Below are 57,671 nucleotides of genomic sequence, written 5' to 3'. Positions count from 1 at the left end.
CAGAAAACCATACCGCTTAGCCAGTATATGCAATTGGCTATCGCCGGCTTTGATGGCAATGAAATACGCTGCGACGCTCCGTTGGCGCCAAACATTAATCTGCACCAGACCATGTTTGCCGGCAGTATCTATGCACTGGCGACATTAACGGGCTGGGGCATGTTGTATTTGCAGTTACAGGCACAGGGGTTGCACGGCGATCAGGTGTTGGCAGATGCAACAATTAAGTATCTGAAACCGGTTGCGGCCCAACCACAGGCGCGCTGTGCCTTACAGCAATGCGCCGGTGCGCTGAATATGCTGGCTGAAGGGCGTAAAGCCGTGCAACATATTAAAGTGCAGGTGTTTTCTGCCGGTGAACTTGCTGCTGAATTTAGCGGCCGTTATGCCGTATTGCCGGTTAAGGCCGGGCAGCAATGAAAATCGTCATTATTGGTTGCGGTTGGTTGGGGCAGCAATTAGCGGCAGATTTAGTAGCACAAGGCCATCATGTATATGCCAGCCGTCGTTCAGGCTCTGCATTGAGTGATTTACCCGCCGGGGTAACCGGTTTTGTGCTGGATTTAAATACACCGGCAGATCAACACTCCCTAATGCCCATGTTGCATGATGCAATAGTTGTTTGTGCTGTTACTCCGGGGCGGGATCAGAAATCACACCATTACACTGCGGCGTTACAGCAACTTGCCACCCTGGCTACAGTGGCTGGCAGCAGGCAAATAATACATTTTAGTTCTACCGGCATTTATCATGGCCTGCTTGGTGAGGTCGATGAAGCTGCATCGCTGCACTTAACCGAGCTCCGGGTCAGTTTACTGTGGCAGGGTGAGCAGGCATTACAGCAGTTCCAACCGGCAGTCACATTGCGTCTTGCCGGCTTAATGGGCCCGGGGAGGCATCCGGGGCGTTTTGCTGCAGCTAAGGTGCTGCCTGATGCAACTGCCCCGGTTAACATGTTGCATTCAGCAGATATTATTGCGGCAGTTACACTACTACTTGATGCTACACCGTGCAGTGGAGTGTTCAATCTTAGTTGTCCGTCAACTTTGCTACGGCAGGATTTTTATCAGCAGGCGGTTGTGTCAGCAGGTACGGCGCCAGCCATTTTCGCGAAAGAGAGCGCTAAGGGGCGTAAAGTGAATGCTGAAAAGTTTGTCCGGCAGTTCAACTTTTCTTATCGCTTCGCATCGGCTTCTGATGCTCTGGCTTACTGCAATTGACGTAAAAATAAGCAAGCAGTGTCTTTATAATTCATTTATCAACTTCTTATTAAGAAAAATTTCAGCAGCAGACTAATACTGTAGCCTGTTCCATATGGACTTGAGGTTGATATGAAAAATAAATGGCTACTTATCTCATCTGTCAGTACTGGTCTTGGCATTATTGCCGGTGCTGTTTATTTGTTTTTTGCTGAGCATTCTCTGCTGCTGAGTGACAACCAATGGGTACTATCCGCTTTTTGGTCAGCGTTTATGCTATGGACCTTTGTGCTGATGTTTATGGTGGCGTTGTTCTTTAATGTCTTGGCCTTTTTTGAGCTGGACGAGCAGCATAAATTGCTGGGGCTGGCGCGCCCGATTAAAGCATTTTTGTCGTCAGCAGACAAACAGCAGCAATTTATGCAGGAAGCAGAACGCTTTTTAGTACGCCAGGGCAAGCTGACACATTCTAATCGCGTTAGCCCTGACTACAAATGTCTGTCAGGCGAGAGTGAAAAGCTGGTTTACATCCAGCAGAAAAACCAGTCGGTTGATATTTCCCAGATCCGTGCGCTGTTTCAGCAAATGCTGGCTGCTGATTTCAATAGCGGTGTTGTAGTCAGCTACGCCGGTTTTAGTAATCAGGCCTGGATATTTGCTCATGAGGCCAATATTGAATTGATCGATGCAAAAAGTCTGAAAAAGCAGCAAAAAAGACAGCGTGAGCAACAATTTGCTATGGTGTAGTAGCAATATCATGTTTTCATCGGGTTTTTTGTTGCTGTTTTGGCACTATGAATAGCGAATGGAATCGAAAGAAAAACAAAGGACACAAAGATACTTCCTGCCTGGCTGGACATTGTCCAGCCCTTTTCTTAGCTCAGGATAAGCAATAAATAAAGCGGCAGGACGCCGCTGTGTCACAATGCTTTCTTACACCACCACATCATACAATCACCGTATTACGCAATTACTGTACTACGCTATCCCTGTACCAGGCGACTATCTTATAAAGTCCATTCTGTTACAGCAAATACGCCTTGGTATTATCAGGATATTTTAAAGGTACTGGCCGCTTGCTGCAGTTCTACTGCCAGTTCAGATACCTCATCGCTGTGCTGTAAAGTGCGGCTGGCTTTCTCACCGCTGATATGAGCAATATTGACCATCTGCTGCATATTTTTATCTATGGCCTGGCCCAGATCCAGCTGCATTTCAGTGGCTGCTGTTACCCGGTTGCTGATATCCTGCGTTTGGGCTATCGCCTGATTTACCAGAGTAAGTGAAGATACCAGCTCCAGGGTTTGTGCCACACAGCTGTCGGCATCTGTTTTACCATTGGTAATGGCAAACACAGCTTGTTTACTTTGTTGTTGCAGTGTTTCGATCATCTGACGAATTTCATCAGTGGCCTGCTGGGTGCGCCCGGCCAAAGAGCGTACTTCATCGGCTACTACAGCAAAACCGCGGCCTTGCTCTCCGGCTCTTGCAGCCTCAATGGCAGCATTTAGTGCCAGTAGGTTAGTTTGCTCTGCAATACCGCGAATAGTCGCTAAAATACTGCCAATATTATTGGCTTCGTCATTTACTTTACTCATTACTGCGCTGGTTGCAGTCAGTTGCTCTGCCAGGTGGTTGATAAGTTTATTATTCTGGCCGGCTATTAAATCTATCTGTTCTCCCTGCAGCAATGCTTGTTGCATTGCTGCAGTGGTTTCTGCTGATTGCAGGGCAATGTCACGGGTACTGTCTGCCAGCTGTCGTGTCACATCATTCACCAGTGTAATCTGGCGCTGCTGTTGGTGCAGCGAGTCGTTAATTTCACCCACTTCTTTTGCTGACTGGCTGGCGTTTAAATTAAGCTCAGTGGCGTTGTTCTGAATATTAATAATCAGCGCGCTCAGTGCACTAATCAGGCTGTTTACTTTGACAGCAAGAGCACCGAATTCGTCCTGATTGGTAATATGCAGCTTGCGGGTTAAATCGCCTTGGGCAATGTCGCCCAACACTTTATTAATATCGGCCAGCGGGCGCAGCATGGCGTTGATTGTCAGATAGGCTGCGACAACAGCCAGTAAAATTAGTACTAACATCAGGCTAAGTGTGCGGGTATTACCAGAGCTGACTGCGTCAGACACATTCTGTTGTAAGGTACTGAACTGAGTATCAGCGGCCGAAAGTAGTTTATCCAACGCAAGAATGACCTGTTCAACCCGCTGTTCAGACAGGTTTAGCTGTACACGGGCAGTTTGTTGCGCGCTGACTTGCTGCAGCTTAACACTGGCCAGGCTGTTTTGGGCTTCCAGTTTACTGGCCAGTTGTGCCAGTTGTTCAGTGGTATTTTGCCAGAGCCCACCTGTGTCGATTTTATCCAGAATATCAGCAAGATAGTCGATATTGACCTGCATATCACTTAGCGTAAAACTGATGCTTTCCTGGCCGGTTTCTGCAGTTGTCAGTTCGTTATAAGCCGCTACTTCTTTCAGTGTATTTAGCAAGCCAAGCAATTGACCATCAATACGGTTTGCGCTGCCGGCTATCAACTCATTTTGTTGTCTGCCACCACGCAGTTCAAGATAAGAGATATCCAGCAGGTTGGCACCTATGTTATCAATCAGTTGTTCTAACTCTGTCAGTTCGGTCTGCACCTGATGTTGCATTGTAATGCTTTGTAGTCTGGCGTTAAACATCGTATCAACTGCAGTAGCATATTGCTGGTAGCGGTTGTCGATGTCATTCAGGGTTTGCGTAAATGCGGGTTCGGCGCTGGTGAGCGCAGCCAGATCGGTTAGCAGATCGCGTAGAGTTTGGCTGCCACTGTTAAACCGTTGTTGATATTGGCTGATTTCGCTGTCTTGTTCAGCTGTAAAACCCAGAGCAGACAACTTGGCTAGTTTTAACAGCTGAATTTGCGCTGCGTTGCTTTGTTGTTGTACCGGTACAGCAAGAGTATTAACTCTGTCGCTGGACTCAGTAATGGCGGCAAAGCTCAACAAAGCAGAGCCACTGGATAACAACAATAGCAAAGCGATAAATCCGAAGCCAATGATAACTTTATGCGCAACTTTTAATGATGTCACGGAAACAAACTCCACGCCGTAGCTGTGCCTTAACCATAGACACCAGCTGTCTGGTAAACAACCTGAAGTTAACAAAGAAACACTAACTGGTCCAGCCAGTAAAAAGGGACATGAACAAAAAGAGGGCGGCAGCACCAAAATGGTGCTGCCGTATAACTCAGAAGCTACACAGCAAATTTTGTGGTAGCAGGCTATTTAACTGACGTTGACGCAGCAAGCTGGCGCTTTGCTCAATGTCTGGTGCAAAGTAGCGATCTTCGCCATAAAAGCTTACCTGTTCGCGCAGGTAACTTTTTGCTTGCTCAACAGCCGGGGTAGATTTTAGCGGGGCGCGAAAATCCAAGCCCTGGGCAGCGGCGAGATATTCTACGGCTAATACGCCAATGGTATTTTCGGCCATGTCGGCTAAGCGTCTGGCGGCAAAGGTTGCCATGGAAACATGGTCTTCCTGGTTGGCTGACGTTGGCAGGCTGTCTACCGAGGCAGGATGTGCCAGGCTTTTGTTTTCAGAGGCCAGCGCTGCAGCCGTTACCTGAGCAATCATAAAACCACTGTTTACACCGCCGTTCGGTACTAAAAACGCCGGTAATTTGCTTAAGGTCGCGTCAATCAGCAGTGCCATGCGCCGCTCAGATATCGCACCAATTTCGGCAATCGCCAGCGCCAGGTTGTCTGCCGCCATGGCAACAGGCTCGGCATGAAAGTTACCGCCGGATAAAATATCGTTGTCATCGGCAAATACCAGTGGGTTGTCGGTAACGCCGTTGGCCTCAACTACCAATACATCTGCTGCCTGACGGATCTGCGTTAAACAGGCGCCCATTACCTGTGGTTGGCAGCGCAGGCTGTATGGGTCCTGTACTTTTTCACAGTTATGATGTGCTTCGCCAATTTCTGAAGTTGGGCCCAGCAGGTGGCGATAAATGGTGGCGGCATCAATTTGGCCGCGCTGGCCACGGGCCTGATGAATGCGGTCATCAAACGGCGAGCGGCTGCCCATAGCGGCCTCTACACTCATAGCGCCGATAACGGTACCGGCGGCAAATAAGTCTTCTGCTTTAAACAAGCCTTCCAGTGCCAAAGAGGTAGATGCCTGAGTACCGTTAAGCAGGGCTAAACCTTCTTTTGCTGCTAAGGTTACCGATTCTAACCCGGCAAAGGCCAGGCCTTCGCGGGCATCGTAAATCTGGCCTTTGTAGCTAACCTCGCCTTCGCCAATCAGTGGCAACACCATATGTGACAGTGGTGCTAAATCGCCGGATGCACCCACCGAGCCTTTTTTCGGGATACAGGGGTAAACTTCAGCGTTGACCAGCTTGATCAGTGCCTCGATAACTGACAGGCGGATACCTGAGAAGCCACGGGCCAGCGAGTTAATTTTCAGCACCATTAATAAACGTACTGTGCTGTCATCCATAATGTCGCCAAAGCCAGCTGCGTGGGATAACACAATAGACCTTTGCAATAGCTCTAATTCTTCGTTTTTTATCCGTGTATTGGCCAGTAAGCCAAAACCGGTATTAATGCCATACACCACACGGTTTTGCTTAATAATATCAGCCACGCAGGCCGCCGATTTTTCAATGCCGGCTATGGCTGAGTTGTCCAGGCTCAGTTCAACCGGGCCTTGTTGTACCTGGCGTAATTGCGCCAGTGTCAGGGTGCCCGGCACTAAATTCAGTTTAAAGCTCATGTTGTTACTCCGTTACCATTGGCAAGTCTAAGCCTTGTTCTGTTGCACAATTTACTGCGATATCGTAACCGGCATCGGCATGGCGCATTACGCCGGTACCAGGGTCGTTCCATAGTACGCGACCCAGGCGCGCCGCAGCTTGCTCTGTGCCGTCGGCAACTATTACCACGCCACTGTGCTGGCTGTAGCCCATACCTACGCCACCACCATGGTGTAGCGATACCCAGGTAGCACCACCGGCAGTGTTAAGCAGCGCATTTAATAACGGCCAGTCTGATACAGCGTCTGAGCCATCGAGCATGGCTTCGGTTTCGCGGTTCGGGCTGGCAACAGAGCCGGAGTCAAGATGATCACGCCCAATTACAACCGGTGCGCTCAGCTCGCCATTTTTTACCATTTCGTTAAAGGCCAGCGCGATACGGGCACGGTCTTTTAAACCAATCCAGCAAATACGTGCCGGTAAACCCTGAAACTGAATGCGCTCGCGCGCCATATCCAGCCAGTTATGCAGGTGTGGGTTATCGGGGATAAGCTCTTTTACTTTGGCATCGGTTTTATAGATGTCTTCGGCATTGCCAGATAAGGCAACCCAGCGAAACGGCCCTACGCCCTGGCAAAACAACGGCCGGATATAGGCCGGTACAAAGCCCGGGAAATCGAAAGCATTTGTTACGCCTTCATCTTTGGCCATCTGGCGGATGTTGTTACCGTAATCGGTGGCGACAGCACCCCGTTGCTGCATGGTCAGTATCGCTTGTACCTGCACTGCCATTGATTGCTTGGCGGCTTTTACCACACCGGCTTCATTGGTTTTACGTTGTGCAGCAGCTTGCTCCATGCTCCAGCCCTGTGGCAGGTAGCCATTTAACGGGTCGTGGGCAGAGGTTTGGTCGGTAACCACGTCCGGTGTAATACCGCGTGCGACTAACTCGGCAAACACATCGGCCGCATTGGCCAACAAGCCGATTGAGGTTGGCTTGCCTGCTGCTTTGGCTGCTTCCAGCATAGCCAGTGCTTCGTCCAGAGAGTGGGCTTTTTGATCCAGATAACGGGTTTTTAAGCGAAAATCGATACGGCTTTCGTCTACTTCACAGGCCAGCATATGAAAACCAGCCATAGTGGCGGCCAATGGCTGGGCGCCGCCCATACCGCCCAAACCGCCGGTTAATACCCACTTGCCGCTTGCCTGACCGTCAAAATGTTGCTTGGCAATAGCAACAAAGGTTTCATAGGTGCCTTGCACTATGCCCTGGGTGCCGATGTAAATCCACGACCCTGCAGTCATCTGGCCGTACATCATCAGGCCTTTGCGATCCAGCTCGTTAAAGTGCTGCCAGTTCGCCCAGGCGGGTACCAGGTTAGAGTTGGCAATCAGTACCCGTGGTGCGTCAGGGTGGGTGGGAAATACGCCAACCGGTTTACCGCTTTGTACCAATAGCGTCTGGTTATCTTCCAGCCGGTTTAATACTTCGACAATTTTGTCATAGCACTGCCAGTTACGGGCTGCCCGGCCAATACCGCCGTATACCACTAAGGCTTGCGGGTGTTCGGCTACTTCCGGGTCGAGGTTATTCATTAACATGCGCTTGGCGGCTTCAGTCTGCCAGCTTTTAGCGGTGATCTTGCTGCCGCGGTCGGCGCGGATCAGCCGGCTGTTATCAATACGTGGATCTGTCATCAGATAGTCTCTCTGCTGGGTAAAGAAAAGTTCAGATGGCCGCCTAAACGGTAGCGGCTACCCGGTGAGGTTAAATAGGCCAGGCTGACCGCGCCTTCACGGCTAAAAGTTCGGCGGGTTAAACGCAGGCAGGGTTCGGCTTTTTTCAGCATTAAATGCTTGCAGGTAAAATCGTCCGGCCAAATGGCTTCAACGGTGTGTTCGGCTTCGGTCAGTGGTGCAATAAAACTTAAATACTGGTGCGGCGTTTGCTGATTAAAGTCTTGTTTTACATAATCCGGTACCAGTTTAGGGCTAACGTAGCGTGCTTCTAACTGCAGCGGTTGGTTATTCTCTGAATGTACTATCAGGGAAAAATACACCGGCTCATTGCGCGTTAACCCGAGCGCAGCCGCGATAATAGTTGGGCAGGGTAACTCAGTCAGCTGTAGTAAGCGGGCACTATAGGCATGGCCACGGCTGTTAATTTCGTCGGCAATATTGCGGATCTCCAGCAGCGACGATTGCGATTTAAGCGCTGCAACAAAGCTGCCAACCCCCTGAGTGCGGTACAAAATGCCTTGTTCGGTCAGCTCCTGCAGCGCGCGTCTTGCTGTCATCCGGCTGACGCTGAATTGTTCGGCCAGCTCGTTTTCTGACGGCACCCGGCTATGCTCGGGCCAGGCCGCAATTTCAATCTGGCTGAGCATGTATTCTTTAATTTCGGCAAATTTGGCAACTGCCATAACACCCTCCGGTTTTACTAAATAAAAAATAAGCTAATTTAGTTGTATATACAAGTTGTTGGTGTAAAATTATTTCAAATGACTTACAGGACGCCTTTATGCAGCAGTTTGATGCTATCTGGATTAACGCCAATATCGCCACCATGACGGATAACGGTACTGCCTATGGCAGCATAGAAAACGGTGCTTTAGCGGTTAAAGACGGCCTGATTGCCTTTGTTGGCAGCAAAGCAGATTTGCCACCATTTGATGCTCTGGCTACCCCCTTGTATGACGCTGCCGGGCAGTGGCTGCTGCCGGGTTTTATTGATTGCCATACGCACCTGGTGTACGGCGGTAACCGCAGCAATGAGTTTGAAATGCGCTTAAACGGAGCCAGCTATCAGGATATTGCAGCAGCAGGCGGCGGTATTAAGGCTACGGTAGCGGCAACGCGTGCGGCCAGCCACGAAGATTTATTTGTGCTGGCCAAAGACCGGCTTAACACCCTGTTGGCGCAAGGTGTTACCACGGTAGAAATTAAATCCGGTTATGGCCTTGATTTAGCCACCGAGCAGAAAATTCTTGAAGTTGCTGCGCAGTTGGATAAGCACCATCCGGCAAGCGTACAAAAAACCTTTTTAGGCGCCCACGCCTTACCTGCCGAATTTAGTAATGATGCTGATGGCTACATTGAAGCAGTGTGCCAGATGTTGCCGCAATTACATGCGCTGAAGTTGGTTGATGCTGTTGACGTCTTTTGCGAAGGCATAGGTTTTACCCCTGAGCAAAGCTGCAAAGTGTTTGCTGCCGCCTGTGCGCTTGGTTTACCGGTTAAAGCTCATGCTGAGCAGTTGTCCAATTTAGGCGGCAGCGCTTTAGTAGCTGAGTTTGGCGGCTTGTCGGCTGATCATATCGAGTTTCTGGATGAAGCCGGTGTGGCGGCTATGGCCAAAGCAGGCACAGTGGCTGTATTGTTACCTGGCGCATTTTACTTTTTACGCGAGACTCAGCTACCGCCGATTGCACTACTGCGCCAATATGCTGTGCCGATGGCCATCGCTACTGACTTAAACCCCGGTACGTCGCCGCTGTGTTCTTTACCGCTGATGCTGAATATGGCCTGCACGCTGTTTCGTTTAACGCCACAAGAAGCTTTGCTTGGGGTAACCCGGCATGCGGCTAAAGCGCTTGGCTTGTCAGATCGCGGTACGCTGGCGGTGGGGCAGCGGGCTGATTTTGCCTGTTACGGCATAAGCCGGCCGGCAGAGTTATGCTACCAATTTGGTGTAAACTCACTTAAACAGCTGATTATTAATGGTAAAGAGATAAACCTGCGGCGTTAATCTGCTTTACAAGCTGGTATTTTAGCTTAAGCTAATAGCACGGTTTTTGCTGGAGTATTGCTTTGTCTTACCGGCTGCTTGTTCCTGGCTTGCTCAGTTGTCCGTTGGCAGCGCAGACATTTGAGCCTTCGTTGCCCATAGTTAGTTTGCTTAGTGGCTTTTTGCTGCTGGCATTTATCTACCTGTTTAAACTAAAACTCGACATCTATAAGCTGCAAAAAGCCAGCACCACAACAAAAGATAGTGGGCATGGCTTTTACTCTTTGCATGATGATATCAGCGGTTTTCCCAATAAATTCTTTTTACAGCAACAACTGGATGAGTTGTTAAAGCACTCGCCTGAGCAGCATTATTCATTGTTACTGATCAAAATAACGCAGTTTGATCAGGTGAACAAATTGCTGGGACACAGTAACAGTAACCTTATTCTGGCGCAGATAGCCCAGCGCATTAATGATCAACTGGCCGGCGAAGACAAAGCCCTGACATTTGAATATCGCCAGCAAAAACCCACCCGGGTATCTCACTTAGGTGGGGTTGATTTTGTGGTATGGGTAAACAGTGACGACAAAGCACATATGGCCGAGCATCTGGCAGACACGCTGGAGCGGGTTATTCCTGAATCTATGATCGTGTATGGCTGTGCTATTGATTACCAGTTGCAATCGGGTATTGCACATTATCCTGAACATGGTACGCAACTGAATGAGTTGTTGGAGCGGGCCTATCTTGCGTTGCAATATCACAGTTCTTTACAGGGCCGCAGCCAGGTGTTCAGTACCGACATGCTGCACTACAGCAATGACAAATTAACCCTGATGGCAGAATTGCGTCAGGCGATTGCCGAACAACAATTGGCGTTGTATATCCAGCCGCAGGTTGATATGCGTAGCCACGAAGTATTAGCCGGTGAAGTTTATATTCGCTGGCGCCACCCGAAGCGGGGCTTGCTGGCACCAGACAGTTTTTTGGCACTGGCTGAGGAAATGGGGGTTATTTACCCGTTGACGCAGTGGGTATTAAATGAAGCCATTGCCATGATCGCTACGCTGAAACAGACCGGGCTGGTAAGCAAAATTGCCGTGAATATTTCCAGTAAAGACTTATTGCACGATGAGCTGATAGAAGCGCTGGAACAGTTACTTGACCAATATCAGGTAGAACCCGGGCAACTGATATTGGAGCTGAAAGAGAGTGCGCTGGTCGCTGAGCCGCTAAAAGCCAAGACCATGCTGCAGCGTTTACACCAGTTGGGGGTTGAGCTGGCACTGGACGACTTTGGCACCGGTTTATCATCGCTGGCTTATATCCGGCAATTACCTATACAGCATGTTAAAGTTGACTGCTCTTTTATCAGTGGTTTGCATAAATCTGATATGAATGCTGCTATTACCGGTGCCATTATCGACATGGCGCGTAATCTGGATCTGGGGGTGATAGCCGAAGGCGTGGAAGAAGCAGAAGTAGAGCAGAAATTACTACGTATGGGCTGCAGCCGCGGCCAGGGCTTTTTTTACTCAAGGCCGTTTGAACTCAGTGGTTTTGCCGTATGGTTAAAGCAATGGCAGCCAGATAAGGTTAAATTGCAATAGCCTGATCTTTTTTACCCTGCATAAAGGCCACTACCAGCGCAGACAACACTTGCCCGGCTTCGTTAACGCCAGCAGCCAACCCTGCCGGATGTTGTGCCGGAGCGGCTTCTGCCAGATGTAAATAACGGCTTCGCGGTAATTTAGCCAACTGATAAACAAATTGCTCGGCTGCCTGCACGCTAATACCGCAACTAGTAAAGGCGCTTACCGGCATCAGGTTGATGCTGTCGGTATCTACTTCAATACCTATGTCGCCACTGCCTTGTACGACATTGTCGATGCACAGATCCAGCGCTTGCTGATAATTCAGCTCCTGACGGACAAAAATACGCTGGTAGCTACAAAATTCGCCGGTGGCCTGCTGTAACTGGGCCAGTGTTGCGGCAGAGTTTTTCAGCTCATGCAAACCCAGCACAAAATAGTGTTTTAGCAAGCCATCTTGCCAGGCATAGCTAAAGCCATTGCCACTGTGGCGGCCTTCAAGCGGCCGAAAATCTGAATGTGGGTCTAAATTGGCACAGTTAACCTGTTGGCCGCTGGCCTGGTTTAACGCTTTTATTATCGGATAACTATTATTGTGGCCACCGCCGATAACAACCGGTAATAAACCAGCAGTAAATATTGCCTGCACCACGTTTGCAACCCTGGTGTCCAATACTTCAACCAACTGCCGTAACTGGCTAAGCTGCAGTGGTTGTGAGATATCAAGAGTACAGGCTTGCTGTTGTAAGTCGGCGCACTGTATTTCGCCCAGCAGCAAAATTTGCCCGGCAGCAATGAAATGATTACTTTGCAGGTTTACAAATTTGCTTAAAAAAGCTGCCCAGCCTTTATCTGCCCCACCCAGGCCAAGGTTAGCGCGGGGGCCAATATCTTCCGGTACGCCCAGTAGTACAAAACGGCAGCCTTCGGCTTTGCTGTGTGCCAGTTGTCCGGCCAGGTTTAGCGCAGGATCAGGCAGGCTTAATACCTGCCCCAGGCGCTGCTCACCATCCCGGATGCTGTAGTATTGCTGTAGCTGATCGTGGGTAAAGAAATTCAGCATGCCGGTACCGTGTTATTCAATATCCAGTGCGTCTGGCGAGATGATAATGCCGGTGCTGTCGGCATACAGGTGATCGCCGGGTAAAAAGGTCACACCGGCAAAATTGACCGGTACATCGGTTTCACCAAAGCCTTTGTCATCAGCGCCCACCGGTATAGCATTAACGGCCTGGATACCGATATCAAAATCTTCCAGCAGATCCAGATCGCGCACACTGCCATAACATACTATACCTTCCCAGCCATTAGTGGCCGCCAGTGACGCCAGTTCGGCATCAATAATAGCGCGACGGGCAGAGCCACCGGCATCAATTAGCAGCACTTTGCCAATGCCCGGATCAGTTAGTATTTGCCGTACCAGACCGTTGTCTTCAAAACATTTGATGGTATGAATTTTACCACCAAAAGAACGTCTGCCGCCGTAGCTGGCAAACAGCGGCTCTACTACATCAACTAAATCGGCATAAAGATCACATAATTCAGAAGTGTTGTATTCCATAAGAAGCTCCGGCTGAGAAAAGGTACTGAGCCAACAGTATAGCGCTGACTGGAGTAAGCTCAAACTATTATTATTATTGGTTTTTCGTGGTTAATCGTCGGTTAGCCAGTTGTCGTTTTTGCAGGTTGTTTGCTATGGTGATGGTAACCAAATTTACCGGCTGCCAGTTGTGACCACCGAATTATTTGCCAGGTTTGTTGTGTACTTTACCCAGCTGGGCATAGCTTTACTATTGTGCTATTTGCTACGGCATTTCAGCCGGATATACCGGCAAGAATACATTAAATGCTGGTTTGCCGCTTTACTGTGTTTTGCCGTGTATCAGTCGGCAATTTTACTTCAGGGCATTTTGGGGCAGGCCCGGGGCACCACGCTATTACCTTCAGTGTTTCAGTTTGTGCTGATTTTCACAAGTTACGCTTTTGCTGTGCTGCTACTACGCGGCATGGTAATGACACGGCATGACAAGCAGCATGTGTTATTAAAGGTAAAACTGCAGCCTACTTTACTGCTGCTTGTTGCTGTAGCGCTGCTAAGTGTAGTGCCATTTGTGCTGAGCGATGCCCTGGCCGGTTGGCAGTTATATTTTCAGCTGTATATCAGGCTGCTACTTATGGGTATTGTGCTGCTAACCGCTGCTGTTGGGTTATGGCAAAGAATGTCACCTACGCTGGGGCAGCGGCTGGCAGTTGTTACCCTGATACTTTGGGGCTTATTGTACGTTGGCAATAGTATCTGGTTAATGCTGGCTGAGCGCCATGAGGAATGGAGTTACTGGATCCTGTTGTATAAAAGCACCGAACTGTTTTTGCTTTGTTGCCTCGGGTTAAGCCTGATTATATGGCTGCAAGAACATGAACGCAGTACAAATGTGCAGCTAGCCGAAAAAGCCCACTACCTTAACCGCTACGATCAGCTTACCGGGGCATTAAACCGTGACGCGCTGTTATCTGTTCTTAACGATCAGCTACGGCAGGAAAAGGCTGCACCGCTGCATTTGCTGATGCTGGGGTTAGATAAATTTAAAACCGTTAATGAATCCGTCGGCCTGAAGCAGGGCGATGAAATTTTACGCCAGTTGATCCGGCGGTTTGAACAAAGTGTGTTAAAACCGCTATTAATTGCCCGCACCGGTGGCGATATTTTTACTCTGGTTATTACTGATGTGCACAATGATAACCAGTTGCAGTTTGCCATCCGCCATTTGCAGCAATTGGTAGAAAAAAGCTTTGTGCTTGATTGTGGTTCATTAAAGTTAAGCTGTAGCATTGGCCTGGCTAAATTTCCCCAACACGCAACCAATGCTGAGCAACTGGTGCAAAAAGCTAATATTGCTTTTCATCAGGCCAAACGTATGCAAAGCCGCTGGCTGGAGTATCAGCCCGGCATGGAAGATGAAACCAGCCGTTTGATCAACTGGGAAACAGAGTTACTGGCTGCGATGGAGCATAACCAGTTTGTGTTGTACTTTCAGCCGCAATGCAGTGCACGCGGTGGCAACATAGAAGCCTTTGAAGTGCTGTTACGCTGGCAGCATCCGCAAAAAGGCTTTTTGGTACCAGGGCAGTTTTTACCCTTTGTGGAACAGCTGGGGCTAAACCGGCAACTGGATTTATGGGTACTGCGCAAAGCGGTAGACACTATCAGCCAGTGGAAACAGCAACAGTTGCATATTCCGCTGGCGGTAAATATGTCACCGGTAAATTTTCAGCAGGACGGCCTGAAGCGTGAAATCCAGCGGTTATTGTTGCAGTACAAAGTATCGCCGGATCTGCTGGAGCTTGAAATCACTGAAAATACGGCCATGCATGATATGGAAAAAGGCTCAAATTATGTGATGGAGCTACAGCAAATGGGCATTCGTGTATCTATTGATGATTTTGGTACCGGTTATTCTTCGCTGGCTTATTTGCGGCGTATGCCAATAGACAAAATTAAAATAGACCGCAGTTTTGTGATGGATATGGCCGGTAACGACTCCGACATGATGATCGTTAAAACCATGATTAAGCTGGCGCATGGTTTAGGTAAGCGTATTCTGGCTGAAGGCGTTGAAACAGACGTGCAGCTGCAACTGTTGCAGAGTATGTCCTGCGATGCGGTGCAGGGTTACTACCTGGCCAAACCGCTGACAGAGGCCGATGCCATAGCGTTTTATCGCAATAAAATGTCATTATAACGTCATAGAAAGCCGTTAGGCTGCGCTTAGTCAGGTAAATGACAGGGCGCAGTTATGTTACTTAAACGTCTGGAGCAATGGGACCACCACTCATTTTGCAGCTTGTTCAGCCGCAGCTCGTCCCGGCCGGCTTTTATAGCCAGCTACTTTTTGTCTAAAACGGCCGATGGCCCGCTGTATCTGCTGCTTTGCGGCATCTTGTATCTGCTTAACCATAACGACGCGACAGAACTAACTACGATACTGTTACTGGCGTTCTCGCTGGAATTACCACTGTATCTGGTGTTGAAAAACTGTATTAAACGGGCCCGGCCAACAGATATCTTGACGGTGTTTGGCTATGCGCATATTACCCCTTCAGACCGTTTTAGCCTGCCGTCCGGCCACACTGCCGGCGCTTTTGTAGTAGCAACCACATTAGCTATTTATTTTCCGGCGCTGGCAGTTTTAGCGCTGATCTGGGCCTGCAGTGTGGGCTTGTCACGTATTATGCTGGGTGTGCATTTTCCGCTGGATGTTATTGCCGGTGCCACTCTTGGTACTTTATGTAGTTTAAGTGCCTATATTATATACAATTAGTGTTTAACCAAAAAATAGCCCGCACTTTTATCCGGCTGCGCTATGCTCAACTAAGTTGTTAATAATCCGGGTGAGCAGCATGAATCAGTTACGACAATTATCAATAAAGCAGCGGTTGTTTATTAACGGCGGGGCACTGGTAGCGGCAATGGCCGTTATGTTGCTGATCCTGTTTTATCAAAGCGAGCAGTTAACCTCTCTGGCCAGAACACAGCAATTGGTAGAACAAATAAGTACCGACGTATTGATGTTTCGCCGCCATGAAAAAGATTTTGTTATGCGCACCGATTTACGTTACCAGCAACGGCTGAACGATCACTACAGTCAGATGCAGCAGCGCGCAATTGAGCTACTGCAGTTGTTAATGCAGCACAATATTGATGCTAAACCCTTACAGCAGTTTCTTGGTTTAACGGCGCAGTACCAGCAAGCGTTTAATCAGTTGGTGGCGCAGCAACAGGTTATTGGTTTGAACCCGTCATCGGGCATGATGGGAGAACTGCGTCAGACGGTACACCAGCTTGAAAGCCACTTTGAACAACTTGGCCATGACAATCTTAGCGTATGGTTGTTGCAATTACGCCGGGCAGAGAAAGACTTTCTGCTACGGCGCGATTTAGCTTACCAGCAGCAGTTTAACCAGATAGCATCGCAGTTACAGCAAGCGTTAGCTGATGATGCCAGTGGTAAAAATTTGCTGGCTAATTATCAGCAGCATTTTACTGCACTGGTGAGCTCAATGCAGCAAAGTGGTCTGGATGAAACCCAGGGCTTAACCGGGCAAATGCGCAGCGCTATTCAAGCTACCGAAGCCAGCCTTAGCGAGTTATCTGTGCAAACCAGCCAGGCTATTGCCAATGCTGTTACCTCAGTACAGCAACTGGCTGTAGGTGTTTTTGTTTTTGTGCTGGCGGTAGTGTTGCTGCTGGTAGCCATGACCAGCCGCAGCATACTGCGCCCGGTGCTTGACGTATGTAAAACCATTGGCCTTATTCGCAGCAGTAACGATTTTCGTATGCGGGTTGATGTTGCCGGTAAAGATGAAATGACCACCTTAGCAACAGACTTTAACGCTATGCTGGGGGATTTTCAGGATCTAATTAAAACGGTAAATCAGGCGCTGGAAATGCTGGACCAGGCCACCAATGAGCTGGCACAGTCTACCGCCGACACCAGCCGCGGCATGCAACAACAGCAAAGTGAAACCGATATGGTTGCCACAGCAGTAACGGAAATGGGCGCTACCATAAACGAAATTGCCAGCAATACAGAAAACACCGCGGCCAGAGCAGAAGCCACCAACCAGAATGCTCAAACCGGCAGAACGGAAGTACAGCAAACCGTGCAGCGTATTCAGCTGTTATCAGACCGGCTGCAAAATGCCGCCGGGGTAGTATCAGAGCTGGAGCAGGACAGCAAAACCATAGGTTCAGTGCTGGATGTTATCCGCGGCATTGCCGAACAAACAAACTTACTGGCGCTAAATGCCGCTATTGAAGCGGCCAGAGCTGGCGATCAGGGTCGTGGTTTTGCCGTAGTGGCCGACGAAGTACGTAACCTGGCAATGCGCACACAGGAATCAACCCGACAGATTGAGGCTATAGTAAGCGGCCTGCAGGGGCGCACTAATGAAATTGTCAAAGTTATGTTAAGTTGCCGCGAGCAGGGCAGCGAAAGCGCCAGCCAGGCTAATATAGCCATGCGTTTACTGGGCGAAATCACTGCAGATGTCAGCAATATTATGGATATGACCACGCAAATAGCCGCAGCAATTGAGCAGCAAAGCCACGTGGCAGCTGAGGTAAATAAAAACGTGGTTAAAATTAGGGATCTTTCGGATGAAACCTACGCCCACGCTAAGCAAAATGCGTCGATCAGCGAAGAAGTCGCCCAGCAGGCCGCACGGTTGCATCAAACGGTAGACCGGTTCCACGCCTGAGGCTACAGCAATATAAACACTACGTAAGCTCCAGCCCGTCTTATCAGACGGGTTTTGGTATTTGGCACCAACTGCAATACTGTAACCCCAATGCTGGCGCTTTTTATTGTATAGGTCTAAAATTAGCACTTAATTCGGTGTTGAAAAAAGGTGTTTTTATGAAGCGGGTTTTGGCAGATTGCTCAGTCAGCATTTCAGAGTTAAAAAAGAACCCAACAGCGTTACTTAACGAAGCGAATGGCGCTGCTGTTGCTATTCTTAATCACAATAAACCTACAGCTTACCTTGTTCCGGCAGAAACCTATGAATGGTTAATGGATATGCTGGACGATTATCAGTTATCACAATTGGTTGAAAGTCGAAGAGCAGGGCTTGCTGAAGCGGTGGAAATAAGTATCGATGACCTATAGGTTAAAGTTTCTGCCGGTTGCATTGAAAGAATGGGAAAAACTAGCGCCGCCCATTAAATCGCAATTCAAGAAAAAGCTAGCTGAACGGTTAGAAAATCCGCATGTCGCGTCAGCTAAGTTACGTGGGTATGACTCGGTCTACAAGATCAAATTGCGCACCGCAGGTTATCGACTGGTTTATGAAGTTATTGATAATGAAGTTGTAGTGTATGTACTGGCCGTTGGTAAACGTGACAAAGATGCGGTATATAAAAAGCTCGCTGCACGTCACAGTTAACATGCTGCTTAACCAACAGATTGTATCTGCCAGATTAATTACTAGCCGGTTTAATAACGCACTTTAACAGCAATTAAATCGTTGCGGTTGGCGTTGGCCTGCTCCAGTTGTGCCAGGTACTGTTGCCATAGTTCGCTTTGCTGCTCACTGAGCAGTTTAAGATATTGCCAGCTGTAGATGCCACTGTCGTGGCCATCGTCAAACACCAGCTTTACCGCATAATGGCCAACCGGTTGCAGCTTGCTGATGCTAACCTGCTTTTTATTGCTTACCAGTTTGGGCTTGCCGTGGCCGCGTACCTCAGCCGATGGCGAGAACACGCGCAAAAACTCTGCACTAAAACCCGCCACAGTACCATCGCTGAAGGTAATGTCCAGCGCCCGGCTCTGGTGGTGGTAGTGCAGGCGGCTAACCTGCAGCTGAGGAGTTTGTGCGCTGTGCTCTGTGTGGGCCATCGTTACAGAATAAACCGGCTTAAGTCGTCGTCTTTTACCAATGCACCCAGATGTTTTTCCACATAAGCGGCGTCAACTTCGATGTGTTCACCGGCATGGTCGGCTGCGTCATAGGAAATTTCTTCCAGCAGCCGCTCCATTACTGTGTACAGGCGGCGGGCACCGATGTTTTCTGTGGTTTCATTTACCTGCCATGCCGCTGCTGCCAGGCTTTTAATACCTTCGCCATTAAAACTCAGCTTAACGCCTTCGGTGGCAAGCATCGCTATAGATTGCTCAGTCAGGGAGGCTTTAGGCTCAGTTAGTATGCGCTCAAAATCGGCAGCACTTAATGCTTCCAGTTCTACCCGGATCGGCAGGCGGCCCTGTAGTTCCGGCACCAGATCTGACGGTTTGCTCATCTGAAAGGCGCCAGAGGCAATAAACAGAATATGGTCGGTTTTTACCATGCCGTGCTTGGTGTTAACGGTACATCCTTCGATAAGCGGCAGTAAGTCACGCTGTACGCCTTCGCGCGACACGTCAGGTCCGCTGGTTTCGCCGCGCTTACAAATTTTATCTATTTCATCAAGAAACACGATACCGTTTTGCTCTACCGCTTCCAAGGCCTGGGCTTTTAGCTCTTCCGGGTTTACCAGTTTGGCGGCTTCTTCTTCGATAAGTTGCTTAAAAGCCTCTTTGATTTTCAGTTTGCGCTTTTTCTTTTTCTCACTGCCAAGGCTCTGAAACATGCTTTGCAGTTGTGACGTCATTTCCTCCATACCTGGTGGTGCCATAATTTCAACGCCAATAGGGCCCTGCGACAGTTCCAGTTCAATTTCTTTATCGTCTAACTGGCCTTCGCGCAGTTTTTTACGAAACACCTGGCGGGTGTTGCTGTCTGCTGCCGGTTTATTATCGGCTTCGCCCCAGCTGTCACGGGCCGGTGGTAGCAGTACATCTAAAATGCGCTCTTCCGCGGCTTCTTCAGCACGAAAACGGTTTTTCTCAATGGCCTGCTCGCGGAACATCTTTACCGCGCTGTCGGCCAAATCGCGGATAATACTTTCTACTTCTTTGCCAACGTAGCCTACTTCAGTAAATTTGGTGGCTTCTACTTTTATAAAGGGCGCATTGGCTAACTTGGCCAGACGGCGGGCAATTTCAGTTTTACCGACACCGGTGGGGCCAATCATCAGAATGTTTTTTGGGGTGACTTCCTGGCGCAGTGCCGGGTCCAGTTGCATACGCCGCCAGCGGTTACGCAGGGCTATAGCAACAGCACGTTTGGCTTTATTCTGGCCGATAATGTGGCGGTCCAGCTCGTGCACAATTTCTCTTGGGGTCATATCAGACATAAAATACCTGCTTATAATTCTTCAATGGTCTGGTGGTGATTGGTGTAAACACAAATATCACCGGCAATAGTCAGACTTTTTTCAACAATGTCGCGCGCACTTAACTGGGTATTTTGCAGCAGTGCCGTGGCTGCAGCTTGGGCGTAAGGGCCGCCGCTGCCAATGGCAATAAGGTCATGCTCGGGCTGCACTACATCACCGTTACCGGTAATAATCAGCGAGGTATTGGCGTCGGCTACCGCAAGCAGTGCTTCAAGCTTGCGCAGCATGCGGTCGGTGCGCCAGTCTTTAGCCAGCTCAACGGCTGCGCGCATTAAATGGCCCTGATGCACTTCCAGCTTGGCTTCAAAGCGTTCAAATAAGGTAAAGGCGTCTGCCGTACCACCGGCAAAACCGGCAATAACTTTGTTGTTGTACAAACGACGAACTTTGCGGGCATTGCCCTTCATTACGGTGTTACCAAGCGAAACCTGGCCGTCACCGCCGATGGCAACGTGGCCATCGCGGCGAACAGAAACAATAGTGGTCATGAATAAGCCCTGTGGCGTGATTAACTTAAGGCTTAAGTGTGGTTGCCCCGGGCGCTTTTCAAGTCCAGTTCCAGACGCGGCAGGTATTGATATTCTGCTGGCGCAGGCGGTTCATGTCTGAAGTGGCCTTACGCTTTGATTCGTAAGGGCCCAACACCACCCGAAACCAAACACCGTTGTCACCTTCAGTACGGCGCACGGTTGAGGCAAAGCCGGCAAAAGCGATTTGGGCTTTCATGGCTTCAGCCTGCTGCTGCTGGCGGAATGAGCCACACTGCATCTGAAAAGGGCCGCTGGATTGTTGCTGTACCGGCACTTCTACAATCACTTCCTTGTTTTCCAGCTCTTTAATGTACTGGTATGGCTCTTCTGTTGGCTTGGCCGGTAACTCGTCTTTTTTAACAGCTTGCTGTTTTGGCGCCACCGGGGTTACCGGTGCGGCAGGTTGCTGGTTTAAATACCAGAGAAAATAAATAAAACCACTGACCAGTGTGAGAGTGACCAGCATTAACAACCAGGGTTTTTTCGGCGCGGCAGCGTTACTGTTGGCTCTGGCCGGACGGCGGCTGGCGGTTTTGGCCTTAGGCCGGCTGGCTTTAACGTAATCTTTTTGTGGCATAAGGTCAGGTAATTTGCTCAAACTTCAGGGCTTGGCGCTATTCTACTAGGTTAAACAGAAAAAGAAACAACAGCGCGGTTTCAGGTAAGATCGGTGGGATCTACATCCAACTGCCATTTTATTTTGCGGCTTAACGGCCAGTTGTGTAGTTGTTGCAGCATGTTATCCAGCGCACCGTGCAGCTGTGGCCGGCCTGCGCTGTAAAGCTGCAATTGCCAGCGGTATTTACCGGCCCGCCGCTCCAGTGGCGCTGGTATGGGCCCCAGTAGTTGTAAACCGGCAAATTGGCGGCTGTAGTCGGCCAACTGCTGTAGCCACTGCTGGCACAAGTCAGATTGATGCGCCTCGGCGCGAAACATCGCCAGATGCCGGTAAGGTGGCAAGTGGGTTTGCTCACGCTCTTTAAGCGCACTGCGGGCAAAAGACGCATAACCGTTGTTAATTATATCCTGCAGTAAAACATGGTCCGGGTAGTGGGTTTGCAGCAGCACTTTACCACCACTATTGCCGCGGCCCGCACGGCCTGCTACCTGAGTAAGTAACTGCGCCAGTTGCTCGGGGGCACGAAAATCACTGCTGTATAGTGCGCCGTCAACATCAACAATAACGACCAGGCTGACATTAGGAAAATGATGGCCCTTGGCCAGCATTTGGGTGCCAACAATCAGCCGGGCACCGCTTTGGTGAATATCGTCCAGCGCCTGATGCAGGGCGCCTTTGCGGCGTGTGCTGTCGCGATCAAGCCGGGTAATTGGTACATCTGTAAACAGCTGCTGCAAGTTTTCTTCTAATTGCTCGGTGCCCTGGCCCAGCGGTTTTAGCTGAGTGCTGCCGCAATTACCGCACTGGCGTGGTACTGCCTTGCTGGCGCCACAATGATGACACACCAGCTGGCGGCTTTGTTTATGGTAGGTAGTAAAAGCGCTGCAACGATGGCATTCAGTTAGCCAGCCACATTCCTGACAGCTTAATGCCGGGGCAAAACCGCGGCGGTTTAAAAACAACATGACCTGCAAGCCCAGGCTCAGCTGCTTTTTAATCTGTGCCAGCGTTTGGCTGGCTAAGCCAAATTGCAATACCTGCTGTTTTAAATCGACCAGTTCAAATACCGGTAGCGCCTGGCCTGCTGCGCGATCCGGCAGTGGTAAATGGATAAAGCGTTTGTTCAGTGCGTTGTGCAGGCTTTCCAGGCTGGGTGTGGCAGAGCCAAGCAAAATAGGGCAGTGCTGCAGCGCCGCGCGTTTAATAGCTAAATCGCGGGCATGATAGCGAAAACCGTCCTGTTGTTTTAATGACTGATCATGCTCTTCATCAATAATAATTAAACCCAGCCGGTAGAAGGGTAAAAACAATGCTGAGCGGGTACCGATAATAATGGCCGCAGCACCGGTGCTGGCCTGCAGCCAGCAATGTAAGCGCTCGCTATCGCTAAGTACTGAGTGCCAGCATAGTATCGGAACATCAAACCGTGCCTGAAACCGCGCCAGTGTTTGCGGCGTTAAGCCAATTTCCGGCACTATTACCAATACCTGCTGTTGTTGGTTAAGCAAGCCGGCAATGCTTTGCAGGTATACTTCGGTTTTCCCCGAGCCGGTAACACCTTCGAGCAATAAGCGTTCAAAGCGGCCGCAAGCCTGATCAACGGCTGTAACCGCCAACGCCTGATTGCTGGTAAGTTTAAGGCCTGTTGCGTGCTTTAGCGGCGCGGTAAAAGGCACCGGCGGCACTATCAGCTCTTCTGCCAGCTGTTTATCCAGTAATTGTTTTAAGGTAGCGCGGCTGTGTTGCTGCAATAGTACTGATTCGGTTAACTGATGGCTTTGCAGCACCTGCCACAACGCACTTTGCTTGGCCGAGCGTTTTAATGCAGTACTACTTAGCTGCTGGCCTGCAGCGGTAAGTTGATAGGCTTTGGGTTGGTAGTCGGTTAAGTTACGCCCTTCGCGCAGCAATGCCGGTAAGGCACTAACTAACACTTCACCCAGCGGGTAATGGTAATATTCTGCCGCAAAACTGAGTAGCTGGCACAATAGTGGTGGTAGCACCGGTGTGGTGTCTAGCAGTTGCAGTACAGGTTTTAGTTTGCTGGCATCAAAGCCATCTTCAGGTGCCAACTGCCATATAATGCCGACTAACTGGCGGTTACCAAAAGGTACAAGTACACGACAGCCAATCTGACAGGGTTGATCAGAGGCGATTAGGTAGTCAAAGTGTTGTCTTAATGGCACCGGCAGAGCCACGCGAACTACAGTCACAACAGGGTCCTGTTAAATAGCAGCCTTCAAGTGTAAGGACAGCCCGGTGAAATGCCAAGTAAAACAAAATTTATTGCAAAGCTGTATAAGCAGTTGCAACTTTTGTGGCTATCTATTAAGCTACGCGCCCTTAATTAACTGTAATTACGTATGGTGTCTGGCAACTAGTTTGACCAGATAGCGATACGGCCTAACGAGGTAACCCATGAAGCCAGGTATTCACCCAGAATATAAAGAGATTACTGCAACTTGTACTTGCGGTAATGCATTCAAAACTAAATCAGCACTGTGCAAAGACATCCACCTGGACGTTTGCTCTGCTTGCCACCCGTTTTATACCGGTAAGCAAAAAGTGTTAGACGTAGGCGGCCGTGTAGATCGCTTCAAAAAACGTTTCTCTGTACTGGGCAACCGTTAATCGGTTTTGCTACAGTAAGACAAAAAAGCACCTGCGGGTGCTTTTTTTGTGCCTGCAATTTGTGCCAGATGAGGAATTTATATTCAATATTGCTAAAAGAAATGTCGTTTGTCTGCCGTAATTGTTATAACAGTTACAGGTTGCGACTAAAGTGGTATAGCCAGACGGGCCATTTTGCGCTGGTACGATCAGACTGATTACGGTTCTCTTACCGCTGGTAGCTCTTTAGAATAAGCCTCCCTCAGACGTAACAGTACAATAATAACTTTACGCTAGGCCCTACAACAAACGGCAGGATAAACAGATGTCAGATTTCAGAGAACAAGCACTGCGTTACCACGCAGAACCCAAACCCGGCAAAATCAGTATTGAGATCAGTAAAGCCGCCGAAACCGTAACAGATTTAGCATTGGCCTACAGCCCTGGCGTAGCAGAACCGGTACGCGAAATAGCAGCAGATATTGATAATGTGTACAAATATACTGCCAAAGGCAATCTGGTGGCGGTGATCAGTAACGGCACGGCCATTTTGGGGCTGGGTAATTTAGGCCCTATGGCCTCGAAGCCGGTAATGGAGGGTAAGGCTCTGTTGTTTAAGCGCTTTGCTAACCTTGATTCGATTGACATTGAAGTAACGCACCGCACCACCGAAGAGTTTATTAATACCGTTGCCAATATTGCCGACACCTTTGGCGGTATAAACCTTGAGGATATCAAAGCGCCGGAGTGCTTTGAAATTGAAAAAGAGCTGATCAAACGCTGCAAAATTCCGGTGTTTCATGATGATCAGCACGGTACTGCTATTGTAACGGCTGCCGGCATGTTAAACGCGCTGGAAATTCAGGGTAAAGACATTAAAAACGCAATTATTGTCTGTATGGGCGCAGGCGCCGCGGCTATTGCCTGTATGGAGCTGCTGATTAAATGCGGTGCCCAGCGTGAGCATATTTACATGCTGGATACCAAAGGTGTTATTCATACCCGCCGTGATGATTTAAATCAATACAAGCTGCTGTTTGCCAACAATACTGATAAACGCACACTGGAAGATGCTTTAAACGGGGCTGATGTGTTTGTCGGGGTTTCTGGCCCGGATGTGTTACCGCCGGAGGCATTAAAGCTGATGGCCGATAAGCCGGTTATTTTTGCCTGCTCTAACCCGGATCCGGAAATTAAACCTGAACTGGCTCATGCTATGCGCGACGATATTATTATGGCCACCGGCCGTTCAGATTATCCGAACCAGGTAAATAACGTGCTGTGTTTTCCGTTTATTTTCCGCGGTGCTTTAGATGTACGCGCCAGTGTTATTAATGACGAAATGAAACTGGCAGCGGTCAATGCTATTCGGGCTATCGCTAAAGAAGCTGTGCCGCACGAAGTATTAGCAGCCGCTAAGGTTAGCCAGCTGAGTTTTGGTAAAAGCTATATTATTCCTAAACCAATGGATCCGCGCCTGTTATCACGGGTTGCTCTGGCAGTGGCGCAAGCGGCAGTGGCATCCGGGGTGGCAAGGTTGCCGTTGCCGGAAAATTACTATAGCTAACCGCAGCAGTTAAGATGGTACAGAAACAAAACACCCGCCAACTGGCGGGTGTTTTGTTTATTATTCTTCGTCGCTGTCAGCTTCAATAATTACCGGAATGGGTTTGCCCATGCTGGTCAGGATCTGACGCACCTCTGCCGGGATCTGGTGCGGGTTGTCTTTACGTAAGTCTTCGTCGGCTGGCAGTGGCTGGCCGGTAAATGCATGCAGAAACGCTTCGCATAATAATTCACTGTTGGTTGCATGTCGCAGGTTGTTTACCTGGCGGCGGGTGCGTTCATCTGTCAGCACTTTTAATACGTTTAGCGGAATAGATACGGTGATTTTTTTTACGAGTTCTGATTTTTTACCGTGTTCCGCGTACGGGTGAATATATTCCCCATTCCACTTAGCCATATGGTTACCTTGTATTAGTCATTATGTTGTATTGCTTTACGCAAGTGGCGAAATTCTATCTTGTTATGCTGCCCAGTCAAATAGTGTACAACAAATAATGATTATAGACGGCTAAATGGTTTGACATCTCTATTTCTATCATTATACTTTTAGACGTCTAAACATCTAAATGAGGTTTCCTATGTCAAAGCGCCACGCCGCGACTATCGCTGCCAGAGCCGGTATTGCCCAGGACTCTGCCCACGCGGCGGTTACACCACCGCTGTATTTAACCTCAACCTATGAATTAAAAGCCTTTAAACAACCCGGCCCTTATGATTACTCACGTTCGAATAACCCAACCCGGGATTTATTAGCAGAAACCCTTGCCGAACTTGAAGGCGGGGTAAAAGCCATTGTTACCAGCACCGGCATGTCGGCCTGCTTGCTGGCGCTGCAACTGCTGACACCGGATGATACGCTGGTGATCCCGCATGACTGCTACGGCGGTAGTTACCGGTTGTTTGTTAATCTGGCACAGCGCAAACGTGCTTTTAAACTGCTGGTAGTAAATTTTCAGCAAGCTGACTGGGCTGAGCAGATCCGGGCTGTGAAGCCGAAAATGATCTGGCTGGAAACACCGTCTAACCCCTTACTGCAAATTACCGATGTGCGCGCCGTATGTGATTTGGCCAAAGCATTACAAGCGCTGGTAGTCGTGGATAACACCTTTTTATCGCCAATCTTGCAGCAACCTCTGGCGCTGGGTGCTGATATTGTTGTGCATTCCACCACTAAATATATTAACGGCCACAGTGATATAGTGGGTGGGGTATTGATCGCAAAATCACAGCAACTGGGTGATGAATTAAAATGGTGGGCCAATTGCCTGGGTATTACCGGCGCGCCGTTTGACAGCTATATGACACTGCGTGGCCTGCGTACACTGGAGCCACGGCTGCGTTTGCAGCAGGACAATACTGCCCGGCTGGTAGATTTTCTGGTAAAACAGCCGTTGGTGGCTAAAGTGTATTACCCCGGGCTGCCGCAGCATCCGGGCCATGCTATTGCCAAAGCCCAGCAACACGGCTTTGGTGCGATGTGCAGTTTTGATTTGGCCGCTGACGAAAGCTTATTGCCGGTGTTTTTCTCTGCACTGCGTTTATTTACCCTGGCCCAGTCACTGGGCGGCATTGAAAGCCTGGTATGCCATCCTGGCAGCATGACGCATGCATCGATGGATGCCGCGGCGCAGAAAACTGCCGGTATAGGCCCAACATTAATTCGTTTGTCGGTAGGTATTGAAAATGCTGATGATTTGCTAGCCGATCTACAGCAGGCTTTTAACGCGGTGGCGCAACATGATCAGCAGAACCATCAGCAACAACTTAACCCGCAGGCTGACAGGTTAAAACAACAGAATGAACAGCAACAGCAGCAGTTCCGGCTTAACCCGGCACTCAGCGCTTTTTGGTAATGCATAATGCAAATTGAAGCAAAACAACAATTCAGCCCGGCAGCCCAGGTGCATAAATTTGGCGGCAGCAGCTTAGCCAGTGCACAGCGATTTGCTGCAGTGGCTGATATTTTACAGCAACAAAACCGCCAACAGGCGCTGTGGGTAGTAGTATCAGCACCGGGTGATACTACCGATGCCTTACTGGCTATTATTGCTGCGGCAGAAAATATAGCCGTGCGGGATACGGCGCTGAATGCCCTGCAAGCTCAACTGACTGTAATAGTGCAGCAAACATTAGCGGCAGAGGCCGCTACGATTGTTACCACGCAGCTACGGCAATGGTTGGCGGCTGTGCCGGATAAACTGGCACAGCAACAGCTAAATGATGTACTGGCAATTGGCGAGCGTTTGTCGGCGTTATTACTGAGTGAACTGCTAAAACAACGCGGACTTAATGCTGTTGCGGTGGATGCGCGTGATTTTTTGCGTTTAAAACAGCACCAGCCAGACTGGACAGCATCAGCAGCATTACTGGCTGAGCAAACGCAGCCAGACTGCATTCATGTTGTTACCGGCTACATAGCCCGTGATGATAACGGCCGCAGCATTACACTGGGGCGTAATGGCAGTGATTATTCCGCCACCTTGCTCGGTGCCTTGGTGCAGGCCGCTGAAGTAACGATCTGGACCGACGTTAAAGCTATATATAGTGCCGACCCACGCAAAGTGGCCAGTGCAGTACCATACAGTCAGGTCAGTTGGCAGCAAGCCTGTCAGTTGGCACAGCTGGGTAACCCGGTATTACATGCCCGTACCTTAGCACCATTGACCGGTACAAATACCGTATTGCAGGTACGCAGCAGCTATGAACCGGCACAAGGTGGTTGTTGCGTAGTGCAGCCAGGCCTTACCGGGCAGGGAGCAGCACAGCAGGGTTTTATTACTGAACTGAATGACGTTACCTTATTAACACTGCATCAGGACACCGCGGTTACTGCGGTCAGGCTGGCGTTAGAATTGCAACAACCGGTTATTGAGTTGTCACAGCAAGGCGACAATCTGTGCTGGTTGCTGCCGATAGCTTGTGCAGAGCAGGCGCTGGCCTGGCTGGCAGAATTAAACATACATGCGGTGTGGGATACGCAGCGTTATTTCGCCGTGGCATGGTTAAAGGCGGATCAGGCACAACAGGCTACAGCGGCTGATCAACTGCTACAGCAGCATGGGGTATTACACCGCTATGAAAACGCCCGGCAACTGATTTGGTTATTGGGTGCGCCGTTGCGTGCAGCAGTGTTACAGCAGTTGCATCAGCAGCTAATTCTGCCAACACCGGTGTTACAGCTGGTGGTAGCCGGTGCCGGCAATGTAGGTGCTGAATTTCTCAGCATGCTGGAAACACAGCAGCAACGTTTTGCCGCTAAGCTGAAGCTGAATCTGGCAGCGGTACTGAATTCGCGCCGTGCAGTGTTGGCAGACACTATAACCGTGGCTGACTGGCAAACCGCACTGGCTGCAGGCGATAGCTGGCATGCAGAGCAGTTAACGGCTTATTTGCAGGCTTTACCTACGCCTAAAGTGCTGGTGGATATTACCCCCAGCAGTGACTTTGCCCGTTTGTACCCTGCATTTATCGCTGCTGGCTGCGATATTATCAGTGCTAATAAGCAGGGCGTAACCTTGCCGGGGGCTGAGTATCAGCAAATTCAGCAGGCGTTGGTGCAGCATCAGCGGCAATGGCTGAGCAACACTACCTGCGGCGCCGGTATACCGGTACAACGCACCTTGCAGGAATTATTAAGTGCCGGTGATCAAATAACAGAAGTCAGCGGTATTTTCTCCGGTACGCTGTCGTGGTTATTGTGCCAGTACGATGGCAGCAAGCCGTTTTCTGATTTTGTACTGGATGCACAGCAGGCTGGCCTGACAGAGCCGGATCCACGCGATGATTTATCCGGCAAAGACGTACAGCGCAAACTACTGGTGCTGGCCCGTGAGCTGGGGGTAACACTGGAGCTGGATGACATTAAATTGCAGCCGTTATTACCAGAGGGGCTGGAGCAAGGCAGTTGGCAGGATTTCTGGGCGCAGCGTGACATACTTGATACAGCGCTTGCGGCAGTGTTTGCTACGGCAAAAGCTCAGGGGAAAGTGTTGCGTTATGTGGCTGTTTTATCTCTGGAGCATGGCAAGGTAAGTGCCAGTGTATCGTTGCAACAGGTTAGTCAGAATCACGCGCTGGCGGCAATAGCACCTTGTGATAACGTCTTTGTGATCCGCTCTGGCTGGTACAATGCTAACCCGCTGGTATTGAAAGGTCCGGGTGCTGGACGGGTAGTTACTGCCGGTGGTTTGCATGCAGATCTGGCTGTGTTGATTAATCAACTTATTGGCAAGGCTGCCACGCCTGCCTTACTGACGTAACAGAAAGAGAGTCGTTATGGCATTTGCAAATGCACAGTATTTAGACGCAATTAACCGCAACCTGCAGGATGTTGAGGGCAAGGTTAATGTCAGTTTTGAGTTTTTCCCACCGAAAACGCCACAGATGGAGCAAACCCTGTGGCAGTCAATTGAACGGCTGGCGCCGCTGGCGCCCTCTTTTGTTTCTGTAACCTATGGTGCTAACTCTGGCGAACGTGACCGTACACACGATATTATTAAGTCGATTAAACAGCGTACCGGCTTAATTGCCGCACCGCATTTAACCTGTGTTGATGCCAGTAAAGAAGCGCTGATTGATATTGCCCGGGATTACTGGCAAAACGGCATCCGGCATATAGTGGCGCTGCGCGGCGATTTACCGCCCGGCAGTGTATCGAAGCCGGATCTGTACGCAGCAGATTTAGTAGCAATACTGCGTTCAGTAGCTGATTTTGATATCTCGGTAGCGGCATACCCTGAAGTGCACCCCGAAGCGCCTAATGCTCAGTTTGACTTGCTTAACTTAAAGCGCAAAGTTGAAGCTGGGGCATCGCGTGCTATTACGCAGTTTTTCTTTGATATTGAGAAATTCTTACGCTACCGCGATCGCTGTGCTGCTATAGGCATTGATGTTGACATTGTGCCGGGTATTTTACCGGTGACTAATTTTCAACAACTGAAAAAATTTGCTGCTCTGACTAACGTAGCAGTGCCGAATTGGATGCATAAAGCCTATGAGGGCTTGGAAAACGACACCACCACCCGTAATCTGGTGGCGGCTAATATTGCTATGGAAATGGTAAAAGTATTAAGCCGCGAAGGTGTGGATCATTTTCATTTTTATACGCTTAACCGTAGCGAACTGAGTTATGCCATTTGCCACTTACTGGGGGTCAGGCCACAAGCTGCGCTATAAACTGCTTTAACCCACCTGTGCCCGTGATAAAACGGGCTGTATTCATTAAAAAACGGACTTTTGTCAGGTTGGCGCCAATTGAAAATTGGGTTAATCTGAATGGTAATATTGCTTTAGCAATTACTTAATGAACAGGGATGAGTAGTAATGTCTGAAGTTCTCAGCTGGCGCTTTGCTGCCAGGCACTCATTATTGTACCAAAGCTGGCTGGTACTGCTGTGCATCAGCCTGAGCCTTTGTGCCAGTGCCAGCCTGGCCCCGTTAAGTAATTATTTCCAGGAAAGCTGGACCACCCGCGACGGCCTGCCGCACAACACCATAAACAGTATCAGTCAAAGTGAAGATGGCTACCTGTGGGTAGCCACCTGGGAAGGTATTGCCCGCTTTAATGGCCGGGAGTTCAGTATTTTTGGCCGGGGGGAGCTTACAGGGTTACCTGACTCCGGTGTTCGGGTATTAAATAAAGATCACGCTGGTAATTTGCTGATTGCCGGATCGCGTGGAGGTTTTAGCCTGCGCTCGCCAAACAGCTGGCGTAGTTGGGCGCCATTTAATGTATTACTGAATGCGGTTGTTCAGGATCAGCACGGGGCTTTTTGGCTGGCCAGTGAAGGGCAGGGGTTATTCCGCCAGGCGGCAGATGGCAGCCGCACACGTTACACTCAGGCTGATGGCTTACCCAGTGATGTGATTCACAGCCTATTGGTTGATAGCAACGGCCTGTTATGGATTGGTTCTGGCCGGGGACTTTCATGGTTGGATACCGCAGCAACACAGCCTGACATTACCGTTATTAAAGAGATGCCCGCCGCACCGGTATTTGTGCTGGCTATATACAAAGAGAACATTCTGGCAGGTACTGAACAGGGATTGTTTAGCTGGTTTAACGGTGAGGCTGTTTTGCTTGACGCAAAATTAGCAGATTTGCCAGTATCTTCATTACTGATAAATGACAATCAACTCTGGATAGGGACTACTGATCGGGGGTTATTGCGATACAGCGAGTTGGGATTAGAGCAGTTAACAATAGCCGGTGGCTTGCCAAATAACCGTATTTTGTCACTGTATTTTGATCGCGAGCAAAGCATTTGGGTTGGCACTAACGGCGGTTTATTCCGTTTACGCGATGCCCCTTTTGTTACTTACACCGCCGAACTTGGCCTGGCCGGAGATTATGTCCGCAGCGTAATGGCACACAGCGATGGTTCAGTCTGGATTGGCAGCAGCCAGGGTGTAAACCGTTTAGCGGGGCAGCAACTGCAAACACTGGATTTATCTGCGGCCAGCCGTGGCCAGTCGGTATTAAGCCTGGCAGAGGCTACCGATGGCTCGGTGTGGATTGGCACCTACACCGACGGTGTGCTGCTATGGCAGGATGGCAAGATTACCCGCCGGTTTGACCGGCAAAATGGTTTATTGGCCAACGAGGTCCGTGCACTGTTACCGGCAAAAGACGGCGGGCTTTGGGTAGGAACTGCGCAGGGACTTAATTATGTAGGTGCTGACGGCATAAAAAACTTTACCACCACAGAGGGGTTGCCAGCTCCATTTATTATGGCTTTGTACCAGCATAGTGACGGCCGGTTGTTTATCGGTACCGGGGCCGGTGTGGCCATTATGCAACCGGATGGCAGTATAACACCGGTTGATTTCAGTAATCTGGACGGTGCTGAATATGCGTTTGGTTTTGCATTCGATATTGACGCGGATGCCATATGGATGACAACCGACCGTGGCCTGGTTCATTACGCTTTGAACAGCGGTGAGCTGAAAATGCTTGGCCGCAATGTTGGTTTGCCTTTTGATAAGCTATTTCAGGTGGTAATCGATAGACAGCAGCACCTGTGGATTAGCAGCAACAGGGGCATACTGCGGCTGGAGCGCGAACATATTGCCGCCGTGCTAAGTGGTAAGCATGATCATCTTGACTATGAGCTATTTGGCGAAGGTGACGGTATGCAAAGTGCACAGGCTAATGGCGGTTCTATGCCTGCGGCCACACTGGCTCAGGATGGTGCAGTGTGGTTTGCTACCTCCAAAGGAGCCAGTATGGTACAACCTCTGGTATTAAAACGCTTTGCGGCAAATATTCCACCGATAGTGATCGAAAGCCTGAAAGTTAATGGTATTGAAAGGCAGTTAACCTCGTCAATTCAGTTAGCTGCCGGGGTTAACCGGCTGGAATTTGCCTTTGCCGGTTTAGGCTTTGTTATGCCGCAGCGTATTCAATATCGTACTAAGTTGCAGGGGTTTGATTCTGACTGGGTGGAGCGTGGCTCACAAAATATAGCCGAATATACCAACCTGCCACCTGGTGAGTACCGCTTTTTAGTCAGTGCAGCTTATCCGCAAGGGGGCTGGAGCGAAGCCGAAGCCAGCTTGAGCTTTACTATTTTTCCTTATATCTGGCAAAGGTTAGGCTTCTGGCTGGCAATAGTGGGTTTGATCACGCTGTTTGGCCTGATAATGCTGCGCTGGCGTCTTAACGCTTTGCGCCGGCGTGAGCAATTATTACGTTGGCAGGTAGCGGAAAAAACCGTTGAATTACAACAGCAGGCAGATCATTTGCAAGCGGTAGATCAAGAGCGTTCTGCATTGTTGGTGCAATTAAAACGTCAGGCCGAAGAGTTTGAGCAACAGGCTCGCAGTGATGCGTTAACCGGGCTGGCAAACCGCCGTGCCTTTGATGAAGCGCTGGCGCGTGAATGTGCACGTTCACGGCGCAATAATTTACCACTTTGTCTGGTGCTGCTGGATATCGATCATTTTAAACAGGTAAATGACAGTTACAGCCATAGCATTGGTGACGAAATTCTTAAGCTGGTAGCTGCAGAAATTAGTAATCACTGCCGTGCAGACGATACCGTAGCACGCTGGGGTGGGGAAGAATTTGCCATATTGCTGCCAAACACCACTGTAAAAGTCGCGCAGGATATTTGTGAACGCATGCGTCAGGCCATTATGCAGATTGACTGTGCTGTTTTTGCCGCAAAACTGCGTATTACGGTAAGTATGGGCATTGCTGAGTTTGCCGGAGAAGCACACTATGATAAGTTGTTGTCTCGTTCTGACAGCGCGCTGTATAAGGCGAAACAAAACGGCCGTAACCGGGTCGATATCGCTGTCTAAGCATGGTTGTTATTAATATTGATTGTATAAAAATTCATAAAAACAGAATAATAATTCTTGAAACTGCATGGCGGTCGTTCTACACTAGCGGCTGTTTCGTGCTATACCTATACGTTATTTATTGTTCGAGAGCCGTATCCGATGTTATCAACTAACAAATCTTCTTCTTTAGTACGTAGCATAGTATTAGGTGCTGCCGGTTACAGCGGTGCTGAGCTGGCAGTGATTTTAGCGCGCAATCCCTATTTTGAACTGTGTGGTGCTTATGCTTCTGCCGGTCGCAGTGCCGAGCCATTTTCTGCTTTATATCCGCGTTACAAACAGCAACTGGACATACTGGTACAGCCGTGGACGGATGATCTGGCTGCTAGTTTAAACGGCAAAATTGATGTGGCTTTTTTAGCTTTGCCGCATGAAGCCAGCGAAGCCGTAACACCGCTATTACTAGCACAAGGCATTGATGTAGTAGATTTATCCGGTGCATTCCGTTTAAAGCAGCCGCAGTTGTATCCGCAGTATTATGGTTATCAGCACCAGCATCCTGAATTGCTGGAAGAAGCAGTGTATTCATTAATGGAATGGCAAAGCACGCCATTACCGCGGTTAATTTCGGTACCAGGCTGCTACCCGACAGCCTGTACTTTAGCGCTGTTGCCACTGCTTAAAGCCGGCTTGGTCGCGGATAACTGCATTCCGGTAATTAATGCTACCAGCGGTGTATCCGGCGCTGGCCGTAAAGCGGCACTTAACACGTCGTTTTGTGAAGTAGGCCTAAATGCCTATGGTTTCTTTAAACACCGCCACCGGCCGGAAATTGAACAAAACTTGGGCCGCAAAGTCGTATTTACGCCGCATCTGGGCAATTTTAAACGCGGTATTTTAGCGACCAGCGTAGTGACATTAAAAGCCGGCGTGACTGCCGGGCAGGTAAACAGTGCATTTAGCAGCGCCTATGCAGGTAAACCTCTGGTTCGTTTAGTGACGCATTCCCCGAATGTTGCTGATGTTGCCGGTACACCGTACTGTGATATTCACTGGCAGCAGGATGGCGAGCAGTTGGTGGTGGTATCGGCTATCGATAACCTGCTAAAAGGTGCGGCGGCTCAGGCTATGCAGGCGGCTAATGTGCGTTTTGGTAAGCCGGAAACGGCTGGCTTATTTACCGGAGTGAGCCATGAGTAATACGCCTCTGGTATTAAAAATGGGCGGCCGCTTATTGCAAGATGATAAAGCCCTGGATGCTTTGCTGGCAGTGTGTTCAGAATTAAAACAGCAGTACCCATTGGTGCTGGTGCATGGCGGTGGTGATCAGGTTGATCAGTGGCTGGCCAAATTCGGTTTCCATACCGAAAAGCTTGATGGTCAGCGTATTTCTCCGGCTGAACAAATGCCGGTAATTGCCGGTGCTTTAGCGGGGGCCGTTAATGCACATATGGTAGCGCGCGCTTCGTTGCAGGGTTTAAACCCTGTCGGGTTAACCTTGTCTGCCGGTAATAGTTGCCGCTTTGAATTAAATACTAAACTGGGTGCTGTCGGTGTGGCTAAACCACAAGACGCCAGCTTATTACAAAATTTACTGTCTGCTGGTTTTACGCCGGTATTCAGTTCGGTTGGTCATGGCGAGCAGGCGCAATTATTAAATGTAAATGCCGATTTGGCTGCTGCGGCTATTTGCCAGCTGGTACAAGGCCAGTTGGTACTGTTAACTGATGTTCCCGGTATTTTAGATGGCGAAGGTAAGCTGATAAATGAGCTTAATAGTAGCCAGGCTACAGAATTAGTAACCCAGGGTATTATTAAAGGCGGCATGAAAGTAAAACTGGATGCCGCTTTAGACACCGCCCAGGCACTGCGACGAAGTATCACTGTCGCGGGCTGGCAACACCCGCAAGATCTGTTAAATCTGATGCGACAGCAAGCAGTAGGCACGCGCATCGTCTGTTAGTCCCTTAAACAAGGATGCCGCACTGGCGGCAGGTCAGCTGAAAATGAGTAAACTGAAACAACTATTGAGTCTGGCTGAATTAAGCCCGGCCATGTTAAACGATTTGCTGAATTTAGCACTGAAGGTAAAGCAGCAACCGGAGAAATACACCCAGGCCCTGGCGGGTAAAAGCATCGCACTGATTTTTGAAAAACCATCACTGCGTACCCGTGTCAGTTTCGATGTGGGTATATATAAGCTCGGCGGCCACAGTGTGTATCTTGATCAGCAAAATGGTGCTATGGGTAAACGCGAAACGGTAGCCGATTTTGGCCGTAACCTGGCATGCTGGACCGATGCGATAGTCGCCAGGGTATTCTCACAGCAGACATTAGAGCAATTGGCACAGGCCAGCCACAAGCCGGTGATAAATGCGCTGAGTGATTTATACCATCCTTGCCAGGCGCTGGCCGATTTACTGGCGTTAAAAGAGCGCTTTGGCGATCTGACCAAAGTACATCTGGCCTATGTTGGCGATGGCAATAATGTGTGCCATTCACTGATGATTGGCGCGGCCTTATCCGGCATGAAAATGACGGTAGTGACACCACAAGGTTTCTCGCCTGATGCCCAGGTATTATTGCGGGTACAAAAAATAGCCGCCGACACTGGCGCTGTGCTGGAGCTAAGCCCGCATTTATCTGCCGCAGCCGGTGCAGACGCTATCTATACTGACACCTGGTTGTCGATGGGTGATAAAGCTGACCCTGAGCAGATCGAACGTGTGTTTAAGCCATACCAGATCAACACCGCCGTGATGCAACGCCTGGCGGTAAAATATTTTATGCACTGTTTACCGGCGCATCGTGAACACGAGGTTACCAGCGAGGTACTCGACAGCGAAGCGTCACTTGTTTTATTGCAGGCGGAAAATCGCATGCACGCCCAGAATGCCGTATTAATCAGTTTATTTGCGTGAGGACACTATGAGTATCAAAAAAGTCGTTTTAGCCTATTCCGGCGGTCTGGACACGTCGGCCATCGTGCCGTGGTTAAAAGACAACTATAACTGCGAAGTTATCGCCTTTGTTGCCAACGTTGGTCAGGGTGATGAAGAGCTGGCCGGTGTTGAGCAAAAAGCTATTAACTCCGGTGCCAGCAGCTGCCATATCGTTGACTTGCGCGAAGAGTTTGTAAAAGAAGTGATTTACCCGACGTTGAAAACCGGCGCCGTGTACGAAGGTCAGTATCTGCTGGGCACTTCGATGGCGCGGCCGGTGATTGCCCGTGCTCAGGTAAAACTGGCACTGGAGCTGGGTGCTGATGCTTTGTGTCATGGCTGTACCGGTAAAGGTAACGATCAGGTACGCTTTGAAGGCGCTTTTGCCGCACTGGCACCACAACTGAAAGTGATTGCTCCGTGGCGTGAGTGGCAGTTTAATTCACGTCAGTCACTGCTGAACTATCTGGCAGAGAAAAAGGTACCAACCACAGCATCTGCCACCAAAATATACAGCCGCGACGCCAACCTTTGGCATATCTCGCATGAAGGCGGCGAATTAGAAAACCCCTGGTGTGAACCATCAGAGCAGGTGTGGATGTGGACCAAGTCACCCGAGCAGGCCCCGGATCATGCTGCCTATGTTGAACTGAGTTTTGCCAACGGCGAACTGACTAAGATTAACGGCCATGATATTGCACCGGTAGCGGCGATTGAATTACTGAATGAAATTGGTTCAGAGCATGGGGTTGGCCGCATTGATATCGTTGAGAATCGCTTGGTTGGCATGAAATCGCGCGGTTGTTATGAAACACCTGGCGGTACCATTTTAATGGCGGCATTAAAGGGCTTGGAAGCGCTGGTATATGACCGCTCATCACTTAAATACCGTGAAGAAGTAGGCCAGGAATTTGCCCAACTGGTATACGATGGCCGCTGGTTTACGCCATTAAAAGATGCACTGCTGGCAGCGGCAACTTCGCTGGCTGAGCAATTAACCGGTGATGTGGTGATTAAGCTATACAAAGGTAATGTTACCGTAGCTAAGCGTCGTTCACCCAACTCGCTGTACTCAGAAGCTTTTGCTACCTTTGAAGGCGATGAAGTGTACAACCAGAAAGATGCGGCCGGTTTTATCCGCTTGTACAGCCTGGCAAGCCGGATCCGGGCATTACATCAGCAACAAAAAGGTTAATTATTATGGCAATGTGGGGCGGACGCTTTCAGGAAGCAACCCTTGCTGAGTTTCGCGATTTTAACGACTCGCTAAGCTTTGATTATCTGCTGGCGCAGCAGGACATTCAGGCCTCACGGGCCTGGGCACAGCAACTGGCACACGCTGGTATTATCAGTAGCGATGAAGCGGCACAGCTCGACGCCGCTCTGGCAGATCTGGCAGTAGCGATCGATGCAGACGCTAAACTGCCGCTACAAACCAGCGAAGAAGACATTCACAGCTGGGTTGAGGCACAGCTAACGGCTAAACTGGGGGCAGTAGCGAAAAAACTGCACACCGGCCGTAGCCGTAATGATTTGGTAGCTACGGATCTGCGCTTGTGGAGCAAACTGAATGCGCAAGGTGTGCGTCAGTCTTTACTGGGATCCATCGCCGCTTTACTGACCTTTGCCGAACGGGCTGGTACTGCGGTAATGCCGGGTTTTACCCATTTGCAGAGGGCACAGCCGGTTTTAGTAGCACACTGGGCATTGGCCTATGTTGAGATGTTTAAACGCGATGTCAGCCGTTTAGATGATGCTTTAACCCGGATGGATGTGTGTCCGCTTGGTTGTGGCGCCTTAGCCGGTACTGGTGTGGCAGTTGACCGCGAACTACTTGCACAGCGGCTGGGCTTTGCCAGTGCTGCATTAAATAGCTTAGATGCGGTATCAGATCGTGATTACGTGGTGGAGTTATCCGCTGCCGCCAGCATTTGCATGACGCACTTATCGCGTTTATCTGAAGACGTAATTTTCTTCTGCTCCGGCGAAGCGGGCTTTTTTAAACTGGGTGATGCGATAAGCTCAGGCTCATCGTTAATGCCACAGAAGAAAAACCCCGACGTGTTTGAGCTGCTGCGCGGTAAAACCGGTCGTGTATTGGGCCACCTGGTCGCCATTTTACATGTGCTTAAAGGCTTACCGCTGGCCTACAACAAAGATATGCAGGAAGACAAACAGGGCTTTTTTGACCTGATGACCACCTGGCAACAATCTTTACTGGTACTGGCCACTGTATTGCCACATTTAAGTGTCAACGAGTCGCAGTGCCGTCAGGCGGCAGAACTGGGCTACAGCAACGCCACCGATTTAGCTGATTACTTAGTCAGCAAAGGTATGCCGTTTCGGGATGCGCATGAGGTAGTAGGAGAGCTGGTTGTACATGCTGCCAAGCAACAACTGGCGCTGGAAGCTTTACCGCTAGGTGAGTTTAAACAATTCAGCGCATTAATCTGCGAAGATGTTTATCCGGCGCTGCAACTGGAAGCTGGTTTGCAAAAACGTGCTGCTCTGGGCGGCACAGCACCGCAGCAGGTACTGGCAGCTTTGGCGCAAGCTAAGCAGTGGTTTGAATCAGCCTGATGATGATTTACTAACGCCAGATAACAGAAAGCCCGCAACGCGGGCTTTCTGTTATCTGTAGCTGACACAAAAAACTAGAATAACTCTACTTCTTCATCCTGCTTTTTATCCTGCGCCTTATCAAAGCTGATTTGCTGAATATTGGCAGTAGCGTACTGCTTAGGTTCAGTACCGGGCTTAAAGTACTCGAACGCACTGGTGTGATCGGTACGGTTAGTCAGCAGGCCGGTTTGCAAATCAATCCGCACGGAGGACAAGCCTACAGGCACATTCACAGGCTGCTCGGGGTATTGTGGTAAAGCTGTTTTCATATAGGCAAGCCAGGCAGGTAAAGCGGTGCGGGCACCAGATTCTGTACCGGCGCTTTGTTGCTGGCCCATATTCGCATGCCATAAAGCGCGGCCCAGGCTACGGTTTGCATCGTCAAAACCCACCCATACTGTTACGACAAGATCAGGCGTAAAGCCGGAGAACCAGGTGTCTTTCGAGTCGTTGGTGGTACCTGTTTTGGCAGAAATATCGCGACGTTTCAGTTGCTGCACCCGCCAGGCTGTACCATTCCAACCGGTACCACGTTGCCAGCTACCACCACCCCAAACGCTGCTTTTCAGCGCATCAGCAATAAGAAAGCTGTTTTGCTCGGAAATAACCTGTTCTGCCTGTTTTGCTGGCTGTTCTACGCTGGCTTGCTGGTTTAATGCTGTATCAAGCGACAACGTATTAAATAACTGATCCATTTGTGCTTCGGCATCAGCAGGTTGTTCTGCGGTTTGCCGGGTTGTAGCAGGTGCAGCTTCACAGCCGCTGCAGGCGGTTACCTGTTTGTGCTGATACAACAACTCACCATCTTCGCTCAGTATTTTTTCAATAATATAAGGGGTAACCAGATAACCACCATTAGCAAATACGGCATAGCCTGTTACCAGTTCCAGCGGTGTTAAGGAAGCAGAGCCTAATGACAGGGTTTCATTGCGTGGTAAATCACTGGCGGTAAAACCAAACCGCTGCAGATGAGCAATGGTATTGTCTATGCCTACCGCTCTTAGCAGACGGACAGACACCACATTTTTCGATTTAGCCAGTGCTTCACGGATACGGATTGGACCATCGTAAACTGCCGGAGAGTTTTTCGGCCGCCAGGCAATACCGGCATTACTGTCCCATTGATGAATAGGTGCATCATTCATAATAGTGGCCAGTGTGTGTCCGTGTTCCAAAGCCGCAGAATAGATAAAGGGTTTGATGTTTGAACCCACTTGCCGTTTGGCCTGAGTAACACGATTAAACTGGCTCTGACTAAAGCTATAACCACCGACCAGCGAGCGGATTGCACCATCGTGCGGGTCAAGTGCAACTATGGCGCTGCTAGCCTGGGGTACCTGACTCAGGCGCCATTGGTCATTCTGCTGACGTAACAGCACATGTTGTCCGGGCTTAACAATAGCAAAAGCTGTTTTAGGGGCTGCCCCCTGGCGTTCGTCAGTCTGAAAAGTGCGGGCCCACTTCAGGCCGTCCCAAGGTAAGGTTACTTGCTGGCCACCGGCAATAACGGCGTCAGCACTTTGTTCATGCACCGCAGTGATAATGGCCGGACGTAAATCCTCAATACTGCTTTGTTTATCAAGATAGGCCAGAATCTCTTCTGCGCTAAGCGGATTTTCCTGTTCAAATTTGTGCGCTGCATTGTCAGTTTCAACCAGAGTTGATTGCCATACCTCTGCTACCGGCCCTCTGTAGCCATGACGTTCGTCATAGTCATACAGGTTTTGCTGTAAGGCTTGTTTGGCTTCTGCCTGCTGAACGCTTTGAATAGTGGTAAATACCTGTAAACCGGCAGAGTAGGCGGTTTCTTCGCCGAAGCGATTAACCATGTCCTGGCGTACCATTTCAGCGATATAAGGTGCTGAGGCAGTGATCTGGGCACCGTGCAGCCGGCTGGTAACCGGGGCGGCAATAGCAATATCGTAGGCGGCCTTGTCAATTACCCGGGTTTCCAGCATACGGCCAAGCACAACATTACGCCGGGCTCTGGCATTAGACGCTGAGCGTACTGGGTTAAGTGCAGATGGCGCTTTAGGTAAACCGGCGATAATGGCAATTTCGTCGAGGGTTAATTCGTGTACCGTTTTACCAAAATATACCTGAGCTGCAGCACCGACCCCGAAAGATCGCTGGCCCAGCTCTATTTTGTTCAGATAAAGTTCAAGGATCTGATCTTTAGTAAGCAATTGCTCAATATGAATAGCAAGAAAAATCTCTTTAATTTTTCTGACTATTTTCTTTTCGCGGCTTAAAAAGAAGTTTCGCGCCAACTGTTGCGTGATGGTACTGGCGCCCTGGCTGAAATCGCCGGAGGAGGCAACTACTGAAATAGCACGAAAGATACCAATGATATCTATACCGGGGTGTTCATAAAACCTTGTATCCTCAACAGCCAGGAATGCTTCTACCAACAAAGGCGGCATGTCTTCCAGTTTAAGGGGAATACGGCGTTTTTCACCAAATTGTGAGATAAGTTCGCCATCTGCAGTAAATACCTGCATTGGCGTTTGTAGTCTTACATCCTGCAAGGTGGTGACGTCCGGAAGATCATCTTTAAGATAAAAGTAGATCCCAGCGATCGAAATGATGCCAAAAACGATCATCAGCAGGCTAAGAATTAAAAACTTTTTAACCCAAGACACTGAATAGCCCCAATTTTTACTCCCAATTCCTTTACAACGCTGCTAGTATATATTTATTAGCATTAGATTAAACGCTTTTTCTTGCGAAAAATTAGCGACTAAGCTATCAATTGAGACAATTATAATCATAACTATAAATTGGTCGCAGGGTGCTATGATAAATCGCCTGTTTAGTAAACAAAGCCCCATGATGGTTGGGATTGACGTTGGCGCGCACTCCGTCAAGGCGGTGTTACTTAGCCAGCATAATGGCGTTTACAAAGTAGAAGCTGTTGCAGTTGAACCAATGGCAAAAGGTGCTATGTCTGACCGGGAGATCCAGGACATAGAAGCCGTAGGCAATGTGCTTAGCAAGATCCGCAAAAAGATCCCCCGCTCCGTAAAATATGCTGCTGCCGCCGTTTCCGGATCTACCGTGATCAGCAAAATCATTTTCATGGATGTGTCCTTAACGGATGCTGAACTGGAAAGCCAGATTGAAGTAGAAGCTGATACCTTAATTCCTTATCCGTTAAATGAAGTCAGTCTGGATTTTGAAAAGCTGGATGTTAACGAGGCCGATCCTTCTAAAGTTAATGTACTGTTAAGTGCTGCCCGCACTGAAAGCATAGAAGCCCGCGTTGCCGCTTTAGACAATAGCGGATTTACTGCCAAGGTAGTAGATATTGAAAGTTACGCCTTAAGCCGCGCCGCACAATTATGTTTGAAGCAGTTACCCGATGATGCGCATAAAAAGGTAGTCGCTATGGTGGATATCGGCGCCACCATGACATTACTAAGCATCATGGAGAATGGTAAAACCCTTTATACCCGTGACCAGATATTCGGTGGCGAGCAATACACCCGCAGTATTTTATCTTACTACAATAAAAGTTATGACGAAGCTGAACAGGCAAAAGTAAACAGTGATTTACCGCCGAACTACACCTTTGAAGTGTTGGCACCTTTTCAGACTATGCTGCTACAGCAGGTGCGCCGGGGTATTCAGATGTACCTGACCAGCAGTGGTAAAGACGGTGTGGATTATCTGGTGTTATCTGGTGGCACAGCGCTTATCGAAGGCATTGATAAACTGCTGATTGATGAACTCGGTATTCATACTGTGGTTGCTAATCCTTTTAAAGCGATGGAAGTGGCAACTTCTGTAGATCGTGAACAGCTTAATCGTCATTCATCCCAGCTGATGGTTGCCAGCGGCCTGGCGTTAAGGAGTTTTTCCTCATGGCATATATAAACCTACTGCCGTGGCGGGAGGCTGCGCGCAAAGAGCAACAAAAGCAATATCTTACTGTACTTACAGCAACAGCGGTGATGAGTTTTTTGCTGATGTTTCTGGTAAACATAACCTACAGCGCCCGTATTGACGGACAAACGCAGCGTAATCGTTATCTGGAAAATGAAATCAAAGTGCTGGATCAACGTATAGCAGAGATCCGTACGCTAAATGATACTAAGAAAAACTTACAGCAACGTATGTCGCTGATTGAACAGTTGCAAGGCAGCCGTAATCTTGGGACGCAAATTATGGATGCTATCGCCAAGTCTGTACCTGCCGGAGTTTACCTGACTCAACTGGATAAAAAGGGTACCGCTTTGCTGTTGATCGGTAAAAGCGAATCTAATAACCGTTTGTCTAATTTGTTACGCGAAGCAGAAGAATCGGAATTACTTTCCAGCCCCTTGCTGGAATTTATTGAAGCCGGTAAAGACAATACCAGCCTGTTAAGTAATTTTAAGATGCATCTCAAAGTTGAAGGTTATGAAGCGGTGCAGGGGGCTAACACTGCTGTAACTCCGGCAAAAGGTGGTGCTAAATGAATCTGAATTTATCTGAGATAGATATCAATGATTTAGATTTTCAGAACATGGGGTCATGGCCTGTTGCGGTAAAGATCATTTTTGCTGCAGTGCTTGCATTTATAGTCTTGGCACTCAGTTATTTCCTGTTGGTTGACAGCAAGATTGATGAGTTAGCTTTTGCGCAAAAAAAAGAGGTTGAGTTACGCCAGATGTACCGCAACAAGTATGCATCTGCGGTAAATCTGGATCTGTACAAGCAGCAAATGGTTGAAATGGAACAGACATTCTCATTTCTATTAAAACAGTTACCAACAACGCATGAAACGCCAGGCCTGCTGGATGATATTACCTATGTTGGCACCACCAGCGGTTTAACCTTTATTCGCATCAACTGGGAACCAGAAATAGAAAAAGAATTTTATACTGAATTACCAATAAAAATAGAAGTGGTTGGTGACTACCACCAGTTTGGTAATTTCGTCAGTGAGGTTGCTAAGCTGCCACGTATTGTAAGCCTGCATGACTTCTCTATTCAGACAGAACCAAATGAACGACTGCGCTTTAACGTAGTGGCTAAAACCTATCGGTATAAAGAGGTTCAGCCATGATCAGGCCATTGTCTGTTGTTACGCTGAGCTTGCTACTAAGCGGTTGTTTTAACGATTTGAGCGGCGTGCAGCAGTACATTGCTGAGGTAAAAGCCAGTACCAGAGCTCGTGTTGAACCATTACCGGAAGTTAAGGAATTCGTTCATATTCCTTATCGTTCTCAAAACTTACGCAGCCCCTTTGCTGCACCAAGGCCGGAGGCTGTGCAGGATAAATTTCTGCAGGTGCAGGACTGTTTACATCCTGATCCAAGGCGCAGAAAAGAGCCATTAGAGAAATACGCGCTGGATAACCTGAAGATGCGTGGCACTCTGGGCGATACCGGTAATATCTGGGCGCTGATAGAGGCTTCTGACAAAACATTACACCGGGTAACCCTGAGCAATCACGTGGGCTTGTTTCATGGCCGGGTCATTAATGTTGAACCAACTCATATAGAGTTGCTGGAACTGATCCCCGATGGCGCAGGTTGCTGGAAAGAACGGACGACCATGTTACAGATGATTGATACGTCATCAGTGACGAGTAATTGACAGGTATGCGAGTAAATCATGGATAAAATAATCAAAATAATGTCTGGCAGACTCCGGCACACGGCGGTGTGTTTTGCAGCCTTAATGTTACTGTCATTGCCCGCAGCAGCTGTACCCCTGTTATATGATGTCAGATACAACCCGTTGCTAACCGGTGAAACAGAAATTGAATTCATTTTTGACGAAGAGTTGCACGCTGATCCAGGTATTCAGGTATTTAATGAACCTGCCCGTATTGAATTATTTTTTGATAACTCTGATTACGAAGAAAAATTAAACGAAGTACTGATAAATAAAGCCGGGGTAAAGCGTGTTACTTCTGAATTTGTCGGCGAAGGGGTGAAAACAGTTATCTATCTGGATTATCTGAAAATTTATCGTACCCGGGTCAGGGGTAATGTTTTTCATATTCATATTTCCGATAACCCTACTTCTGGCAATCTTGGCTCAGTTGCTGATGCCACTCCTACTTATATTAACCGGGTAAACGCAATAGATTTTCGCCGTGGTGATAAAGGTGAAGGCCGGGTGCTGGTATTTTTACGCGACAACACTGCCGCAGTGGATGTTGCCGAGCGCTTAGGTAAGCTGGAAGTTGAGTTTCATAACACTGATATTCTTGACGAATTATTATACCAACTGGACGTAGTTGATTTTGGCACTATTGTAAAAGGTATTGAAACCTTTAAAGAGAGTGCTTCTACGCGTTTGGTAATAGATACCACTGCGGAATTTACCTTTACCTATCAGCAAATCGATAACATTTTTACGCTGAATGTTGAGCGTGATACCACTAACCGCAGCATACTCGGTGGCGGTAAAGAGTACAAAGGCCGCGCAATATCATTGAATTTTCAGGATATTCCGGTACGTACCGTGCTGCAAATTATTGCTGATTATAACGGCTTTAACCTGGTAACCAGCGACTCCGTTACCGGCAATATTACCTTGCGTTTGGATGGTACGCCCTGGGATCAGGCGCTGGATATCGTGCTTAGGGTTAAAGGTCTGGATAAGCGGATGGAAGGTAATATCCTGATGGTTGCGCCAACCGATGAGCTGGCAGCACGTGAAGCGCGGGAGCTTGAAGCCAAACAAACTGTGGCTGATCTTGAGCCGCTATACTCCGATTTTTTGTCAATTAACTATGCTAAAGCGGCGGATTTAGCCGGTTTATTGTCAAACAAAGATGCAACAATGCTGTCATCGCGCGGCTCTGTAAATGTTGACGAGCGTACCAATACCATATTAATTAAAGATACTGCCCGCAATATTGAAAGTGTACGTAAGTTAATAGAGCGGCTGGATATTCCTGTACGTCAGGTACTGATTGAATCGCGCATGGTTACCGTACGTGATAGCGTGACCGATGAGTTAGGTATCCGCTGGGGTTTTAGCGATCAGCAAAGCAGTGGCAGTACTAACCAGGGAACGTCAGGCTCTGCAGGTGGTGCTAACAGTATTGCTAACGGTGTGATCCCATCGCTCGATAATCGTTGGAATGTTAACTTACCTGCCAGCAACCCCGCAGGTAGTATTGCTTTTCATATTGCCCGCCTGGCAGATGGCACCTTACTGGATCTTGAGCTTTCAGCACTTGAACAGGAAAACAAAGGTGAAATTATCGCCAGCCCGCGTATTACCACAGCCAATCAGAAGCAAGCCCGCATTGAACAGGGGGTTGAGATACCCTATGTACAGGCTGCATCCAGCGGTGCTACTACAGTAGAATTTAAGAAAGCGGTATTAAGTTTAACGGTAACGCCACAAATTACCCCGGACAATAAGATTATTCTCGATCTGATTATTACCCAGAATACCCGTGGTGAAACGGTGCAAACCCCAACCGGACCGGCAACAGCTATTGATACACAGCAAATACAAACCCAGGTATTAGTCGACAATGGCGAAACTATCGTTTTGGGTGGCATTTACCAGCAGCAGATTCTGTCGACGGTAAATAAGGTACCGTTATTTGGCGATATTCCTTATCTGGGGGTTTTGTTCAGGTCAAAGCGTGAAGTTAATGAAAAGAATGAGTTACTAATTTTTGTGACACCGAAAATCATTACCGACGGTCTTTGAACTAACAACATAAGCACTGCTGTAGCTGCGCTGGCAGTAGTGCCTGAGGTTTGAGAATTAGCTTGCCAACAAAAGGCTATTCCTGACATAATTCAGCGCTTCAAATTTTCGTGGGAGCCTTTTGGTCCTTGAATTCAACTTTTCACTGAGTTAGCTGATTAGTAATACTACCTATGGCAGAAAAACGTAATATCTTCCTTGTTGGCCCAATGGGTGCAGGCAAAAGCACAATTGGCCGTCACTTAGCAGACATGCTTCATCTTGAGTTCTACGATTCGGATCAGGAAATCGAGCGCCGCACAGGTGCAGATATTGCCTGGGTATTCGATCTCGAAGGTGAAGAAGGTTTCCGTGTACGTGAAGAAACTGTCATTCAGGATCTGACAGAGCTCCAGGGCATTGTACTTGCCACTGGCGGTGGTTCAGTACTGAGCAAAGAAACCCGTAACCGTTTGTCTGCACGCGGTATTGTAGTGTATCTTGAGACACCAATTGAAAAGCAGGTTGCCCGCACTCAGCGTGACAAACGCAGACCTTTGCTGCAAACTGAAGAGGCACCAAAAGAAGTTCTGGAACGTCTGGCAGCCGAACGTAATCCGCTTTATGCAGAAATTGCTGACTTTACTGTACGTACCGACGAGCAAAGTGCTCGTGCAGTAGCGAGCCAGATCATAGAACAACTGGGTTTTTAGCCAATATCTACCGGGGAGCTGCTGATGCAAAAAGTTGAAGTCCAACTTGGCGAACGCAGCTACACCATCTCTATCGCTGATAATTTCCAAGGGTTGGCTGCCGAACTGGCGAACTGCGGTCAGGTTGTCATTCTATCCAACCCTTCTGTGGCACCACTTTATTTAGAGTCGGTGCAAAAATTGTTTACCGGTTGCACAACACAGCATTTTTTACTGCCTGATGGTGAAGCTTACAAAACCTTAAGTTCGTTTGAGCAGGTTATGGGGTTTCTGCTGGAACAGCGTATGTCACGCGATCTACTACTGGTTGCGTTGGGCGGTGGTGTAATAGGAGATCTTACCGGTTTTGTCGCGGCTTGTTATCAGCGCGGAGTGCCATTTTTACAGATCCCAACTACTTTGCTATCTCAGGTAGATTCCTCCGTAGGAGGAAAAACGGCAGTAAATCATCCGCTTGGCAAGAATATGATCGGCGCTTTCAAACAACCGGCGCAGGTTCTTATTAACACATCAGTTTTATCCACGTTGCCTGCACGTGAGTTTGCCGCCGGTATGGCAGAAGTGATTAAGTATGCTTTGATAGCTGATGCTGGTTTTTTTAGCTGGCTGGAGCAGAACCAACAGCTGATTCAACAACAGCATGGCGCTACTCTGGCTGAGATGATCCGCTATTGTTGCCAGATGAAAGCTGATATTGTCAGCCGTGATGAAACCGAGCAGGGAGAAAGAGCTCTGCTTAATTTAGGCCATACTTTTGGTCATGCGATAGAAGCCTATCTGGGCTACGGTGAATGGCTGCATGGTGAGGCTGTTGCTGTCGGCATGGTCATGGCAGCGGAGCTGGCTGTAAGCCGCGGCGATTTAGTCGCAGCAGATTTAGCGCGTATTAAGGCACTATTGTCTGCATTTTCATTGCCGGTTAAATCTCCTGCCGGTATGCATATTCGTGATTTTATGCCTTATATGAAAACAGATAAAAAAGTAAAAAACGGCAGTATGCGTTTTGTGTTACCAACCGCGTTTGGCGCCACAGCAGTGGTAGATAACGTAACCGAAACGGAACTTTTCAGGGTATTTTCTGATGGAAACAACTGAACTACAGGCAAGATTGGCATTATTTGACCACTTGCTGCCGTCACAGCGGGAATGGACAGAAAGATTGCTGTTTCAGCTGGCATTTAACAATATTGATCATATTGAAGCTGTTGGTGATGTAGGTAGCGGTAAATCAACGTTGGCATTAACACTGGCTGAGCTATTTTCAGAACAGTATAACGTTGCCCTGCTTAATACGCCGGCGGATGAAACGCAGGTTGCCAGCCAGTTAATGCAGCAATGGTTTGGATTGCCGGCACAAGCGGATGTCGCATTGTCAGAACAAGTCGCTACTCAGAGTGGCGCAACGCCGTTGCTGCTTATTGTGGATAATACTGAACAATTTAGCTCTGTTTTGCCACAGCTGCAGAATTTACCCTGTCTGCTATTCTGCTTTTCTACTAAACCTCTGCTGGACAATAGTTTAACGCTTACCATTAGCCCACCCACATCTGCCGATGCAGAATATTTGCTGCAGGCTGAGCAGCTTAACCCGTTGGAAATGAACAGCCGCCTGACAGAGGCTAATGGCAACCTGCATTTATTACTGCGCCCTGCAGTTGCCAGATCTATAGCAGAGCCTGAACATACAAAACCTGCAATGCCGCCGTTTAAAGCCATATATATCGTGATAGCGGCAGTAATGGTAGCTATGTTGCTGCATTTTTTCTGGCCTGACGGCAAAACAGCGGATACGCCAGTACGGATACCTGTGCAGGTACCGGCGGTTACTGTTGAGCCTGAGGTTAACACTGAGCCTGAAATTGTTACTGAGCAAGATGCCGTTATTGATCTTACGCCTGAGCCTGAGCTGATCCCAGTTATTCCATCGTCAGTGTCTGAGCCTTCGGTAGTTGAAGATACTACTACTGAAGTTACAGCGGAACCCGTTGCACCAGCGCCTGTTGCAACAGATGACGCAATAGCGGCGCACGCTTTTAAGTATGATGAGGCACAGTTGCTGGCGATGAACAGGCAACAGGTAGCACTGCAACTTGCGGTATTATCCAATAACGCATCATTGCAACGTTTTTACAAGACTTATCCGCAACTGGATCGCCTGGTTTACCAGCGTAACTGGCAGGGTAAAACACAATGGGTAATATTGCTGGCACCTTTTAGCAATGCCGCTTCGGCTAATCAACAACTGGCACAGCTACCAGAGGCTTTACGGGCAGACGGGCCTTTTGTTAAAAGGTTACAGGCCGTACAAACAGAAATTAATGCCTTGCAGCGTAATCAGCAAAGTGTGCCGGAATAGCAAGCAATGGTTAAAAGCAGGCAAAAAAGCCGGGCATTTCTTAAGTGGGCGGGTGGGAAATACAATCTGGTTGATGCAATACAACAGCATCTGCCAGACTGTGACACTCTGATAGAACCTTTCGTTGGAGCGGGTTCTGTATTTCTTAATACAGATTACTCAAACTACAAGCTAAATGACATCAACGCAGATTTAATTAACTTATATCAACTGGTTAAGACCCAGCCTGAACGCTTTATTGCAGATGCAAAAACCTTATTTACGGTAATGACTAATCAGCGTGATGCGTATCTTCAGCTGCGTCAACAGTTCAACCTCAGTGACAACGCCTACGAGCGGGCGCAGTTATTTTTGTATCTGAACCGGCACGGTTACAACGGCTTGTGCCGCTACAATTTGTCTGGCAAGTTTAATGTGCCTTTTGGTAGTTATAAAAAGCCGTATTTTCCTGAAGCTGAACTGTATTTTTTTGCTGAAAAAGCGCAACGGGCAGAATTTAGCTGTGCAAGCTATCAACAACTCATGTTACAGGCGCCAAGTGGCGCTGTGGTGTATTGCGATCCGCCTTATGTGCCTCTGAGCAAAACAGCCAGTTTTACCAGCTATGCCACAGAAGGTTTTAATTTAGATGATCAGGCTGAGCTGGCTAATTTAGCCGAACAGGCACAACAGCGTGGCGTTACTGTGGTAATTAGTAACCATGATACGACATTGACGCGAAAGATTTATCATCAGGCGCAATTGCATAGTTTGCAGGTTGGACGTTCAATTAGCCAAAATGGTGCAACACGCGGCAAGGTTGCAGAACTGTTTGCGGTATATCAGCCTAAGAAAGTACCCAGGACACTACAAGTAGCAGCGTTATCACAAAAAGCAGGGTGACAATAATGCCAACGACAATATAAGGTAACGGGCTGGTTGCGCTGAAATCTTGTTGCCGCTGCTGCTCTGATTGCACACCAATCAAAGCACCTAACACAGCTTTAATTACTTGCAGCAGAGACGGTTTTTGGTTTATCAAGACTTTTGTACCGGAGCAAACCGGCTTAGAAGCTCAAGTAAATCAACAAAGTGAAACTGAGTCGAGCGGCTTTTTCCGGTAAACCAGCTTAACCAGTTTTGTTGATCAACTTCAGTACAGGGCATTGCTGACTGAGCCAGTTGTTGGCAGTGATGACTGGCAACCCATCCTGGCAGGACAAGGCTTAGAGCGCCGGCAATAATACCAGCTGAAATTACAACCGCTTTTAACGGGGGGGTAAATTTCATGTTAATTCCATTTGCTCTTGTAAACATGCCAGATAATAAAGCATCTGGCTTTTTGATTCAAGCTGATTGTTTATTCGCCAATTTATTAGCAACTGAACAATATGATTTAAACAAGGTGACTACCGGTGTAATTACACCGGTAGATTAACAGCAGCGTTAAAAGCTTTTTGAAATAGAAAATATTACCCGGCGATCTGCCAGATATGAGCCATTAATATCCGTGTCAACATAGGCCAGGCTCAGCCCGGCACCTAACACTTCAGTGCTGATACCCACACTCCAGTCCAGATAACTGGCACTGCTGTCATCATATTCATTTTGGCCGACATGCAAGTCTAAACTGAAATTTTCAGTTAAGGCATAACTGTAGTCAGCATATATATAATAGAATTTACCGCTGTTAGCGTAGTAATCATCACTGTACGCCAGGCCAAAGGTTAAATCTTTGTAAGATAAAGAGCCATAAACCTCCCAGAAGTTTGAACCGGGAATGGCGGTATTTGGGTAGCCGTAGCGCATAATACCCACATCTGTTGACCAGTCGTCGTTGATTGCGCCACTCCAGCCCAGCATTACGTCGAGCTCAAGGGTACCTTCAGCCAGAAAATCAACGTTTGAGCCCCAAACCGAGACATAAAAGCCCGATTCAGAAGCCAGCGATAAGCCGCCTTGTATAGCCGGGGCTTCTTCGGTTTGTGACACACCGCGAAAGGCATAGTCAGAGGTAAAAGTAATATCCCCGCTGAGTTCTACCGCACTTGCACTAAAACTGCCGGCCGATAATCCAAATAACATCATGCTTGTTGCTAACGTCTTCATTTTTGTTGCTGTTTTCATTTTATTCGCCCTTTTCTCTGTTCCCTCGTTTTGGAGTTCCAAGATATATGCCATGTAGTTTTATTGTTTTAATTCATGTGGATAAGTTAGTCTCGTTTTAACTTATGTAACAGCTTGTGCTAAATTGGTGCGCTGCTGCTCATTTTTTGGGCGCTAACACGCTATGGCATAGCCGTGCATTTTTATGCCAAATTCAGTAAAGTTCGCCTACTGTGCTTAAACGGAAATCTGCTATGCAACCCTATTTGATTGCGCCTTCTATTTTGTCTGCTGACTTTGCCCGTCTCGGTGATGACGTTACTGCGGTATTACAGGCTGGCGCTGATGTAGTGCACTTTGATGTGATGGATAATCACTATGTGCCTAATCTGACCATGGGCCCTATGGTGTGTCAGGCACTGCGCAATTTTGGCATTACCGCACCTATAGATGTGCATTTAATGGTAGAGCCGGTAGATAGCCTGGTACCGCAATTTGCACAGGCCGGTGCCAGTATTATTACTTTTCACCCTGAGGCATCGCGCCATATCGACCGTACCTTACAGTTAATTAAAAGCCATGGCTGTCAGGCAGGTTTAGTATTTAACCCGGCTACGCCACTCAGTTACCTGGATTACGTGCTGGATAAAGTAGATGTTGTTTTACTGATGTCGGTTAACCCTGGCTTTGGCGGGCAAAAGTTTATTCCGGCCACGCTGGATAAACTGGCAGCAGCCCGCAATATTATTGATGCCAGCGGCTTGCCCATCCGGCTGGAAATTGATGGCGGTGTAAACGCAGATAATATTGCTGACATCGCGGCAGCCGGCGCGGATATGTTTGTAGCCGGTTCGGCCATTTTTAATGCACCGGATTATGCCGGGGTGATTACTAAGATGCGCCAGCAGTTGGCAAAAGTGCCGCGCTAAGCGGCTTTTTTGCTGTTGCAACGTGCTGATATGGTTATAATGCTGCACTTCAAACCGGTGCGTACCGGCCTGTCATTAACAATATAGCTTTTAAAGTGGATACAACTATGAGCAATAAGCCAATTGTGCTAAGTGGTGCACAGCCATCCGGACAACTTACCATTGGTAATTATCTGGGGGCATTGCGCCAGTGGGACAAAATGCAGGATGACTATGATTGCTTGTACTGTATCGTTGACTTACATGCTATTACCGTGCGGCAAGAACCGGCAGCACTGCGCAGTGCTTCGCTGGACAGCCTGGCGTTGTATCTGGCCTGTGGTATCGATCCAAAGCGCTCTGCGGTGTTTATGCAATCGCACGTGCCAGAGCACAGCCAACTCGCCTGGGTGCTAAACTGCTATACCCAGTTTGGCGAGCTAAGCCGTATGACTCAGTTTAAAGATAAGTCTGAGCGCCATACCCATAACGTAAATGCCGGTTTGTTTACTTACCCGGTACTGATGGCCGCCGATATTTTATTGTATCAGGCCAACCAAATTCCGGTTGGGCATGATCAAAAGCAGCACTTAGAGTTAGCCCGCGACGTTGCTATGCGCTTTAACGCAGTACATGGTGATATTTTCACTGTGCCTGAGCCTTTTATTCCGCCGGTGGCGGCGCGGGTAATGAGTTTGCAGGACCCTACGAAAAAAATGTCCAAGTCGGATGAAAACCCATGGAACTTCGTCGGTTTGCTTGAGGATCCGAAAATGATCAGCAAGAAATTTAAAAAAGCGATGACAGATTCAGAAGATCCGCCACGGGTGCGCTTTGACCTTGACGCTAAACCCGGTGTCGCCAACCTGTTAAGCATTTTAAGCGGTGTAACCGGCAAAACTATCGCAGTGTTGGAAGCTGAGTACGAAGGTAAAATGTACGGCCATTTAAAAGGCGATGTTGCTGACGCAGTCATTGCTTTATTAGAGCCGGTACAGAAAACTTTTACCGAGCTGCGTGCTGATCAGACTACCTTAACCACTGTTATGCGCGCCGGGGCAGAGAAAGCCCGTTTACGCGCCGCAGCGACACTGGCAAAAGTAAATGATGCTGTTGGCTTTGTTACCCCCTGATAAGCAAGCCCTGAACTAGCTAATGTTACTGCTGATAGATAACTACGATTCTTTTACCTATAACCTGATGCAGTATTTTGCTGCATTAGGTCAGCAGGTTATGGTACGGCGCAATGACGATATTACGTTGGCGCAGATAGCCAAACTGGCGCCACAGTATCTGGTTATTTCGCCCGGCCCGAAAACTCCGGATGATGCCGGGGTGTCATTGGCGGCTATTGAACAGTTTGCCGGGAAGATTCCTATCCTGGGAGTTTGTTTGGGCCATCAGGCTATTGCGCAGGTATTTGGCGGCCGTGTGGTGCGGGCCCGGCAGGTTATGCATGGCAAAAACTCGCTGGTGCGGCACAATAATCAATCGGTATTTTATAGCCTGGCTAATCCGTTGGATGTCACACGCTATCATTCTTTGGTGGTCGATAAACACAGCCTGCCCAGCGAGCTGGTGCAAACGGCCTGGACAGATGATGCTAATCAGGAACCCCCGGACATTATGGGGTTAATGCACTCCGGGCTGGCATTACACGGCGTGCAGTTTCATCCGGAAGCTATTCTTAGCCAGCAGGGTAAACAGCTGTTGGATAATTTTTTAACCTTGTCCAAACCCGGCTAAGTCTGCTGGCTTGACTCCACCAGAGTCAGGTTGCAGTATTGGCAGCAGGCAGTGCAGATGATAACTGTCACCGAATTCAGATGGAGCATTTAGTGGCCTTTGCAGATGTAATGGTGCAGCGTTTTTTTGATCAGTTAGTCGGAGTGAACCCGCAAACGAAGCGTCTTGGTTATCAAATTCGGGCGGGGCAGGTAGATACTCAGCGCACTTTACTGGCCGTTGAAGCTCAGGCTCAGCAGCTGCGGGAGGCCGGCGAGCAGGCTAAAGCCCAGTTTAATGAGTTTGCTCAGGCGCATTTGCACGATGAAGTGGCTGATGAGCTGCTACGTAAATTGCATAATATTGATCAAGTCATGGCGTCGTTATTTGACCCGGGCGAAGCGTTTTTTCCGGTGCTGGATGTACTTAGTGAGAAAGTCGTAACGGTTAATAAACTCGACCCACTGGTATCAAAAGTTCCATGGTTAAAAGAAGAATTATTACGCCTGGTTAATCAGCCGCAGTACCGTAACCGCACCGCATCGGGTGCGATGGTCAAAGATATTAAAACAGCGCTACGTTTTTTGGGCGTTGAAAGTCTGCAACTGATTATACCGGTATATGCAATGCGCCGGATGATACCGCATTCAACCGATCCTTTTACGCCGTTAAAAAGCCGGTTATGGGACTACACACTGGCTGTTGCTATTGCTGCGCGTGCGTTGGCAGAAAATAGCGCCGAGCATCCTTACAATGCGTTTTGTGCCGGTTTGTTTCATACCACCGGCCATGCAGTAGTTACCCGTAATTACCTGCGTACATACTTGCAGGTACGCCAGCAGCAGCTATTGCATGCCAGAGAGAATCGCGATACCCAGCTTACCAATGCACTGGATCAGCTTGAAGCCGATGCCAGTTTTTTATGTGAAAGTCTGGCAGAATTTGCTGCCGTGCTCAGTGCCGATATTACCTCGCGCTGGCAACTGCGTACGTTACCGCTGTGCCAGACGCTGGATCAACTGGCGGAAGGTGCAGGCTTTACCGGTTGCAGCCCTCTGGCCCGGCTGGTATTGCAGGCACAAACTTATGTGCAGTGGCAAACATTGCGTAAAAACCAACAGATATCTGAGCAGGAAACCAGTGAGTGGTTTGCAGCTGTGCAGCTAAACAGCGACAGCCAGGATATTCTGGCAAGAACCAACCTCAGGCGTTTAGGTATTGAATTGTAAGTACGAAGCTGTAATAAAAAACGACCATAAACATGCAATACAGTAACGCTGATATTTTTACCGCCAGTGCTTAAGCCTGCCCTTGTTGTAAAGTCTGGCGGCAAAATAAGCGTTATTTTCACCGCTAGCACCGCAGTGCTTACTTATTCACATCCTATGCAAATCTATCTGTAGCCCTTGTATTTTCTGGGTTTGCTTACTGTCTGCAAACAAGACAAGGGCTTTTAAATCTGCAATAATGCGACAAACTTATATCACCGCCAGCTATGTGCTGGTTGTGTGGCGGGCTAACCTAAGCGGAATAAAAAGGAAAATAAAATGACTGGCCAAACGCAAGTAAACCGTGCTCTGTTCGATGAAGTGATGGTGCCCAATTACGCGCCTGCCAGTATTATTCCGGTAAAGGGGGCAGGTTCCCGGGTATGGGATCAGCAAGGGCGCGAATACATCGATTTTGCCGGTGGTATTGCCGTAAGCAGCCTTGGGCATTGTCACCCTGCACTGGTGAATGCATTAAAACAGCAGGCGGATAAGCTGTGGCATTTAAGCAATGTGATGACTAACGAGCCTGCACTGCGGCTGGCGAAAAAACTGGTCGATGCTACGTTTGCTGACAAAGTCTATTTTGCTAACTCAGGTGCTGAGGCTAACGAAGCCGCTTTTAAACTGGCCCGGCGTTATGCATTGGAAAAATTCGGTGCGCACAAAGATCAGATCATTTCTTTTCATAAAAGTTTTCATGGCCGCACTTTTTTCACGGTAACGGTAGGGGGCCAGGCAGCCTATTCTGATGGTTTTGGCCCTAAACCCGGTGCGGTATTGCACGGTGAGTTTAATAGCCTTGATAGCGTTAAAGCGTTAATTTCTGACAATACCTGCGCAGTTGTGCTGGAACCGATCCAGGGCGAGGGTGGGATTATTCCTGCTACTGCAGAGTTTTTGCAGGGGGTGCGTGAGCTATGCAATCAACACAATGCGCTGTTGATTATGGACGAAGTGCAAACCGGTGTAGGCCGCACCGGCAAGCTGTATGCGTATATGCACTATGGTGTTACGCCAGACATTCTTACCAGCGCAAAATCATTAGGCGGTGGTTTTCCTATTGGCGCTATGCTTACCACTGACGATATTGCATCGCACCTGAAAGTAGGTACTCATGGCAGCACTTATGGTGGTAACCCGCTGGCATGTGCGGTAGCAGAAGCTGTGCTGGAAACAGTAAACCAGCCGGAAGTTATGGCTCAGGTGCTCAGTAACGAGCAGTTATTCCGCCAACATCTTGCTGCTATTAATGAAAAATATCAGGTATTTAGCGAAGTACGCGGCAAAGGTATGCTGCTGGGTGCGGTATTAAATGAGCAATACAAAGGTCGCTCGCGCGAGTTTTTCCTGGCCGCGGCAGATCAAGGTTTAATGGCACTGGTAGCTGGCCCCGATGTCGTGCGGTTTGCGCCGTCACTGGTTATTACACCGGAAGAGATTACGGTAGGAATGCAGTGTTTTGAACAGGCCGTAAAACAGGTAGTTAATGCCTGACACTGCTCACTACTATAAAGCAGCACCAAGACTGCAAAAATGAAGCTAAGGGGCCTCAGAGCCCCGAAAACAATAACATAAAAGTGGAGTAGCGACGATGATGGTGATTCGCCCAATCCGTGCGGATGATTACCCGGCGCTGTATAGCATTGCCGTTGAATCGGGACACGGTTTTACCTCGTTGCCGGTAAATGATGAGCTTTTGATGCGCAAAATAAGCCGCTCTGAGCAATCATTTAACAAG

Annotated in this window: 53 protein-coding genes (2 of these 53 running past the window's edge); 37 read left to right on the top strand and 16 right to left on the bottom strand. The window is 48.7% G+C overall.

Annotated features, from left to right (window positions below; all coding sequences use genetic code 11):
- From M2404_RS01585 to M2404_RS01575, 3 genes are all read left to right on the top strand, one after another.
- Window positions 1-420: the final stretch of a bifunctional GNAT family N-acetyltransferase/hotdog fold thioesterase gene (locus M2404_RS01585; RefSeq protein ID WP_259237831.1), read on the top strand. Its footprint begins 495 nt before the window's first position; only the last 420 of its 915 coding nucleotides appear in the window; its start codon lies off the left edge, out of view; its stop codon occupies window positions 418-420.
- On the top strand, window positions 417-1,220 hold the full coding sequence (locus M2404_RS01580) for an NAD(P)H-binding protein (RefSeq protein WP_259237830.1): 804 nt from the start codon (window positions 417-419) through the stop codon (window positions 1,218-1,220). The genes M2404_RS01585 and M2404_RS01580 overlap by 4 nt, the downstream gene beginning before the upstream one ends.
- Before the next feature lie 111 nt (window positions 1,221-1,331).
- Complete coding sequence (locus M2404_RS01575; RefSeq protein WP_259237829.1) at window positions 1,332-1,946, top strand: restriction endonuclease; 615 nt, start codon at window positions 1,332-1,334, stop codon at window positions 1,944-1,946.
- Between the two features lie 302 nt (window positions 1,947-2,248).
- Here the strand turns inward: M2404_RS01575 and M2404_RS01570 are convergent, their stop codons facing one another.
- The 4 genes from M2404_RS01570 to hutC form a co-directional block, all read right to left on the bottom strand.
- The gene (locus tag M2404_RS01570; RefSeq protein WP_259237827.1) at window positions 2,249-4,279 is read right to left on the bottom strand and encodes a methyl-accepting chemotaxis protein; all 2,031 of its coding nucleotides are present in this window, start codon (window positions 4,277-4,279) and stop codon (window positions 2,249-2,251) included.
- Between the two features lie 157 nt (window positions 4,280-4,436).
- On the bottom strand, window positions 4,437-5,972 hold the full coding sequence (hutH, locus tag M2404_RS01565; RefSeq protein WP_259237824.1) for a histidine ammonia-lyase: 1,536 nt from the start codon (window positions 5,970-5,972) through the stop codon (window positions 4,437-4,439).
- 4 nt (window positions 5,973-5,976) lie between these two features.
- Entirely contained in the window at window positions 5,977-7,650 is a 1,674-nt protein-coding gene (hutU, locus tag M2404_RS01560) for a urocanate hydratase (protein WP_259237823.1), read from the bottom strand.
- Window positions 7,650-8,375, bottom strand: coding sequence for a histidine utilization repressor (gene hutC / locus M2404_RS01555; RefSeq protein WP_215396659.1), 726 nt, complete (start codon window positions 8,373-8,375; stop codon window positions 7,650-7,652). The genes hutU and hutC overlap by 1 nt, the downstream gene beginning before the upstream one ends.
- A 98-nt stretch (window positions 8,376-8,473) precedes the next feature.
- Here hutC and hutI point away from each other — a divergent pair, with 98 nt between their 5' ends.
- Both hutI and M2404_RS01545 read left to right on the top strand, forming a co-directional pair.
- Window positions 8,474-9,700 (top strand): imidazolonepropionase, encoded by a 1,227-nt coding sequence (hutI, locus tag M2404_RS01550; protein WP_259237821.1) that lies wholly within the window; start codon window positions 8,474-8,476, stop codon window positions 9,698-9,700.
- A gap of 62 nt (window positions 9,701-9,762) precedes the next feature.
- Entirely contained in the window at window positions 9,763-11,292 is a 1,530-nt protein-coding gene (locus M2404_RS01545; protein WP_259237820.1) for a putative bifunctional diguanylate cyclase/phosphodiesterase, read from the top strand.
- On the opposite strand, the gene M2404_RS01540 is transcribed toward M2404_RS01545, so the two are convergent.
- Complete coding sequence (locus M2404_RS01540; protein WP_259237819.1) at window positions 11,279-12,337, bottom strand: formimidoylglutamase; 1,059 nt, start codon at window positions 12,335-12,337, stop codon at window positions 11,279-11,281. The two genes, M2404_RS01545 and M2404_RS01540, sit on opposite strands and share 14 nt — an antisense overlap.
- Before the next feature lie 12 nt (window positions 12,338-12,349).
- A complete protein-coding gene (rraA, locus tag M2404_RS01535; RefSeq protein ID WP_259237818.1) occupies window positions 12,350-12,835 on the bottom strand; it encodes a ribonuclease E activity regulator RraA in 486 nt (161 codons plus the stop codon).
- A gap of 169 nt (window positions 12,836-13,004) precedes the next feature.
- Between rraA and M2404_RS01530 the strand changes: the two genes are divergently transcribed.
- From M2404_RS01530 to M2404_RS01510, 5 genes are all read left to right on the top strand, one after another.
- Complete coding sequence (locus M2404_RS01530; protein ID WP_259237816.1) at window positions 13,005-15,014, top strand: putative bifunctional diguanylate cyclase/phosphodiesterase; 2,010 nt, start codon at window positions 13,005-13,007, stop codon at window positions 15,012-15,014.
- A 54-nt stretch (window positions 15,015-15,068) separates the two neighbouring features.
- Window positions 15,069-15,593 (top strand): phosphatase PAP2 family protein, encoded by a 525-nt coding sequence (locus tag M2404_RS01525; protein ID WP_259237815.1) that lies wholly within the window; start codon window positions 15,069-15,071, stop codon window positions 15,591-15,593.
- A gap of 79 nt (window positions 15,594-15,672) precedes the next feature.
- Window positions 15,673-17,532: a methyl-accepting chemotaxis protein gene (locus M2404_RS01520; RefSeq protein ID WP_259237814.1), complete on the top strand. Its 1,860-nt coding sequence runs from the start codon at window positions 15,673-15,675 to the stop codon at window positions 17,530-17,532.
- Window positions 17,533-17,690: 158 nt separating this feature from the next.
- Window positions 17,691-17,942, top strand: coding sequence for a type II toxin-antitoxin system Phd/YefM family antitoxin (locus tag M2404_RS01515; RefSeq protein ID WP_259237813.1), 252 nt, complete (start codon window positions 17,691-17,693; stop codon window positions 17,940-17,942).
- A complete protein-coding gene (locus M2404_RS01510; RefSeq protein ID WP_259237812.1) occupies window positions 17,932-18,219 on the top strand; it encodes a type II toxin-antitoxin system RelE family toxin in 288 nt (95 codons plus the stop codon). Before M2404_RS01515 ends, M2404_RS01510 begins: the two co-directional genes overlap by 11 nt.
- A 50-nt stretch (window positions 18,220-18,269) precedes the next feature.
- Here M2404_RS01510 and M2404_RS01505 read toward each other — a convergent pair whose 3' ends face one another.
- The 5 genes from M2404_RS01505 to priA are packed head-to-tail and all read right to left on the bottom strand — an operon-like array spanning window position 18,270 to window position 23,415.
- Complete coding sequence (locus tag M2404_RS01505; RefSeq protein WP_259237810.1) at window positions 18,270-18,674, bottom strand: gamma-butyrobetaine hydroxylase family protein; 405 nt, start codon at window positions 18,672-18,674, stop codon at window positions 18,270-18,272.
- Between the two features lie 2 nt (window positions 18,675-18,676).
- Window positions 18,677-20,011 (bottom strand): HslU--HslV peptidase ATPase subunit, encoded by a 1,335-nt coding sequence (gene hslU, locus M2404_RS01500; RefSeq protein WP_259237808.1) that lies wholly within the window; start codon window positions 20,009-20,011, stop codon window positions 18,677-18,679.
- Between the two features lie 11 nt (window positions 20,012-20,022).
- Window positions 20,023-20,541 (bottom strand): ATP-dependent protease subunit HslV, encoded by a 519-nt coding sequence (gene hslV / locus M2404_RS01495; protein WP_068232917.1) that lies wholly within the window; start codon window positions 20,539-20,541, stop codon window positions 20,023-20,025.
- Between the two features lie 58 nt (window positions 20,542-20,599).
- Window positions 20,600-21,181, bottom strand: a complete 582-nt coding sequence (locus M2404_RS01490) for an SPOR domain-containing protein (RefSeq protein ID WP_259237807.1) — start codon at window positions 21,179-21,181, stop codon at window positions 20,600-20,602.
- 59 nt (window positions 21,182-21,240) lie between these two features.
- The gene (gene priA / locus M2404_RS01485) at window positions 21,241-23,415 is read right to left on the bottom strand and encodes a primosomal protein N' (RefSeq protein WP_259237805.1); all 2,175 of its coding nucleotides are present in this window, start codon (window positions 23,413-23,415) and stop codon (window positions 21,241-21,243) included.
- Window positions 23,416-23,620: 205 nt separating this feature from the next.
- On the opposite strand from priA, the gene rpmE reads away from it, so the two are divergent.
- Together rpmE and M2404_RS01475 are read left to right on the top strand one after the other, a co-directional pair.
- Complete coding sequence (gene rpmE / locus M2404_RS01480) at window positions 23,621-23,833, top strand: 50S ribosomal protein L31 (RefSeq protein WP_027670299.1); 213 nt, start codon at window positions 23,621-23,623, stop codon at window positions 23,831-23,833.
- Window positions 23,834-24,137: 304 nt separating this feature from the next.
- Window positions 24,138-25,379: a malic enzyme-like NAD(P)-binding protein gene (locus M2404_RS01475; protein WP_259237801.1), complete on the top strand. Its 1,242-nt coding sequence runs from the start codon at window positions 24,138-24,140 to the stop codon at window positions 25,377-25,379.
- 60 nt (window positions 25,380-25,439) lie between these two features.
- On the opposite strand, the gene metJ is transcribed toward M2404_RS01475, so the two are convergent.
- The gene (gene metJ / locus M2404_RS01470; RefSeq protein WP_008217699.1) at window positions 25,440-25,775 is read right to left on the bottom strand and encodes a met regulon transcriptional regulator MetJ; all 336 of its coding nucleotides are present in this window, start codon (window positions 25,773-25,775) and stop codon (window positions 25,440-25,442) included.
- Between the two features lie 181 nt (window positions 25,776-25,956).
- Here metJ and metB point away from each other — a divergent pair, with 181 nt between their 5' ends.
- The 9 genes from metB (at window position 25,957) to argH (ending at window position 39,186) form a co-directional block, all read left to right on the top strand.
- A complete protein-coding gene (gene metB / locus M2404_RS01465) occupies window positions 25,957-27,231 on the top strand; it encodes a cystathionine gamma-synthase (protein WP_259237799.1) in 1,275 nt (424 codons plus the stop codon).
- A gap of 6 nt (window positions 27,232-27,237) precedes the next feature.
- Window positions 27,238-29,637 (top strand): bifunctional aspartate kinase/homoserine dehydrogenase II, encoded by a 2,400-nt coding sequence (gene metL / locus M2404_RS01460; RefSeq protein ID WP_259237797.1) that lies wholly within the window; start codon window positions 27,238-27,240, stop codon window positions 29,635-29,637.
- A gap of 16 nt (window positions 29,638-29,653) precedes the next feature.
- Window positions 29,654-30,553 carry a methylenetetrahydrofolate reductase gene (metF, locus tag M2404_RS01455; protein ID WP_259237795.1) on the top strand — a complete coding sequence of 300 codons (900 nt, stop codon included), beginning with the start codon at window positions 29,654-29,656 and terminating at the stop codon, window positions 30,551-30,553.
- 147 nt (window positions 30,554-30,700) lie between these two features.
- A complete protein-coding gene (locus tag M2404_RS01450) occupies window positions 30,701-33,682 on the top strand; it encodes a diguanylate cyclase (protein ID WP_259237794.1) in 2,982 nt (993 codons plus the stop codon).
- A gap of 141 nt (window positions 33,683-33,823) precedes the next feature.
- A complete protein-coding gene (gene argC, locus M2404_RS01445; RefSeq protein WP_259237792.1) occupies window positions 33,824-34,864 on the top strand; it encodes an N-acetyl-gamma-glutamyl-phosphate reductase in 1,041 nt (346 codons plus the stop codon).
- The gene (gene argB, locus M2404_RS01440; protein ID WP_259237790.1) at window positions 34,857-35,627 is read left to right on the top strand and encodes an acetylglutamate kinase; all 771 of its coding nucleotides are present in this window, start codon (window positions 34,857-34,859) and stop codon (window positions 35,625-35,627) included. Before argC ends, argB begins: the two co-directional genes overlap by 8 nt.
- Window positions 35,628-35,670: 43 nt before the next feature.
- Complete coding sequence (locus tag M2404_RS01435) at window positions 35,671-36,585, top strand: ornithine carbamoyltransferase (protein ID WP_259237788.1); 915 nt, start codon at window positions 35,671-35,673, stop codon at window positions 36,583-36,585.
- A gap of 7 nt (window positions 36,586-36,592) precedes the next feature.
- Window positions 36,593-37,801, top strand: coding sequence for an argininosuccinate synthase (locus tag M2404_RS01430; RefSeq protein WP_259237786.1), 1,209 nt, complete (start codon window positions 36,593-36,595; stop codon window positions 37,799-37,801).
- Window positions 37,802-37,806: 5 nt separating this feature from the next.
- Complete coding sequence (argH, locus tag M2404_RS01425; protein ID WP_259237784.1) at window positions 37,807-39,186, top strand: argininosuccinate lyase; 1,380 nt, start codon at window positions 37,807-37,809, stop codon at window positions 39,184-39,186.
- A gap of 74 nt (window positions 39,187-39,260) precedes the next feature.
- On the opposite strand, the gene M2404_RS01420 is transcribed toward argH, so the two are convergent.
- Window positions 39,261-41,870, bottom strand: a complete 2,610-nt coding sequence (locus M2404_RS01420) for a penicillin-binding protein 1A (RefSeq protein WP_259237782.1) — start codon at window positions 41,868-41,870, stop codon at window positions 39,261-39,263.
- 154 nt (window positions 41,871-42,024) lie between these two features.
- Here M2404_RS01420 and M2404_RS01415 point away from each other — a divergent pair, with 154 nt between their 5' ends.
- The 9 genes from M2404_RS01415 (at window position 42,025) to M2404_RS01375 (ending at window position 50,826) form a co-directional block, all read left to right on the top strand.
- Entirely contained in the window at window positions 42,025-43,104 is a 1,080-nt protein-coding gene (locus M2404_RS01415; protein WP_259237781.1) for a pilus assembly protein PilM, read from the top strand.
- A complete protein-coding gene (locus M2404_RS01410; protein WP_259237779.1) occupies window positions 43,092-43,688 on the top strand; it encodes a PilN domain-containing protein in 597 nt (198 codons plus the stop codon). Before M2404_RS01415 ends, M2404_RS01410 begins: the two co-directional genes overlap by 13 nt.
- The gene (locus M2404_RS01405; protein WP_259237778.1) at window positions 43,685-44,278 is read left to right on the top strand and encodes a type IV pilus inner membrane component PilO; all 594 of its coding nucleotides are present in this window, start codon (window positions 43,685-43,687) and stop codon (window positions 44,276-44,278) included. The genes M2404_RS01410 and M2404_RS01405 overlap by 4 nt, the downstream gene beginning before the upstream one ends.
- On the top strand, window positions 44,275-44,811 hold the full coding sequence (locus M2404_RS01400; protein WP_259237777.1) for a pilus assembly protein PilP: 537 nt from the start codon (window positions 44,275-44,277) through the stop codon (window positions 44,809-44,811). Before M2404_RS01405 ends, M2404_RS01400 begins: the two co-directional genes overlap by 4 nt.
- A gap of 84 nt (window positions 44,812-44,895) precedes the next feature.
- A complete protein-coding gene (locus M2404_RS01395) occupies window positions 44,896-46,896 on the top strand; it encodes a type IV pilus secretin PilQ (protein ID WP_259237776.1) in 2,001 nt (666 codons plus the stop codon).
- Window positions 46,897-47,069: 173 nt separating this feature from the next.
- Window positions 47,070-47,588 carry a shikimate kinase AroK gene (gene aroK / locus M2404_RS01390; RefSeq protein WP_068232868.1) on the top strand — a complete coding sequence of 173 codons (519 nt, stop codon included), beginning with the start codon at window positions 47,070-47,072 and terminating at the stop codon, window positions 47,586-47,588.
- 24 nt (window positions 47,589-47,612) lie between these two features.
- Window positions 47,613-48,683, top strand: coding sequence for a 3-dehydroquinate synthase (gene aroB / locus M2404_RS01385; protein WP_259237773.1), 1,071 nt, complete (start codon window positions 47,613-47,615; stop codon window positions 48,681-48,683).
- Window positions 48,670-49,944, top strand: coding sequence for an SPOR domain-containing protein (locus tag M2404_RS01380; RefSeq protein WP_259237772.1), 1,275 nt, complete (start codon window positions 48,670-48,672; stop codon window positions 49,942-49,944). Before aroB ends, M2404_RS01380 begins: the two co-directional genes overlap by 14 nt.
- A 6-nt stretch (window positions 49,945-49,950) precedes the next feature.
- Entirely contained in the window at window positions 49,951-50,826 is an 876-nt protein-coding gene (locus M2404_RS01375) for a Dam family site-specific DNA-(adenine-N6)-methyltransferase (protein ID WP_259237771.1), read from the top strand.
- Here the strand turns inward: M2404_RS01375 and M2404_RS20320 are convergent.
- Together M2404_RS20320 and M2404_RS01370 are read right to left on the bottom strand one after the other, a co-directional pair.
- Window positions 50,771-50,902 (bottom strand): DUF2970 domain-containing protein, encoded by a 132-nt coding sequence (locus M2404_RS20320; RefSeq protein WP_405047769.1) that lies wholly within the window; start codon window positions 50,900-50,902, stop codon window positions 50,771-50,773. The two genes, M2404_RS01375 and M2404_RS20320, sit on opposite strands and share 56 nt — an antisense overlap.
- Before the next feature lie 59 nt (window positions 50,903-50,961).
- Window positions 50,962-51,213 (bottom strand): hypothetical protein, encoded by a 252-nt coding sequence (locus tag M2404_RS01370; protein WP_259237768.1) that lies wholly within the window; start codon window positions 51,211-51,213, stop codon window positions 50,962-50,964.
- Here M2404_RS01370 and M2404_RS01365 point away from each other — a divergent pair.
- Window positions 51,212-51,361, top strand: coding sequence for a hypothetical protein (locus tag M2404_RS01365; RefSeq protein ID WP_259237767.1), 150 nt, complete (start codon window positions 51,212-51,214; stop codon window positions 51,359-51,361). The genes M2404_RS01370 and M2404_RS01365 overlap by 2 nt on opposite strands.
- 8 nt (window positions 51,362-51,369) lie before the next feature.
- On the opposite strand, the gene M2404_RS01360 is transcribed toward M2404_RS01365, so the two are convergent.
- Window positions 51,370-52,032: a TorF family putative porin gene (locus M2404_RS01360; protein WP_259238219.1), complete on the bottom strand. Its 663-nt coding sequence runs from the start codon at window positions 52,030-52,032 to the stop codon at window positions 51,370-51,372.
- A gap of 251 nt (window positions 52,033-52,283) precedes the next feature.
- Between M2404_RS01360 and rpe the strand changes: the two genes are divergently transcribed.
- From rpe to astA, 6 genes are all read left to right on the top strand, one after another.
- Entirely contained in the window at window positions 52,284-52,958 is a 675-nt protein-coding gene (gene rpe / locus M2404_RS01355) for a ribulose-phosphate 3-epimerase (protein WP_259237766.1), read from the top strand.
- 107 nt (window positions 52,959-53,065) lie between these two features.
- Window positions 53,066-54,070: a tryptophan--tRNA ligase gene (gene trpS, locus M2404_RS01350; protein ID WP_259237764.1), complete on the top strand. Its 1,005-nt coding sequence runs from the start codon at window positions 53,066-53,068 to the stop codon at window positions 54,068-54,070.
- A 22-nt stretch (window positions 54,071-54,092) separates the two neighbouring features.
- A complete protein-coding gene (locus tag M2404_RS01345) occupies window positions 54,093-54,683 on the top strand; it encodes an aminodeoxychorismate/anthranilate synthase component II (protein ID WP_259237762.1) in 591 nt (196 codons plus the stop codon).
- A 92-nt stretch (window positions 54,684-54,775) separates the two neighbouring features.
- Window positions 54,776-55,891, top strand: coding sequence for an HDOD domain-containing protein (locus M2404_RS01340; RefSeq protein ID WP_259237760.1), 1,116 nt, complete (start codon window positions 54,776-54,778; stop codon window positions 55,889-55,891).
- 318 nt (window positions 55,892-56,209) lie between these two features.
- Window positions 56,210-57,427, top strand: a complete 1,218-nt coding sequence (locus tag M2404_RS01335) for an aspartate aminotransferase family protein (RefSeq protein WP_259237758.1) — start codon at window positions 56,210-56,212, stop codon at window positions 57,425-57,427.
- A gap of 97 nt (window positions 57,428-57,524) precedes the next feature.
- Window positions 57,525-57,671, top strand: partial view of an arginine N-succinyltransferase gene (gene astA / locus M2404_RS01330; RefSeq protein WP_259237757.1) — the start only. The gene runs 870 nt beyond the window's last position; the window shows 147 of its 1,017 coding nt (coding positions 1-147); its start codon is at window positions 57,525-57,527; the stop codon falls past the right edge of the window.

Origin of the sequence: Rheinheimera pacifica, from assembly GCF_024809855.1 — a bacterium.
GTDB lineage: Bacteria > Pseudomonadota > Gammaproteobacteria > Enterobacterales > Alteromonadaceae > Alishewanella > Alishewanella pacifica_A.
Note: the sequence above shows the minus strand (reverse complement) of the source record. Positions and strands in the feature narration are given on the sequence as shown.

Coding starts and splice junctions, on each gene's coding strand:
- M2404_RS01525 (WP_259237815.1), top strand. CDS start 15,069: ATGTTACTTAAACGTCTGGAGCAATGGGACCACCACTCATTTTGCAGC.
- M2404_RS01435 (WP_259237788.1), top strand. CDS start 35,671: ATGAGTAAACTGAAACAACTATTGAGTCTGGCTGAATTAAGCCCGGCC.
- hslU (WP_259237808.1), bottom strand. CDS start 20,011: ATGTCTGATATGACCCCAAGAGAAATTGTGCACGAGCTGGACCGCCAC.
- hutI (WP_259237821.1), top strand. CDS start 8,474: ATGCAGCAGTTTGATGCTATCTGGATTAACGCCAATATCGCCACCATG.
- M2404_RS01415 (WP_259237781.1), top strand. CDS start 42,025: ATGATAAATCGCCTGTTTAGTAAACAAAGCCCCATGATGGTTGGGATT.
- aroB (WP_259237773.1), top strand. CDS start 47,613: ATGCAAAAAGTTGAAGTCCAACTTGGCGAACGCAGCTACACCATCTCT.
- hutU (WP_259237823.1), bottom strand. CDS start 7,650: ATGACAGATCCACGTATTGATAACAGCCGGCTGATCCGCGCCGACCGC.
- M2404_RS01400 (WP_259237777.1), top strand. CDS start 44,275: ATGATCAGGCCATTGTCTGTTGTTACGCTGAGCTTGCTACTAAGCGGT.
- M2404_RS01380 (WP_259237772.1), top strand. CDS start 48,670: ATGGAAACAACTGAACTACAGGCAAGATTGGCATTATTTGACCACTTG.
- argH (WP_259237784.1), top strand. CDS start 37,807: ATGGCAATGTGGGGCGGACGCTTTCAGGAAGCAACCCTTGCTGAGTTT.
- metF (WP_259237795.1), top strand. CDS start 29,654: ATGGCATTTGCAAATGCACAGTATTTAGACGCAATTAACCGCAACCTG.
- trpS (WP_259237764.1), top strand. CDS start 53,066: ATGAGCAATAAGCCAATTGTGCTAAGTGGTGCACAGCCATCCGGACAA.
- rraA (WP_259237818.1), bottom strand. CDS start 12,835: ATGGAATACAACACTTCTGAATTATGTGATCTTTATGCCGATTTAGTT.
- M2404_RS01540 (WP_259237819.1), bottom strand. CDS start 12,337: ATGCTGAATTTCTTTACCCACGATCAGCTACAGCAATACTACAGCATC.
- metL (WP_259237797.1), top strand. CDS start 27,238: ATGCAAATTGAAGCAAAACAACAATTCAGCCCGGCAGCCCAGGTGCAT.
- hutC (WP_215396659.1), bottom strand. CDS start 8,375: ATGGCAGTTGCCAAATTTGCCGAAATTAAAGAATACATGCTCAGCCAG.
- M2404_RS01520 (WP_259237814.1), top strand. CDS start 15,673: ATGAATCAGTTACGACAATTATCAATAAAGCAGCGGTTGTTTATTAAC.
- M2404_RS01410 (WP_259237779.1), top strand. CDS start 43,092: ATGGCATATATAAACCTACTGCCGTGGCGGGAGGCTGCGCGCAAAGAG.
- M2404_RS01450 (WP_259237794.1), top strand. CDS start 30,701: ATGTCTGAAGTTCTCAGCTGGCGCTTTGCTGCCAGGCACTCATTATTG.
- M2404_RS01375 (WP_259237771.1), top strand. CDS start 49,951: ATGGTTAAAAGCAGGCAAAAAAGCCGGGCATTTCTTAAGTGGGCGGGT.
- M2404_RS01575 (WP_259237829.1), top strand. CDS start 1,332: ATGAAAAATAAATGGCTACTTATCTCATCTGTCAGTACTGGTCTTGGC.
- M2404_RS01580 (WP_259237830.1), top strand. CDS start 417: ATGAAAATCGTCATTATTGGTTGCGGTTGGTTGGGGCAGCAATTAGCG.
- rpe (WP_259237766.1), top strand. CDS start 52,284: ATGCAACCCTATTTGATTGCGCCTTCTATTTTGTCTGCTGACTTTGCC.
- hutH (WP_259237824.1), bottom strand. CDS start 5,972: ATGAGCTTTAAACTGAATTTAGTGCCGGGCACCCTGACACTGGCGCAA.
- M2404_RS01430 (WP_259237786.1), top strand. CDS start 36,593: ATGAGTATCAAAAAAGTCGTTTTAGCCTATTCCGGCGGTCTGGACACG.
- M2404_RS01365 (WP_259237767.1), top strand. CDS start 51,212: ATGTTAATTCCATTTGCTCTTGTAAACATGCCAGATAATAAAGCATCT.
- metB (WP_259237799.1), top strand. CDS start 25,957: ATGTCAAAGCGCCACGCCGCGACTATCGCTGCCAGAGCCGGTATTGCC.
- M2404_RS01345 (WP_259237762.1), top strand. CDS start 54,093: ATGTTACTGCTGATAGATAACTACGATTCTTTTACCTATAACCTGATG.
- metJ (WP_008217699.1), bottom strand. CDS start 25,775: ATGGCTAAGTGGAATGGGGAATATATTCACCCGTACGCGGAACACGGT.
- M2404_RS01515 (WP_259237813.1), top strand. CDS start 17,691: ATGAAGCGGGTTTTGGCAGATTGCTCAGTCAGCATTTCAGAGTTAAAA.
- M2404_RS01370 (WP_259237768.1), bottom strand. CDS start 51,213: ATGAAATTTACCCCCCCGTTAAAAGCGGTTGTAATTTCAGCTGGTATT.
- argB (WP_259237790.1), top strand. CDS start 34,857: ATGAGTAATACGCCTCTGGTATTAAAAATGGGCGGCCGCTTATTGCAA.
- M2404_RS01405 (WP_259237778.1), top strand. CDS start 43,685: ATGAATCTGAATTTATCTGAGATAGATATCAATGATTTAGATTTTCAG.
- M2404_RS01360 (WP_259238219.1), bottom strand. CDS start 52,032: ATGAAGACGTTAGCAACAAGCATGATGTTATTTGGATTATCGGCCGGC.
- M2404_RS01505 (WP_259237810.1), bottom strand. CDS start 18,674: ATGGCCCACACAGAGCACAGCGCACAAACTCCTCAGCTGCAGGTTAGC.
- M2404_RS01475 (WP_259237801.1), top strand. CDS start 24,138: ATGTCAGATTTCAGAGAACAAGCACTGCGTTACCACGCAGAACCCAAA.
- aroK (WP_068232868.1), top strand. CDS start 47,070: ATGGCAGAAAAACGTAATATCTTCCTTGTTGGCCCAATGGGTGCAGGC.
- rpmE (WP_027670299.1), top strand. CDS start 23,621: ATGAAGCCAGGTATTCACCCAGAATATAAAGAGATTACTGCAACTTGT.
- M2404_RS01335 (WP_259237758.1), top strand. CDS start 56,210: ATGACTGGCCAAACGCAAGTAAACCGTGCTCTGTTCGATGAAGTGATG.
- M2404_RS01510 (WP_259237812.1), top strand. CDS start 17,932: ATGACCTATAGGTTAAAGTTTCTGCCGGTTGCATTGAAAGAATGGGAA.
- M2404_RS01395 (WP_259237776.1), top strand. CDS start 44,896: ATGTTACTGTCATTGCCCGCAGCAGCTGTACCCCTGTTATATGATGTC.
- hslV (WP_068232917.1), bottom strand. CDS start 20,541: ATGACCACTATTGTTTCTGTTCGCCGCGATGGCCACGTTGCCATCGGC.
- argC (WP_259237792.1), top strand. CDS start 33,824: ATGTTATCAACTAACAAATCTTCTTCTTTAGTACGTAGCATAGTATTA.